50 protein-coding genes (1 of these 50 running past the window's edge) are annotated in these 57671 nt (G+C 67.5%); 28 read left to right on the top strand and 22 right to left on the bottom strand.

The window, feature by feature from the left end; all coding sequences use genetic code 11:
- Nucleotides 1-474: the 5' portion of a TonB-dependent receptor gene (locus tag DI526_RS01885; RefSeq protein ID WP_304273441.1), read on the bottom strand. 3162 nt of this gene lie to the left of the window's left edge; the window shows 474 of its 3636 coding nt (coding positions 1-474); its start codon is at nucleotides 472-474; its stop codon lies beyond the left edge, outside the window.
- Nucleotides 475-750: 276 nt separating this feature from the next.
- On the opposite strand from DI526_RS01885, the gene DI526_RS01880 reads away from it, so the two are divergent.
- Nucleotides 751-2715 carry a rhamnogalacturonan lyase gene (locus DI526_RS01880; protein ID WP_304273438.1) on the top strand — a complete coding sequence of 655 codons (1965 nt, stop codon included), beginning with the start codon at nucleotides 751-753 and terminating at the stop codon, nucleotides 2713-2715.
- Nucleotides 2712-4040, top strand: coding sequence for an oligogalacturonate lyase family protein (locus DI526_RS01875; RefSeq protein ID WP_304273436.1), 1329 nt, complete (start codon nucleotides 2712-2714; stop codon nucleotides 4038-4040). The genes DI526_RS01880 and DI526_RS01875 overlap by 4 nt, the downstream gene beginning before the upstream one ends.
- 22 nt (nucleotides 4041-4062) lie before the next feature.
- Here the strand turns inward: DI526_RS01875 and DI526_RS01870 are convergent, their stop codons facing one another.
- From DI526_RS01870 to DI526_RS01850, 5 genes are read right to left on the bottom strand one after another with little or no spacing between them, the layout of a single operon-like run.
- Complete coding sequence (locus DI526_RS01870) at nucleotides 4063-5301, bottom strand: SGNH/GDSL hydrolase family protein (RefSeq protein ID WP_304273433.1); 1239 nt, start codon at nucleotides 5299-5301, stop codon at nucleotides 4063-4065.
- A gap of 25 nt (nucleotides 5302-5326) precedes the next feature.
- Entirely contained in the window at nucleotides 5327-6109 is a 783-nt protein-coding gene (locus tag DI526_RS01865) for a rhamnogalacturonan acetylesterase (protein ID WP_304273430.1), read from the bottom strand.
- Nucleotides 6106-7248 (bottom strand): FMN-dependent L-lactate dehydrogenase LldD, encoded by a 1143-nt coding sequence (gene lldD, locus DI526_RS01860; RefSeq protein WP_304273428.1) that lies wholly within the window; start codon nucleotides 7246-7248, stop codon nucleotides 6106-6108. The genes DI526_RS01865 and lldD overlap by 4 nt, the downstream gene beginning before the upstream one ends.
- A 4-nt stretch (nucleotides 7249-7252) precedes the next feature.
- A complete protein-coding gene (locus DI526_RS01855) occupies nucleotides 7253-8014 on the bottom strand; it encodes an SDR family NAD(P)-dependent oxidoreductase (protein ID WP_304273425.1) in 762 nt (253 codons plus the stop codon).
- Nucleotides 8015-8036: 22 nt separating this feature from the next.
- A complete protein-coding gene (locus DI526_RS01850; protein ID WP_304273422.1) occupies nucleotides 8037-8828 on the bottom strand; it encodes an IclR family transcriptional regulator in 792 nt (263 codons plus the stop codon).
- Nucleotides 8829-9084: 256 nt separating this feature from the next.
- Here DI526_RS01850 and rhmD point away from each other — a divergent pair, with 256 nt between their 5' ends.
- From rhmD to DI526_RS01810, 8 genes are all read left to right on the top strand, one after another.
- Nucleotides 9085-10263 carry an L-rhamnonate dehydratase gene (rhmD, locus tag DI526_RS01845; RefSeq protein WP_304273419.1) on the top strand — a complete coding sequence of 393 codons (1179 nt, stop codon included), beginning with the start codon at nucleotides 9085-9087 and terminating at the stop codon, nucleotides 10261-10263.
- Between the two features lie 23 nt (nucleotides 10264-10286).
- A complete protein-coding gene (locus DI526_RS01840) occupies nucleotides 10287-11150 on the top strand; it encodes a fumarylacetoacetate hydrolase family protein (RefSeq protein WP_304273417.1) in 864 nt (287 codons plus the stop codon).
- Entirely contained in the window at nucleotides 11147-11914 is a 768-nt protein-coding gene (locus DI526_RS01835) for an SDR family NAD(P)-dependent oxidoreductase (RefSeq protein WP_304273414.1), read from the top strand. Before DI526_RS01840 ends, DI526_RS01835 begins: the two co-directional genes overlap by 4 nt.
- 19 nt (nucleotides 11915-11933) lie before the next feature.
- On the top strand, nucleotides 11934-12842 hold the full coding sequence (locus tag DI526_RS01830; protein ID WP_304273411.1) for an amidohydrolase: 909 nt from the start codon (nucleotides 11934-11936) through the stop codon (nucleotides 12840-12842).
- A 24-nt stretch (nucleotides 12843-12866) separates the two neighbouring features.
- Entirely contained in the window at nucleotides 12867-13202 is a 336-nt protein-coding gene (gene rhaM / locus DI526_RS01825) for an L-rhamnose mutarotase (protein ID WP_304273410.1), read from the top strand.
- 2 nt (nucleotides 13203-13204) lie between these two features.
- Nucleotides 13205-16969 carry a beta-galactosidase gene (locus tag DI526_RS01820; protein WP_304273409.1) on the top strand — a complete coding sequence of 1255 codons (3765 nt, stop codon included), beginning with the start codon at nucleotides 13205-13207 and terminating at the stop codon, nucleotides 16967-16969.
- A gap of 22 nt (nucleotides 16970-16991) precedes the next feature.
- Nucleotides 16992-18101 (top strand): glycoside hydrolase family 105 protein, encoded by a 1110-nt coding sequence (locus tag DI526_RS01815; RefSeq protein ID WP_304273407.1) that lies wholly within the window; start codon nucleotides 16992-16994, stop codon nucleotides 18099-18101.
- An 87-nt stretch (nucleotides 18102-18188) separates the two neighbouring features.
- Nucleotides 18189-19760, top strand: a complete 1572-nt coding sequence (locus DI526_RS01810) for an MFS transporter (RefSeq protein WP_304273406.1) — start codon at nucleotides 18189-18191, stop codon at nucleotides 19758-19760.
- Here DI526_RS01810 and DI526_RS01805 read toward each other — a convergent pair.
- Genes DI526_RS01805 through DI526_RS01790 form a run of 4 tightly spaced genes read right to left on the bottom strand, consistent with a single transcriptional unit; the run spans nucleotide 19757 to nucleotide 23202 of the window.
- Entirely contained in the window at nucleotides 19757-20362 is a 606-nt protein-coding gene (locus DI526_RS01805) for a response regulator transcription factor (RefSeq protein ID WP_304273403.1), read from the bottom strand. The two genes, DI526_RS01810 and DI526_RS01805, sit on opposite strands and share 4 nt — an antisense overlap.
- On the bottom strand, nucleotides 20359-21522 hold the full coding sequence (locus DI526_RS01800) for a sensor histidine kinase (RefSeq protein ID WP_304273400.1): 1164 nt from the start codon (nucleotides 21520-21522) through the stop codon (nucleotides 20359-20361). Before DI526_RS01800 ends, DI526_RS01805 begins: the two co-directional genes overlap by 4 nt.
- Before the next feature lie 2 nt (nucleotides 21523-21524).
- Nucleotides 21525-22262 carry an ABC transporter permease gene (locus tag DI526_RS01795; RefSeq protein WP_304273585.1) on the bottom strand — a complete coding sequence of 246 codons (738 nt, stop codon included), beginning with the start codon at nucleotides 22260-22262 and terminating at the stop codon, nucleotides 21525-21527.
- A 10-nt stretch (nucleotides 22263-22272) separates the two neighbouring features.
- Nucleotides 22273-23202, bottom strand: coding sequence for an ABC transporter ATP-binding protein (locus DI526_RS01790; RefSeq protein WP_304273399.1), 930 nt, complete (start codon nucleotides 23200-23202; stop codon nucleotides 22273-22275).
- Nucleotides 23203-23391: 189 nt separating this feature from the next.
- Between DI526_RS01790 and DI526_RS01785 the strand changes: the two genes are divergently transcribed.
- The 7 genes from DI526_RS01785 to DI526_RS01755 all read left to right on the top strand — a co-directional run bounded on the left by DI526_RS01785 (nucleotide 23392) and on the right by DI526_RS01755 (nucleotide 33086).
- Nucleotides 23392-24339, top strand: coding sequence for a UDP-glucuronic acid decarboxylase family protein (locus DI526_RS01785; protein WP_304273396.1), 948 nt, complete (start codon nucleotides 23392-23394; stop codon nucleotides 24337-24339).
- Nucleotides 24340-24385: 46 nt separating this feature from the next.
- On the top strand, nucleotides 24386-26383 hold the full coding sequence (locus DI526_RS01780; protein WP_304273393.1) for a TonB-dependent receptor: 1998 nt from the start codon (nucleotides 24386-24388) through the stop codon (nucleotides 26381-26383).
- A gap of 86 nt (nucleotides 26384-26469) precedes the next feature.
- Entirely contained in the window at nucleotides 26470-28893 is a 2424-nt protein-coding gene (locus DI526_RS01775) for a M1 family metallopeptidase (RefSeq protein WP_304273584.1), read from the top strand.
- A complete protein-coding gene (locus DI526_RS01770) occupies nucleotides 28893-29414 on the top strand; it encodes a DUF6702 family protein (RefSeq protein WP_304273391.1) in 522 nt (173 codons plus the stop codon). The genes DI526_RS01775 and DI526_RS01770 overlap by 1 nt, the downstream gene beginning before the upstream one ends.
- Nucleotides 29415-29510: 96 nt before the next feature.
- Nucleotides 29511-31736: a TonB-dependent receptor domain-containing protein gene (locus tag DI526_RS01765; protein ID WP_304273388.1), complete on the top strand. Its 2226-nt coding sequence runs from the start codon at nucleotides 29511-29513 to the stop codon at nucleotides 31734-31736.
- Nucleotides 31737-31817: 81 nt separating this feature from the next.
- On the top strand, nucleotides 31818-32333 hold the full coding sequence (locus DI526_RS01760) for a helix-turn-helix domain-containing protein (RefSeq protein ID WP_304273384.1): 516 nt from the start codon (nucleotides 31818-31820) through the stop codon (nucleotides 32331-32333).
- A 93-nt stretch (nucleotides 32334-32426) separates the two neighbouring features.
- Nucleotides 32427-33086 (top strand): hemerythrin domain-containing protein, encoded by a 660-nt coding sequence (locus DI526_RS01755; protein ID WP_304273382.1) that lies wholly within the window; start codon nucleotides 32427-32429, stop codon nucleotides 33084-33086.
- A gap of 57 nt (nucleotides 33087-33143) precedes the next feature.
- Here DI526_RS01755 and DI526_RS01750 read toward each other — a convergent pair whose 3' ends face one another.
- The 3 genes from DI526_RS01750 to DI526_RS01740 form a co-directional block, all read right to left on the bottom strand.
- The gene (locus tag DI526_RS01750) at nucleotides 33144-33968 is read right to left on the bottom strand and encodes an SDR family oxidoreductase (protein WP_304273379.1); all 825 of its coding nucleotides are present in this window, start codon (nucleotides 33966-33968) and stop codon (nucleotides 33144-33146) included.
- A gap of 116 nt (nucleotides 33969-34084) precedes the next feature.
- Nucleotides 34085-34933 carry an SDR family NAD(P)-dependent oxidoreductase gene (locus tag DI526_RS01745; protein ID WP_304273376.1) on the bottom strand — a complete coding sequence of 283 codons (849 nt, stop codon included), beginning with the start codon at nucleotides 34931-34933 and terminating at the stop codon, nucleotides 34085-34087.
- Nucleotides 34921-35241 (bottom strand): hypothetical protein, encoded by a 321-nt coding sequence (locus DI526_RS01740; RefSeq protein WP_304273373.1) that lies wholly within the window; start codon nucleotides 35239-35241, stop codon nucleotides 34921-34923. The genes DI526_RS01745 and DI526_RS01740 overlap by 13 nt, the downstream gene beginning before the upstream one ends.
- A gap of 266 nt (nucleotides 35242-35507) precedes the next feature.
- Here DI526_RS01740 and DI526_RS01735 point away from each other — a divergent pair, with 266 nt between their 5' ends.
- The 5 genes from DI526_RS01735 to DI526_RS01715 are packed head-to-tail and all read left to right on the top strand — an operon-like array spanning nucleotide 35508 to nucleotide 40322.
- Complete coding sequence (locus DI526_RS01735; RefSeq protein ID WP_304273370.1) at nucleotides 35508-36326, top strand: CoA ester lyase; 819 nt, start codon at nucleotides 35508-35510, stop codon at nucleotides 36324-36326.
- An 11-nt stretch (nucleotides 36327-36337) separates the two neighbouring features.
- Nucleotides 36338-36859 (top strand): MaoC family dehydratase, encoded by a 522-nt coding sequence (locus DI526_RS01730; protein ID WP_304273368.1) that lies wholly within the window; start codon nucleotides 36338-36340, stop codon nucleotides 36857-36859.
- 18 nt (nucleotides 36860-36877) lie between these two features.
- A complete protein-coding gene (locus tag DI526_RS01725; RefSeq protein ID WP_304273366.1) occupies nucleotides 36878-38074 on the top strand; it encodes an acyl-CoA dehydrogenase family protein in 1197 nt (398 codons plus the stop codon).
- Entirely contained in the window at nucleotides 38074-39222 is a 1149-nt protein-coding gene (locus tag DI526_RS01720; RefSeq protein WP_304273364.1) for a CaiB/BaiF CoA-transferase family protein, read from the top strand. The genes DI526_RS01725 and DI526_RS01720 overlap by 1 nt, the downstream gene beginning before the upstream one ends.
- Nucleotides 39219-40322: a CaiB/BaiF CoA-transferase family protein gene (locus DI526_RS01715; protein ID WP_304273363.1), complete on the top strand. Its 1104-nt coding sequence runs from the start codon at nucleotides 39219-39221 to the stop codon at nucleotides 40320-40322. Before DI526_RS01720 ends, DI526_RS01715 begins: the two co-directional genes overlap by 4 nt.
- Here DI526_RS01715 and DI526_RS01710 read toward each other — a convergent pair whose 3' ends face one another.
- Entirely contained in the window at nucleotides 40323-41048 is a 726-nt protein-coding gene (locus tag DI526_RS01710; RefSeq protein WP_304273362.1) for a GntR family transcriptional regulator, read from the bottom strand.
- A gap of 172 nt (nucleotides 41049-41220) precedes the next feature.
- On the opposite strand from DI526_RS01710, the gene DI526_RS01705 reads away from it, so the two are divergent.
- Genes DI526_RS01705 through DI526_RS01695 form a run of 3 tightly spaced genes read left to right on the top strand, consistent with a single transcriptional unit; the run spans nucleotide 41221 to nucleotide 45311 of the window.
- Complete coding sequence (locus DI526_RS01705; RefSeq protein WP_304273360.1) at nucleotides 41221-42564, top strand: MmgE/PrpD family protein; 1344 nt, start codon at nucleotides 41221-41223, stop codon at nucleotides 42562-42564.
- A gap of 9 nt (nucleotides 42565-42573) precedes the next feature.
- Nucleotides 42574-43977, top strand: coding sequence for a phenylacetate--CoA ligase family protein (locus DI526_RS01700; protein ID WP_304273358.1), 1404 nt, complete (start codon nucleotides 42574-42576; stop codon nucleotides 43975-43977).
- Nucleotides 43974-45311, top strand: coding sequence for an amidase (locus DI526_RS01695; protein WP_304273356.1), 1338 nt, complete (start codon nucleotides 43974-43976; stop codon nucleotides 45309-45311). Before DI526_RS01700 ends, DI526_RS01695 begins: the two co-directional genes overlap by 4 nt.
- A gap of 33 nt (nucleotides 45312-45344) precedes the next feature.
- Here DI526_RS01695 and DI526_RS01690 read toward each other — a convergent pair whose 3' ends face one another.
- The 5 genes from DI526_RS01690 to DI526_RS01670 form a co-directional block, all read right to left on the bottom strand.
- Nucleotides 45345-46067: a hypothetical protein gene (locus DI526_RS01690; RefSeq protein ID WP_304273354.1), complete on the bottom strand. Its 723-nt coding sequence runs from the start codon at nucleotides 46065-46067 to the stop codon at nucleotides 45345-45347.
- 7 nt (nucleotides 46068-46074) lie between these two features.
- Nucleotides 46075-46917: an aspartate/glutamate racemase family protein gene (locus tag DI526_RS01685; protein WP_304273352.1), complete on the bottom strand. Its 843-nt coding sequence runs from the start codon at nucleotides 46915-46917 to the stop codon at nucleotides 46075-46077.
- Between the two features lie 4 nt (nucleotides 46918-46921).
- On the bottom strand, nucleotides 46922-47578 hold the full coding sequence (locus DI526_RS01680) for a hypothetical protein (protein ID WP_304273351.1): 657 nt from the start codon (nucleotides 47576-47578) through the stop codon (nucleotides 46922-46924).
- Between the two features lie 71 nt (nucleotides 47579-47649).
- Nucleotides 47650-48429, bottom strand: a complete 780-nt coding sequence (locus DI526_RS01675; protein ID WP_304273349.1) for a GntR family transcriptional regulator — start codon at nucleotides 48427-48429, stop codon at nucleotides 47650-47652.
- A gap of 70 nt (nucleotides 48430-48499) precedes the next feature.
- Nucleotides 48500-50119 (bottom strand): alpha/beta fold hydrolase, encoded by a 1620-nt coding sequence (locus tag DI526_RS01670; protein ID WP_304273348.1) that lies wholly within the window; start codon nucleotides 50117-50119, stop codon nucleotides 48500-48502.
- Between the two features lie 131 nt (nucleotides 50120-50250).
- Here DI526_RS01670 and DI526_RS01665 point away from each other — a divergent pair, with 131 nt between their 5' ends.
- From DI526_RS01665 to DI526_RS01655, 3 genes are all read left to right on the top strand, one after another.
- On the top strand, nucleotides 50251-51480 hold the full coding sequence (locus DI526_RS01665; RefSeq protein WP_304273346.1) for a class I SAM-dependent methyltransferase: 1230 nt from the start codon (nucleotides 50251-50253) through the stop codon (nucleotides 51478-51480).
- Nucleotides 51477-51833, top strand: a complete 357-nt coding sequence (locus DI526_RS01660) for a hypothetical protein (RefSeq protein ID WP_304273344.1) — start codon at nucleotides 51477-51479, stop codon at nucleotides 51831-51833. The genes DI526_RS01665 and DI526_RS01660 overlap by 4 nt, the downstream gene beginning before the upstream one ends.
- Before the next feature lie 96 nt (nucleotides 51834-51929).
- Nucleotides 51930-52811, top strand: coding sequence for a hypothetical protein (locus DI526_RS01655; protein ID WP_304273342.1), 882 nt, complete (start codon nucleotides 51930-51932; stop codon nucleotides 52809-52811).
- A gap of 60 nt (nucleotides 52812-52871) precedes the next feature.
- Here the strand turns inward: DI526_RS01655 and DI526_RS01650 are convergent, their stop codons facing one another.
- The 3 genes from DI526_RS01650 to DI526_RS01640 form a co-directional block, all read right to left on the bottom strand.
- Nucleotides 52872-55142, bottom strand: coding sequence for a TonB-dependent receptor (locus DI526_RS01650; RefSeq protein WP_304273340.1), 2271 nt, complete (start codon nucleotides 55140-55142; stop codon nucleotides 52872-52874).
- 231 nt (nucleotides 55143-55373) lie between these two features.
- Entirely contained in the window at nucleotides 55374-56372 is a 999-nt protein-coding gene (locus DI526_RS01645) for an NADP-dependent oxidoreductase (RefSeq protein WP_304273339.1), read from the bottom strand.
- An 18-nt stretch (nucleotides 56373-56390) separates the two neighbouring features.
- A partial coding sequence (locus tag DI526_RS01640) for an alpha/beta fold hydrolase (RefSeq protein WP_304273337.1) occupies nucleotides 56391-57671 on the bottom strand: 1281 nt, incomplete at its 5' end.

Here is a 57671-nt window from a genome sequence, read left to right as displayed (position 1 = left end):
CATTTCCGCTGGCAGTTCGCGCATGTCGGCCGAGCGACCGTCACCACCGCCCGCGGCCAGGCTGAAGCCCGAGGCCGCCACGCCCATGCCGTCCATCTCGACGCGGGTCAGGTCGGCGCCGTTGCCGCGGATGGTGACGCCGTCGCCTTCGCCGAAGCCATTGCGCTCGATGGCGACGCCCGCGATGCGCGACATGGCTTCGTTCACGTTGCTGTCGGGGAACGAGCCCACGTCGTCAGCGACGATCGAGTCCTGGGCGGTCTTGCCGCGCTTCTTGCGCTGGATGGCGTTCTGTTGGGAGGCCCGGGCTCCGACGACGATCACGTCGACGGTGTTCGCCTCAGTGCTGTTGGCGTTCGCGGCCGGGGCCGACGCGGTCTGAGCCTGGGCTTGGTCCGCCAGCATGAAACCGGCGGTCAGCGCGAGGATCGAAGCCGTGGCGACGGCGCGATGACGCGCCATGGTGAACTGCATGGTGTCCCTCCCTCATAATTCTCGCGACCCGCGTCCCCCGCAGGATCCCGATTGGCCCTTGCGCAGGCGGTGAGCTTTCGACTCACCCGCACAGGGCGGCTCATTCTTAAGACAAATTCCTAAGTGCCATATGTTGAGATGTCAACGCAATTTGTGGGAAGACACAGGTTTGCAATCGTGATGTAACCGGGCCAGTCCTGACGCGGGCAGGAATGCCTTTCAGAAGCCGACTCTCAGCCGGCCCGGGACGAATAAGGCTTTGCGGGGAGTTCGCGCATGTCCATTCATTCGAAACTTGGCCTTGGCTTTGGCGTCTGCGCGCTGGCTCTCCTCGCTGTCGCGCCTGTCGCCGACGCCGCGCCGCGGTGGATGGAGAGACTGGATCGCGGCGTCGTGGCGGTTCCGGCGGTGGAGGGAGGCGTGCTGGTCAGCTGGCGGCTTCTGGGTGACGACCCGGCGAACGCGGCGTTCAACGTCTATCGTGATGGTCGGAAGCTCAACCCAGCGCCGCTCACGCGCCAGACGAACTTCATCGACAGGACCCCGGGGGGCGGCGTCTACGCCGTGCGCCTGGTCACGAAGGGCAAGGAAGGCCCCGCGAGCCCACCCGCCAAGGCGTGGGCCGACGGTTATCTCGCGATCCCGATCGAGCCGCCGCCGGGCGGCGTCACACCCGCCGGCGAGACCTATGGCTACAGCGCCAACGACGCCAGCGTCGGCGACCTGGACGGCGACGGCCGCTACGAGATCGTGCTGAAGTGGGACCCGACCAATTCCAAGGACAACGCCTTTGGCGGCTACACCGGCGACGTCTATCTCGACGCCTACACGCTGGAGGGTCAGCGGCTGTGGCGCATCGACCTGGGCCGCAACATCCGCGCCGGGGCGCACTACACGCAGTTCCAAGTCTATGACTATGACGGCGACGGCAAGGCCGAGATCGCCGTGCGCACCAGCGACGGAACGGTCGACGGAACCGGCAAGGTGCTGGGCGATCCCAACGCCGACTGGCGCGAGACCGGCGGCGAGCGTCCCCAGGCCGACAAGACCGGCGCCTTCGTACAGCCCGACGGGACCAAGGTCGCCAAGGTGCAGGGGCGGATCCTCAAGGGTCCCGAATTCCTGACCATCTTCGAAGGCGCGACCGGCAAGGCCCTGGCCAGCGCCCCCTACGCGCCTGCCCGCGATCCACGCACCGACGCCCCGACGGTCGAGCAGATGACGCAGGTGTGGGGCGACGGCTATGGCAACCGCTCGGATCGCTTCCTGGCTGGCACGGCCTATCTCGACGGCGAGCGGCCAAGTATCATCATGGGGCGCGGCTACTACGCCCGCTCCACGATCGCCGCCTGGGACTATCGCGACGGCAAGCTGACCCAACGCTGGCTGTTCGACAGCGCCGCGCCGGGGAACGAGGCCTACGGCGGTCAGGGCAATCACCAGCTCAGCGTCGCCGATGTCGATGGCGACGGCCGCGACGAGATCCTGTACGGCTCGATGGCGATCGACGATAACGGCCAGGGCCTGTGGAGCGCGCGCCTCTTCCATGGCGACGCGATGCACGTCGGCGACCTCGATCCGACCCATCCGGGCCTCGAGAAGTTCGGCGTGCACGAGAGCCCCAAGATCAATGGCGGGATCGGCGCGGCCATGCTCGACGCCAGGACCGGCAAGGTGCTGTGGAGCACGCCCACGGAGAAGGACACTGGCCGCGGCCTCGCCGCCGACATCGACTCGCGCTTCCCGGGCGACGAGGCCTGGGGCTCCAACCAGGACACGCTCTACACCGCGCAGGGCAAGGCCATTGAAGGCGTGAAGCATCCGCGCCAGACCAACTTCGCGATCTGGTGGGACGGCGACGACCTGCGCGAGCTGCTCGACAAGAACCAGATCAGCAAGTGGGACTGGAAGACCGGCCAGGCCGTTCCGTTGCTGACCGCCGAGGGCATGACGTCGAACAACGGCACCAAGGCCACGCCGACCCTGTCGGCCGACATCCTGGGCGACTGGCGCGAGGAGGTGATCTGGCGCGCCGAGGACAACAGGTCGCTGCGGATCTATGAGACGCCCTACCCCACCGAACGCCGGGTGGTGACGCTGATGCACGATCCGCAATACCGGGTCTCGATCGCCTGGCAGAACACCGCCTACAACCAGCCGCCGCACACCAGCTTCCATCTCGGCCAAGGCATGAAGACGCCCAAGCCGGCGGCCATCGTCACCCGGAAAGCCTCGCAATGAAGTCGTTCCTGATCGGCGGCGCGGCCGCTTTTCTGCTGGCGGGCCTCGCCCACGGCCAGGACCTGCAGACCGCCGCAAAACCTGGCGCGCCCGAGCCGCCGGTGGAGTGGGTCGACAAGAGCACGGGTCACCGGATCGTCCGCCTGTCGCGCGAACCCGGCAGCTCCAGCCTCTATTTCAACTACAACGCTTACACGCCCAAGGGCGACCGGCTAGTCTTCGCGACGCCTACGGGCATCACCGCCATGGACCTGAAGACCCGCGCCCTGACCAAGATCGTCGAGGGCAAGGTCAAGCTGCTCTTCGTCGGCCGCAAGACGGGGGCGGTCTACTACGAGAAGGCGCTGACCGCAGATCCGATGGGCCCCAAGGTCGTGATGGCGACCGATCCCTACACCAAGGCCACGCGCGAGGTCGCCAAGGTGGATCGCGGCGGCTTCCAGACGATCAACGCGGACGAGACCCTGCTGGCCGGCGTCGCCATCCGAACGGACGTCCCGACGCCGCCGAACCTGGCCGACGCCCTGCCCAAGAACCCCGACGACGTCAAAAGCGCCGACGGCAAGGCGCTTTCCTACGCCGAGGGGCGCGAGGTACAGTTGAACGCGCGCCTCGACAGCCGCATCCCGATGGAGATCTTCACGATCAACACGGTCACCGGCGAGCGCAAGGTCGTCCATCAGGCCACCGACTGGCTGAACCACCTGCAGTTCTCGCCGACCGATCCGGGCCTGCTGATGTTCTGCCACGAGGGTCCCTGGCACAAGGTCGACCGGCTGTGGCTGGTGCGGACGGACAAGGCCGGCGACGCCCCGGTCAAGATCCACACCCGCACGATGAACATGGAGATCGCGGGCCACGAGTGGTTCTCCGCCGACGGCAAGACCGTCTGGTACGACCTGCAGACCCCGCGTGGCGAAGACTTTTGGGTCGCCGGCTACGAGATCGCCAATGGCAAGCGCACCTGGCTGCACCTGGAGCGCAATGCCTGGTCGGTGCACTTCAATTCGTCGCCGGACGGCAAGCTGTTCGCCGGCGACGGCGGCGACAGCGAGATGGTGGCCCATGCGCCGGACGGCAAATGGATCGTGCTGCTGAAGCCGCGCGCCATCCCAGACGTCGCGGGCATCCATGCGCCGGGCGCGGAGCACCTGATCAGCCCCGGCGTGCTGGACGCCGAGCGCCTGGTCGACATGCGCGGGCATGATTATCGGCTGGAGCCGAACGTCAACTTCACGCCGGACGCCAAGTGGCTGGTGTTCCGCTCGAACATGCACGGCGCCAACCAGGTCTACGCCGTGGAGATCGCCAAGGCCCAACCCTGAGAGCGAGGCCCTGACGCTCGCCTCATCGCGCGCCGAACAGCGCCTTGTCGGCGGTTTCCGCCATGCGCGCATAGCCGGCGTCGCCGGGGTGCAGGAAGTCGCCGCTGTGCAGGCCTTCCAGCATCCGGGAGGGCTTGGCGGGGTCCTTCATGGCCGCCTCGAAGTCGATGACGCCGTCGAATTCGCCGCTGCTCCGGATCCAGGCGTTGACCGCCTGCCGCGTGGTCTCGCCGGCGGCGTGGAAGTACATCGCGCCCTCGAACGGCAACAGCGTGCCCGCGTAGATCTTCACGCCCCGCGCATGCGCCCGGGCGATCAGCTGGCGGTAGCCGGCGATCAGCTCGTCGGCGGTGACGGCCTCATTGGCATAGCCCGGCTGAGCGGCGCGGCCGATGTCGTTGATGCCTTCCAGCACCACCACGCTGGAAACGCCCGGAATCGACAGCACGTCGCGGTCGAAGCGCGTCAGAGCGCTGGGGCCGGAGCCTTCGCGCAGCAGCCGGCCGCCGCTGATACCGACATTGACCACGCCCGTGTCGAGACCCCGCGCCGCGAGCCGAGCGGCCAGTTGCTCCGGCCAGCCCATGTCGGCGTCCGGCGTCGAGCGCGCGCCTTCGGTGATGGAGTCGCCGATGGTCACGATCACCGGCCGCTGGGCGGCGCCGCGCACCTCGACACCGGAAACGAGGCCGGGGCCGCGCAGCGCCTGCTCGCCGGGGATCTCGCTCTTGGCCGTGTGATTGCCCTGAGGCGAGACGAACAGACGGACGCGGTGGCCCGCCGGAACGGTCGGCTCGACATAGAAGGTCGAGACCGAGAGGTGGTCCATCGCCTTGACCGGCAATGCGATCGGATCGCTCAGCAGTGGCGCGCCCGGCGGAAGGGAGGCCTCGGACTTGCCGCCGAAGGTGACGGCGATCGGCGCCCCCTGGATCTTGCCGTCCGCGCTGGCCAGCGCCACCGTCATCGCGCCGACCTTCAGCGAGCGCTCGCTGAGCTCGTTGGTCAGGCGCAGCCGGACGGCGTCGCCGCCGAGATTGAGACGAACGACTTGGCGGACGGTGACGTCCGCGAACGCACGAAGCTCGTTCGGCCGCGCGACGGCCACGGACTGCAAAGGCGCTATACCCCAGGCCGCCGACCAGGTTGAGAGCGGAGCCGCCGCGATCGCCGGCTTCGGTTTGGGCGCCGCGACCACGGGTCCCGCGGCCAGCACAGCGGCGATCGCCGCGAACGGCAGGCCGGCGCGCAAGAGCTTCATGGTCTTCCTCCCTCGATTATTGTCGTCAGGGGCAGGTAGGCCCGCCCAGACGCGGCTGACCAGCGACGGAGGCCGGATGAACGCGACGCGAGATCGGCAGCTTCAAGCCGGCCAATCGCGTGGCGACCAACGCCGCGCCCAGGCGCGCGCCCTGCTCGTTGATGTGGGTGTCGTCGCTGATCCCGTCGGGATAGCGCGCCACATGGTCGTAGGGTTGGTACTGAAGATAGAGCCTCTGCGAGGCCAGTGGTCCCCTCGCCTTCAGCGCCGTCAGCATGTCGCCGTCCAGGTCGACCAAAGGGACCTTCAGGTCCTGAGCCACCCGATGGATGGTCGCCGCATAGGGGCCGTGAGCGTCCTTGGGCTCACCGTTCTCCCACATCCAGCGCGCGATCGGCGTCACCAGGACCGGGGTGGCCTTGGCCTTTCGGACATCGGCTACGAAGCGTCGCAGATTGACGTCGTAGACGCCGTTCGGATCGGTGTGGCGCTCGATCTTCTTGGTGTCGGCGTCGTTGTGGCCGAACTGGATCAGCACCGTATCGCCGGGCTGGAGTTGGGCGACCAATTGGTCCCACAGCCCCTCCTCGATGAAGGTCTTGGTCGAGCGACCGCCGCGCGCCAGGTTCACCACCTGAACGCCTGAATCCAGCGAACACTTGAGCACCATCCCCCACCCCATCTGCGGATAGCGGTCGGCGGTGTAGTTCGCGGCGGTGGAGTCGCTGGCGATGACGATCCGAGGCCCAGGGGACGTCGGTGCGGGCGCGGCCGCCAAGGCGGCGGCCAAGGCGAGCGCGGCGATCACGATTTCAGCTCCGCCAGGATAGACCGATCGATGCTGGCGACATCGCGAACGCCTGTCAGGGCCATGGCCACGCGCATCTCCTTCTCGATCAGGTCGAGGAGCTGGGTGACGCCGGTCTCGCCGCGCGCGGCCAGGGCGTAGACGGCGGCGCGGCCCAAGAGGACGCCCTTGGCGCCCAGGGCCAGCATCCGGACGACGTCCAGGCCGGAGCGCACGCCGCTGTCGGCGAGCACGGTCAGGCGATCACCGACCGCGTCGGCGATCGCCGGCAGGGCTCGCGCGCTGGACAGCACGCCGTCCAGCTGTCGGCCACCATGGTTGGAGACCACGACGCCGTCCGCGCCGATGTCGGCGGCGGCCTTGGCGTCCTCGGGATCCAATACGCCCTTGATGATCAGCGGGCCCTTCCAGAGGTCGCGGATCCATTCGAGGTCCTTCCACTGGATGGAGGGATCGAAGTTCGCCCCCAGCCAGCCCATGAAGTCCTCGAGGCCAGAGTTCTCGCCCAGCACCGGCGCGACATTGCCCAGGGTGTGAGGACGTCCCATCACGCCGACGTCCCAGGCCCAGGACGGCTTGAACATCGCCTGCACCAGGCGACGGGCGGCGGCGTTGGGACCGCTCATGCCCGAATGGGCGTCGCGATAGCGGGCTCCCGGCACCGGCATGTCGACCGTGAACACCAGGGCCGTGGCCCCGGCCTCTCGCGCCCGGGTCAGCAGGTCGCGCATGAAGGCCCGGTCACGCAGCACGTAGAGCTGGAACCAGATCGGCGCGGTCGAGGCCTTGCTGACCTCGTCGACGTCGCAGACCGAGACGGTGGACAGGCAGAACGGCACGCCCTTCTTGGCGGCGGCGCGGGCGGCCTGGCATTCGCCGCGGCGGGCGTACATTCCCGTCAGGCCCACCGGCGCCAGGGCGACCGGCAGGGCCTGCTTGACGCCAAACAGCGTGGTCGAGGGATCGCCGGCCGAGACGTCCTTCAGCACGCGCTGACGCAAGGCGATGTCGGCGAGGTCCGAGACGTTGCGGCCCAGGGTCCGCTCGGCGTAGGCCCCGCCGTCGATATAGTCGAACAGGAAGCGGGGCAGCTTGCGTCGCGCCGCTTCACGGAAATCGGTCGTGGATGAGACGATCATCAGCCTACTGCAGGTTCACGAAAGCGCCGCCGTCGACCAGCAGCGCCGCGCCGGTCACGTACTTGGCGAGGTCCGAGGCCAGGAACACGATCGGCCCGGCTAGGTCGTCCGGCTCGCCCAAACGGCCGAGCGGGATGCGGCCGCTCATGTACTCGCGCTTGGCGACGTCGGCGAGGTCTTCCTTGTTGATCGCCGTCTCGATGGTGCCGGGCAGCACGGAATTGCAGCGGATGCCGTGCTTGCCCAGCGCGATCGCCGTCGACTGCATCAGACTGTGCACGCCGGCCTTGGTCGGGGTGTAGTGCGTCTGCATGCCGCCGCCGACCAGGGCGCTGATCGAGCTGACGGCGATGATCGCGCCGCCGTGACCTTGCTTCACCATCTGGTTGGCCGCCGCCTGGACCATGTAATAGGCGCCGAACAGATTGACCTTCATGGTCCGCTCCATGACCTCGGGCGGCATGTCGAGGAAGGCGTGGAACGGGCAGATGCCGGCGTTGTTGACGAAGACGTCGACCTTGCCGAAGGCGTCGACGGCGGCCTGGACGAAGGCGCTGGCCGTCTCGACCTCGGCGACGTCGCCCTTCACGGCGATCGCGCGGCGACCCAGGGCCTCGATCTCGCGCACGGCGTCGGCCGCGCCGGCTTCGTCGGAGTGGTAGTTGATCGCCACGTCCGCGCCGTGCCGGGCGCAACCGATCGCGGCGGCCTTTCCGATTCCTTGGGAGGCGCCGGTCACCAGCACCACCTTGTCCTTCAGCAGCATCCCTACCTCTTGCTTTTTCTCATCAGCGGACGACCCGCTTTCCGTTCCAGCCGAGATCGCGGCCGATGGCGTTGGCCGTGTCGCGTACGTCGTCGACCAGAGTCTTCATGCGGTCGTCGTCCATATACTGGGCCGCGCCCGAGACGCTGATCGCGCCGACGATCTGGCCCGCCGCGCCGCGAATCGGCGCGGCCACGCAGCGAATGCGGTCTTCGTTCTCTTCCAAGTCGAAGGCGACGCCGCGCTTGGCGTAGTCGCGCATCCAGTCGATCCACTGCGTCTCGTCGGGCGCGCCGGGCGGCGGCGGGCCTTCCGAGCGATAGAGATCACGCCAGCGCTCCTCGACCTCATCCAGCACGAGCGCCTTGCCCAGGCCCGTCGAGCGGATCGGCTGGCGGTCGCCCACGCGCGAGCTGATATTGATCCGCCGCCGGCCCGTCAGCTTGTCGAGATAGAGCGCTCGTCCGTCGTCGAGCACGCCCAAGTGCACCGTGTCCTCGGTGTCTTCCCAGAGCTTTTCGAGATGCGGCCGCGCGATCCGCGGCAGGTCCATCTGCTGACTGGCCAGATAGCCCAGCTCCAGAAGCTTTGAGCCGAGGCTGTAGCCCTCGCGCGGCGCCTGCGACAGCAATCGACGCTCCACCAGGGCCGTCGCCAGCCGATGGGTGGTGCTGCGAGTCAGGCCCAGCTGCTTGGCGAGGGCCGGCAAGGCGATGGTCCCGGACTCGGCGACGACATCCAACAGGTCCAGACCCCTGAACAGCGTCTGGCTGCCGCTGGGAGACTTGGGCGCCGTCTTGTCGTCCTCCGCCATCGTCTCCGCTCCCCTTGACGCTCGTTTCATTTTATAGCACTACCTCTCATATTGTGGAACGCAAGGCAAGCCGCCGGGCAGCGACTCTATGGGGCCGCCGCACCAAGCGGAGCGATAGCGTGTCATAGGTTGTGTTGGGGAGGTAGGCGCGGCCAAACCGCGCCGTGTCTGGCCGAAATGTTCGGCGGACGGGCCTTCCTTGTCTCGGAGGGGGGGCGTTCAGCGCGCCCGCCAATTGGTTGGAGCCTCGTCGTCCATGGCGTTCCCCGTCATCAAGCACGTTCGCGCCTTTGTCGTCCGGGGCGGCGGCGCCGACTATCACGACCAGGGCGACGGCCACTGGATCGACGACCACATCGCCACGCCGATGTCGCGCTATCCCGAGTACCGCCAGAGCCGCCAGAGCTTCGGCATCAACGTGCTGGGCACGCTGGTCGTCGAAATCGAGGCCGCCGACGGCACGATCGGCTTCGCGGTCACCACCGGCGGCGAGCCGGCCGCCTACATCGTCGAAAAGCATCTCTCCCGCTTCTTGGAAGGCCGCGACCCGACCGAAGTCGAGAAGATCTGGGACCAGATGTACTTCTCGACCCAGTACTACGGCCGCAAGGGCCTGGTGGTGAACGCCATCTCCGGCGTCGACCTGGCGCTCTACGACTTGCTGGGCAAGCTACGGCAGGAGCCGGTCTACGCCTTGCTGGGCGGCAAGGTTCGCGACGAGCTGACCTTCTACGCCACCGGCGCGCGCCCGGATCTGGCCAAGCAGATGGGCTTCATCGGCGGCAAGATGCCCCTGCACCACGGGCCCGCCGAGGGCGAGGAAGGCCTGCGCAAGAACATCGAAGAGCTGGCCACGATGCGCGAGCGCGTGGGCGAGGACTTCTGGCTGATGTTCGACTGCTGGATGTCGCTGGACCTCAACTACGCCACCAAGCTGGCCCACAAGGCCCATGAGTATGGCCTCAAGTGGATCGAGGAGGCGCTGAGCCCCGACGACTATTGGGGCTACCGCGACCTGAAGAAGAACGCGCCGACGGGCATGCTGGTCACCACCGGCGAGCACGAAGCCACGCGCTGGGGCTTTCGCATGCTGCTGGAGATGGAGTGCTGCGACATCATCCAGCCGGACGTGGGCTGGTGCGGCGGCGTCACCGAGCTGATCAAGATCGCCAACCTGGCCGACAGCAAGGGCGTGCTGATGATCCCGCACGGCTCGAGCGTCTACAGCTACCACTTCGTCATCACGCGCCATAACAGCCCGTTCGCCGAGTTCCTGATGATGGCGCCCAAGGCCGACGAGGTGGTGCCGATGTTCCACCCGCAGCTGATCGGCGAACCCGTGCCGGTGAACGGCAAGCTCAAGCTCTCCGACGCGCCGGGCTTCGGCGTCGAACTCAATCGCGAGGTCGGTCTGCACCGGCCTTACGCCCGCTAGTCCTCCCTCAAGGCGCAAGACCTATGAAACTGCTCCGTTACGGCCCCAAGGGCTCCGAAAAGCCCGGCCTGCTCGACGCCGACGGCAAGATCCGCGACCTGTCGGCCCACGTGTCCGACATTGACGGCGCGACCATCACGCCCGAAGGCTTGAAAAAGCTGGCCGCTATTGATCCGTCCACCCTGCCCGTCGTCGAAGGCTCGCCCCGCTACGGCGTGCCGGTTGGCCGCGTCGGCAAGTTCCTGGCCATCGGCCTCAACTTCGCCGACCACGCCAAGGAAGCCGGCCTGGAGCCGCCGCCCGAGCCGATCTTCTTCACCAAGGCGATCAGCTGCCTGAACGGCCCCAACGACGACGTCATGCTGCCCAAGGACGCCGTGAAGGGCGATTGGGAGGTCGAGCTGGGCGTCGTGATCGGCAAGCGCGCGCGCTATGTCGAGCAGGCCGACGCCCTGGACCACGTCGCCGGCTACGTGCTGGTCAACGACGTCTCCGAGCGCGCCTTCCAAAAGGAGCTGGGCAGCCAGTGGGACAAGGGCAAGGGCTGCGACACCTTCGGTCCGGTCGGCCCTTGGCTGGTCACCGCTGACGAGGTCGGAGATTGCCAGAACCTGGACATGTGGCTGGACCTCAACGGCAAGCGCATGCAGACCGGCAACAGCAAGACGATGATCTTCGGCGTCGCCGAGCTGATCGCCTATATGAGCCGCTTCATCACCCTGGAGCCGGGCGACATCCTGACCACCGGCACCCCACCCGGCGTCGGCGAAGGCCAAAAGCCCGACAAGATCTTCCTGAAGCCCGGCGACGTCATGGAACTGGGCATCGAAAAGCTTGGCTCGCAACGCCAGACCGTCATCGCCTGGACCAAGGAAGGCGTCGCGTGAGCTCCACCTCCTCTTCCAAAGTCTACGCCGATCGCTTCGCTGGCCGTACGGCCGTGATCACCGGCGGCGCCTCCGGCCTGGGCAAGACCGTCGCCGCCCGCATCGTCGCCGAGGGCGGCAAGGTCTCGCTGTGGGACCTCGACACGGACGGGCTGAAGGCGGCGGCCGCAGAGGTCGGCGCGAGCCACACCGCGGCGCTCGACGTCTCGGACGAGGCCTCTGTCCTGGCGGCCGCAGAGAGCGCCAACGAAGCCCTCGGCCGGATCGACATCCTAGTCGCCTCCGCCGGGATCACCGGCGCCACGGCCACGGTCTACGAATACCCGACCGACAGCTGGAAGCGCGTGTTCGACATCAACGTCAACGGCGTCTTCTACTGCTGCAAGGCCGTGGTCCCGTTCATGCTGGCCGGCGGCTACGGCCGCATCGTCAACGTCGCCTCGGTGGCGGGCAAGGAAGGCAATCCGAACGCCGGCGCCTATTCGGCGTCCAAGGCGGCGGTGATCGGCCTGACCAAGTCGCTGGGCAAGGAACTGGCCACCAAGGGCGTGATCGCCAACAGCCTCACCCCCGCCACTTTCGAGAGCCCGATCCTGGAGCAGCTGCCGCCGAGCCAGGTTGAGTACATGAAGGGCAAGATCCCGATGGGCCGCCTGGGCGAGGTCCACGAGAGCGCCGCCATGGTCTGCTTCATGGCGTCGGAGGAGTGCAGCTTCACCACCGCCGCGACCTTCGACACCTCCGGCGGCCGGACCACGTTCTAGAACGAGAGAGATTGGAGCCATGGCGTACACGGGCCCCATCGTCGATCCCCACATGCACCTGTGGGACCTCGATCGGCACTATTACGCCTGGCTTCAGGACACGCCGCTGCCGAACAATCCGGCCGGCGACATGACGCCGATCGCCTACAGGTCCTATGGGCTCGACGACTATCTGGCCGACGCCGAGGGCTGGAACGTCGTCGAGGTCGTGCATGTCGAATGCGGCCTGCCGCCCAAGGACCAGCTATCGGAAACCGACTGGCTCCAGTCGATCGCCGACCAGCGCGGCGTGATCGGCGGCATTGTCGCTGGCGCCAATCTCGATGATCCGGGCGTCGAGGCGATTCTGGCGGCGCACGCCGCGCGCCCGAACGTTCGGGGCGTCCGCCAGATCGTCAACTGGCATAAGGACCCGGCGAAGACCTACGGGCCAACGGACAAGCTGCTGGACGCCCAGTGGCGCCAGGGTTTCGCCCTGCTGGCCAAGTACGGCCTGTCGTTCGACCTGCAACTCTATCCGTCTCAGATGGCCGTGGCCGCCGAGCTGGCCGACGTGCATCCGGACATTCCGCTGATCGTCAATCACGCGGGCATGCCCACCGATCGCGACGACGCGGGTCTCGCCGCCTGGCGCGACGGCCTGGCGGCCCTGGCCGAGCGCCCGAATGTCAGCTGCAAGATCTCCGGCCTGGCGATGATCGACCGCGCCTGGACCGTCGGGAGCTTCAAGCCCTTCGTGCTCCAGGTGATCGAGACCTTCGGCGTCGAGCGCTGCATGTTCGCCAGCAACTTCCCCGTCGAGAAGGTCCACGGAAGCTTCGGCGCCTTCTACGCGGCCTATGACGCGATCACGGCGGATTTCAGCGACGACGAGCGAGAGTCGCTCTTCGCCGGTAACGCCCCGCGGATCTACCGACTACCGAACTGACAAGAACAAGAACGGGAGGACGACATGAGCACGACCACGGAAAGCCGGCCCCTCGCCTTCCGCATGCAGCTGAAGCCCGGCGTCGCGGCCGAGTACGAACGTCGCCATGACGAACTCTGGCCCGATCTGGCCCAGGCCCTTCGCGATGCTGGCATCTACGATTATTCGATCTTCCTGGATGAGGAGACGATGAGCCTCTTCGCCGTGCTGCGTCTGCGCCCGGACCACAACAAGGACACCTTGCCGCTGCAGCCGGTGATGAAGCGCTGGTGGGACTATATGGCCGACCTGATGGCCGTGCATCCCGACAACAAACCCGTTGAGTGGCCGCTCAAGCCTGTCTTCTACTTCGAGGGCTGAGGATGCGTTCACCCCTCCTCCTGGGTCTGACGGCGGCACTGCTGGCGACAACAGCGCTGGCCGAGCCCGTCCACTACACGATGACGGCGTTCACCAACGCCAGCCAGTCGAACATGAGCGTCTACGACTCGGCGGACGGGACGCGCTTCACCTTGAAGAAGCCGCTGGCCTACACGCCGCCCAAGGGGCTGATCCGCGATCCCAGCGTGATGAAGCACACCGACGGCTGGTACTACGTCGCCTACACCACCGGCTGGTCTGGCGACACGATCGGCTTGGCGCGTAGCAAGGACCTGACGGCCTGGACGTTCCTGCGCGATGTGAAGGTCGAGGTTCCTGGCGCGACCAACAGCTGGGCGCCGGAGTGGTTCGTCGACGATGACGGCGCGCTGAGCCTGATCCTGTCGGTCTCGACCACGGGTATCGCCGGCCAGTTCCAGCCTTACCGGATCACCGCCAGCGACACGTCGCTGACGGCCTGGAGCGCGCCGAAGCCGCTGGCGGGCCTGGGTCCGAACTTCATCGACACCTTCGTGGTGCGCGAGGGCAGCCTCTACCAGGCGTTCGCCAAGAACGAGACCAGCAAGTTCATCGAGCTGTGGACCGCGCCGTCGCTGGACGGCCCCTGGCAACCGAAGGGGACCGGCGACTGGGCCGGCTGGGGCCGCTACCTCGAAGGCCCCGCCCTCGCCCGCGCGCCCGACGGCGGCTGGCGCATCTATTTCGACGAGTACATGGCCAAGCGCTACTGGCACTCCGACAGCAAGGACGGCTTCCGCACCTGGACGCCGAAGACCGAGCTGCCTGAGCTCTCAGGCACGGTCCGTCACTTCACTGTCCTGAAGGAAGGCGGCGACAACGCCGTGGCGGCCAAGCCGGCTCAAGCGCACAAGATCACCTGGGACAAGTACTCGCTGCTGGTCGACGGCCAGCGGCTGTTCTCCTGGGGCGGCGAGTTCCACCCCTTCCGCGTGCCAAGCCCCGACCTGTGGCGCGACATTCTCCAGAAGATGAAGGCCAGCGGCTACAACACGGTCGCGATCTATTTCGACTGGGGCTACCACTCGCCCAAGCAAGGGGTCTACGACTTCCAGGGTGTGCGCGACATGGATCGCGTGCTGACCATGGCCAAGGAGGAAGGCCTCTACGTCATCACCCGCGCTGGTCCCTATGTGAACGCCGAGCTGACCCGGGGCGGCTTCCCCGGGTGGCTGGTCAACCAGCAGGCCCGCGCCCGCACCGACGCGCCGGAGTACGTCACCGCCGCCGACGAGTGGCTGACCCGGATCAACGCCGTCATCGCCCGCCACCAACTGACCACGGGCCAGGGCACGGTGATCGCCCACCAGATCGAGAACGAGCTCGACGTCGTCGGCGCGCCGCAGCAGCGCTACATGAAGTGGCTGGCCGACAAGGCCAAGGCCGACGGCATCACCGTGCCGATCTTCCACAACGACAAGGGCCGCAACGGCTACTGGGTCCCCAAGGGCGCCAACGTCCCGGGCACGGTCGAAGGGCCCAACGACCTCTACGCCTTCGACGGTTATCCGGGCGGCAACTGCAAGGTCGACTCGACGCCCTCCAGCCCCGGCGTCGCGCCGGACTGGGGGATCTATGGGACCGGCGGCGCCAAGGGCGGGGCTTCGGCCAGCCCGAACACGCCGGGCTTCTTGGCCGAGTTCGGCGGCGGCTGGTTCGACTACTGGGGCAGCAACGGCGATTATGACTGCACCGCCCTCCACCGGGGTGTCGGCTATCAACGGGTGTTCTATGGCACGAACATCGCGAACGGCCTGACGCTGCAGAGCTTCTACATGACCTACGGCGGGACCAGCTGGGGCTGGCTGCCGGCGCCGGTCGTGTTCACGTCCTACGACTACGGCTCGGCCATCGACGAGGCCCGGGGCCTGCGCGACAAGGCGCGGGTGATGAAGCAGATGGGCGAGTTCATCGCCGCCGTCCCCGACCTCACCCGCATGGACAGGGGCGAGGCTGTCGTTCCCTCGAACGACAAGGTCCGGGTCTATCACAACGTCAACGCCGAGACCGGCAGCCACCTCTATGTGGTGGTCCACAATCCCAGCAGCGCCACGGGCGACGAGGCCTTCACCTTCAAGGTGAAGACCCGCGACGGCGAGTACGTTGTCCCCAGCCGGATCAAGGGCCAGGACAGCAAGTTGCTGATGGCCAGCTATGACCTGGGCGGTCAGCGGCTGGTTTACTCGACGTCCGAGATCCAGACGCACCTGAAGTGGAACGACGGCGACCTCGCGCTCCTCTACGGCCGCGCCGGCGAGGCGGGCGAGACGGTGCTGCGCTACGCCGGCGCGCCGAAGGTCGAGATCCTGGAGGGCGAAGTCGCCTCCAGCTTCGACGCCGCCAAGGGCGACCTGAAGCTGACCTACGCCCATAAAGGCCTGGCCCGCGTGCGGATCACCGGCGGCGGTCGCCCGTCCCTCACCCTGCTTCTCGCGGACGCCGAGACGGGCCAGACCTTCTGGCGGCGCGACGGCCTGCTGGTCCGAGGCCCGGGTCTCGTTCGCGGCGCGACGACAAAGGGCGCCGTGCTCAGCCTGACCGGCGACACCGAGACCGACAGCCCGCTGGAAGTCTTCGCGCCCAAGGCCGTGACCGCCATTCGCTGGAACGGCGCCAAGGTCGCGGCCAAGGCGACCGCGTCTGGCAGCCTGTTGGCCGACAAGGCCCTCCCCGGCCCGGCCGCGATCACCCTGCCCGATCTGGCCAAGCTCGACTGGAGAACGGCCACCGGCTCGCCGGAAGCCGATCCAAAGTTCGACGACAGCAAGTGGATGAGGACGGAAGGTCGTCGCAGCGGCTCGACCGTGCGCGGTCCGACCGGCCAGCCGGCGCTCGACATGAGCGCCTACGGCTTCCACAACGGCGACGTCTGGTACCGCGGCCGCTATCAGGGCCGCGCCGACATCGACACCCTGACCCTGCACTACGGCGCCGGCGGCGCGGGCATGCTGCAGGTCTGGCTGGACGGCAAGTTCCTGGGCCAGCACGAGCTGGACGGCGGCCTGCCGCGTCCGATCACGACCGGTGTCGCGACCTTCCAGATCCCCGCGGAGCTGCGCGGAACGGGCGAGCACGTCCTGTCGGTCATGGTCCGCAACAACGGCCACAACTGGGACCTCGACGCCGACGACTTCCACAAGGAGGCGCGTGGCCTCGTCTCGGCCTCGCTGTCGGGTCCGGGGACCTACAGCTTCGCCGTGCCGATCGCCTGGAAAATCCAGGGCAACAAGGGCGGCGAGGACATCGCCGATCCGGCGCGCGGCTCGCTGAACAACGGCGGCCAGTTCGGCGAACGCGAGGGCTGGCACCTGCCGGGCTTCCCAGACGCCGCCTGGGCCAAGGCCGACATGGCGGCCACCCAGCCCTACGCCGGCACGACCTGGTATCGCACGAGCTTCGATCTGGCCCTGCCCAAAGATCATGACGTCAGCCTAGGCCTGACGATCGGCGATCCGAGCCTGCCGCGCTCGCCGAACAAGCGCTACCGGGTGCTGATCTTCGTCAACGGCTGGAACATGGGCCAGTTCATCGCCCATGTCGGCCCGCAGCGGACCTTCGTCCTGCCCACCGGGATCATCGACCCGCGCGGCAAGAACACCATCGCCCTGGCGGTGACCAGCGACGGCGCTCCTGGCGACGCGCTGGAGACCGTCAAGCTCGTCAACCTGCGGACCGTGCGCGGCGGCATCCCCGTCGCCCGCGTGCCAGCCCCCGACTTCAAACCCTGATACCGGACTCCTGGAGACACCCGTGCCCAATCTCGCCCATGGCCTGGACGCCAAGGACATCAAGGCCAAGATCGCCGCCCTGATCAGCAACCTGGTCGACATCACCGACGAGACCGGCGAGTTCCTGCTGCGCCTCGACGACGGCCGGGTGATCGACACCAAAGGCTGGAACGACTGGGAGTGGACCCACGGCGTCGGTCTCTACGGCCTGTGGAAGCAGTACGAGATGCACGGCGACGAGCGCGCCTTCGACATCATGGTCAAGTGGTTCGCCGACCGCTTCGAGGCCGGCACGCCGACCAAGAACATCAACACGGTCTCGCCGTTCCTGACCCTGGCCTACCTCTACGAGGCCACCGGCGACCACACCTACATCCCCTATCTCGAGACCTGGGCCGACTACGTCATGTACGAGGGCCCGCGCACCGAGGAAGGCGGCTTCCAGCACATCGTCTTCAACAGCGAAAACCCGCAGCAACTGTGGGATGACACGCTGATGATGAGCGTGCTGCCGCTGGCCAAGATCGGCCTGCTGCTCGACCGCCCCGACTTCGTCGAGGAGGCCAAGCGCCAGTTCATGGTCCACATCAAGTACCTGGCCGACCGCAAGACCGGCCTATGGTTCCACGGCTGGACGTTCCTGGGCCGCCACAACTTCGCCGACGCCCTGTGGGCGCGCGGGAACTGCTGGGTGACGATCGCCATCCCCGAGTTCATCGAGCTGCTGGACCTCAAGCCGGGCGACGGCCTGCGCGCCTTCCTGATCGACGCGCTGGAGGCCCAGATCAAGGCGCTGACGCAGTTCCAGGACCAGGAGACAGGCCTCTGGCATACGATCATCAACGACAAGACCTCGTACCTGGAAGCCTCGGCCACGGCCGGCTTCGCCTACGGCATCCTGAAGGCCGTGCGTAAGCGCTACATCGGCAAGGACTACGAGGCCGTCGCCATCCGCGCCATCAAAGGCGTGCTGGCCAATATCGACGACAAGGGCGAGCTGCAGCAGGTCTCGTTCGGCACGCCGGTGTTCGACACCATCCAGGGCTACAAGGACATTCCGCTGACCTCGATGCCCTACGGCCAGTCCCTGGCCATGCTGGCGCTGGGCGAGTTCCAGCGCGCCTTCATCTAGGCCTCACAAGCCTTTGTATCGATTACGGTCCAGCCCTCGCGGCTGGACCGATGGGGCGGCAAGACCCCTCAACGGGAAGAAATGCAAATGGCCACGCCGGACGTCCGCAAGCCGACCTGGATCAACTACTGGGGCTGGGGCTCGGGCGATATGCTCGGCGCCGGCGCCCAGGCGGTGATCACCGGCTGGCTGGCCTATTTCTTCATCACCTTCTGCGGCCTCTCGCCGGTCGAGACCGGCCTGATCCTGGGCCTTCCGCGCCTTCTGGAAGCGATCACCTGCCCGCTGATCGGCTATGTTTCCGACAACCTTCGCCATACCTGGATCGGGCGAAAGATCGGGCGGCGAAAGATCTTCCTGATCCTCACCATCCCGCTGCTGCCGGCCTTCGCCCTGATCTTCGTGACGGGCCAGACCTTCGCCTACTACCTGACGACCTTCATCTTCTTCGAGTTCGTCTACACGATGTTCCTGATCCCGTGGGAGACCCTCGCCGCGGAGATGACCAAGGACTACAAGGAGAAGGCCAAGTTCGCGGGCGCGCGGATGCTGGTCGCCCAGAGCTCGGCGATCTTGGCCTCATACCTGCCGACCCTGATCATCAACCACTTCGGCGGCAAGGACTCGCCCAACACCTTCCTGATCATGGCCGCGATCTTCGGCGTCCTGTTCAGCCTGGTCGTGACCCTGGTGATCCTGCTGTCCTGGGAGCGCCCCTACACCGAGGACGAGAAGCTGATCCAGCCTGAGCCGATGGATTGGGGCAAGGCGGCGATGATCCCGGTCAACATGTTCCGCGACCTGTTCTCGACCCTGAAGATCAAGGCCTTCCGCCAGCACCTGTCGCTGTATCTGGGCGGCTATATCAGCCAGGACATCTTCAACACCGCCTTCCCGCTGTTCGTGGCGACGGTGATGGTCGGCTCGACCCTGATCATCTCTCAGCTGATGACGACCATGTACGTGGCCCAACTGATCTCGGTGATGATCGCCATCCGCGTCATCATCCGCACCGGCCCTGTCATCGCCTACCGCATGGCCATCACGAGCGTCGGAGCGGCCCTGCTGCTTTTCCTGGCCTTCTACCTGATCCGCCCCAATGGTTTCGCCGAGGGCGTCGCCGGATTAAACGGCAACATCTTCGGCGGTGGGGCGCCGGCCAGCGTTCTTTTCTGGCTATTCGTGCCGATCATCCTGGCGGGCCTGGGCCGAGGCACGCTGAACTTCGTGCCTTGGGGCGTCTACAACTACCTGCCCGACGTCGACGAGGCGGTCACCGGCCAGCGCCGCGAAGGCATCTTCGCCGGCGTCATGACCCTGACCCGCAAGGTCGCCCAATCCGGCGCGATCTTGCTGACCACCAGCCTGATCGGCCTGGGCGGCTTCGTCTCGGCGCCCAAGGGCCAGCCGCTGGCGCAACAGACGCCAGAGGCCCTCAATGCATTGGTGCTCGTCATGGTCGGCGGACCGCTATTGGTGATGATCGCCGGCATGATCATCTCCTGGCGCTTCCGCCTGAACGCCCGCACCCACGCTGTCCTGGTCCACGAGGTCGAACGCCTGCGCGCCGGCGCGACCGAAGCCGAGACGCCCGAGTCCAAGCAGATCGTCGAGGACCTGACCGGCTGGAAGTGGGAGCGCCTCTGGGGCCGCGGCTAGAGCCAGCCGTTAGACCGCGCGATCCGCCCCGCCTCGACGCGGTTGGCCGCCCCCAACTTCTGGGCGGCTTCGGAGAGGTAGTTGCGGACCGTACCCGGCGACAGGTCCAGCACCTCGGCGATGTCCTTGTTCGAGCGTCCCTCCTCGGCCAGGCGCAGGATTTCGCGCTCGCGGTCGCTCAGCGGATCGGGCTCGGCGTCCCAGATGGCTTCCGAGAGTTCCGGCGCGATGGCGCGCCCCCCGGCCGCCACGGTCCGGACGGCGGCGGCCAGGACGCTGCTGGGACCATCCTTCAGGAGATAGCCCTTGACCCCGGCGTCGAGCGCGCGGCGCAGATAGCCTGGGCGACCAAAGGTGGTGACGATCAGGACGCGGGTCGACGCACCTTCGGACTTCAGCCGCGCGGCGACGTCGATCCCCGTCAGACCCGGCATCTCGATGTCCGAGATCAGCACGTCCGGCTTCTCGGCCTGGACCAATGTCATCGCCTGCCCGCCGTCGGCGGCGCGGCCGACCACCTGAATGTCCCCCTCCATCTCCAGCAAGGCGCTCAGGGCGCCCAGCACCATCTTCTGGTCTTCGGCGATCACGACGCGGATCATGGCGCGGTCTCCAAGGGGGCGGTGGCCACAAGCCGGGTGCCTTGCTTGTCGGATTTGATCTTGAGGCCGCCACCGATGGCGGCCAGGCGGGCCCGCATGCCCTTGAGGCCCGAACCTTCCGCCAGCCGCCCGCCCGCCCCGTCGTCGGCGACGGTCAGGACCAGGGAGGACGCCGTCGGCTCCAGTCGGATGTCGCACCGGGTGGCGCCGGCGTGGCGGATTACATTGGTGACCGCCTCGCGCAGCGCCATGGCCAGCACCGCTTCCTGAGCCGGATGGCCGTCCGTGGTCAGGGCGGCGATCTCGGCCTTGACCCCGGCGGCGGCCAGAGCTTGGCGCGCCTTGTCCAGTTCGAAGGCCAGCGAAGCGCCGCGCATGCCGACCACGGCGGTCCGCACCTCGCTCAGGGCCTCGCGGGCGGTCGCCGCGACGGCCTGCATCTCGCGCTCGGCCGCCTCGGGGTCGCGACCGACCAGGCGGGCGGCCAGCTCGGCCTTCACCGCGACCAGAGTCAGGGTGTGGCCCAGGAGATCGTGCAGGTCCCGGGAGATACGCTCGCGCTCGGCGGTGGTCGCAAGGGCGCGGACTTCCTCGTGAGCGACGGCGAGCTCCTGGTTCTTGCGCTCCATGTCGCTCTGCATCAGGCCGGCGAAGCCGACGATCGCGCCGAACAGCAGCCCCGACAGCCAGGCCGACAGGCCGTGGGCCTGCATCAAGGGACCAAGGGCGAGCAGCACGACCTCCAGCGCGATCATCGTCCGGATCGCCGTTCGCCGGGGCGTCATCCGGGCGGCGAAGGACATGCCGTAGATGGTGTAGACGCTCCAGCCGACGTTGAAGGGGGACAAGGCCAGGCCGATGGAGAAGATCGCCACCACCTGCCAGAGCTCAGGGCGTCCCCGTCGCCGCCAGATCATCACGAACAGGGTCAGAAAGGCGGCCGCCCCGGCGAACGAGGCGATCACCTCGACCAAGCCTGGCTTCCGGTAGAGCCAGCTGATGAAGTAGAACGGAACGTAGATCAGCCAGACAAGGTGCCAGCGCCGCTCCCAGCCGCGCAGCGGCGAGGCCGGCGCCTGGGCCGGGCGCCGCGCGGCGCCCGTCGGCGAGGGGGTGGGTTCCTGGCTCATCCGCCCGGTGTCGCGCGCCCAGAAGCTCACGGTCAAGCCGCCTGACGACGCCAGGCCGCCCAAGCCCCGAACACCGCGGCCAGGGTCACGGCGACCAGGAAGGAAACGTGCTGCTCGACTTGGGCCACCGGCTGCGTCCCCGACAGCATCTGGGACAGTTGGCCAAGGTGATACGAGGGCATGGCCTTGGCGATGTCGCCGAACCAGCTGGGCATGGCGCTGAGCGGGATCCAGAGACCGCCGAACAGCGACAGCGCGAGGAACACGAGGTTGGCCAGCGCCGTCGCGCCCTGGGAGCCCATCCGCAACCCGATGTTCAGGCCGATCATGGCGAAGGGTATGGTCGAGACCAATCCCAGCCCCAGGGTCGCCGCCCAGCGCCAGGCGTCCATCCGCACGCCGCCAAACCAGGCCAGACCGCCCAGCAGGGCGACCGAGGCGGCGATCAAGGTCAGCGCCGCGGCGAGACGCGCAGCCAGATATCCTCCGGCGGGCAGAGGCGCGATCTGCTTCAGCTCGATCAACTTGGCTTCGCGTTCGGCCGCGACCCCGGCGCCGAAGCCGAACATGGCCGGCGCGATGGCGGCGAAGATCACATAGTTGGCCAGCATGAAGTGCGCGACGTCCTCGCGCCCCTTGCTGAGCCCCAAGCCCATGACGCCATAGAAAAGCATCGGCAGGACAACGCTGGGCACGACGAATTGGGGTGTCCGCACCGTCGAAACGATCTGGGCGCGGGCTTCACGGCCATAGACGGCCAGGGTGTGCAGGGCGGACATCTCAGGCGACCTCGGTTTGACGTTGCGCCGGCGAACCGGCTTGGACGAGACGGGTGACGGCGTCTTCCAGCGAAGCGCCGGCGACGGCCAGGTCATCGATGGTTTCGTCGCGAGCCAGGAGCTCGCGCAGGGTGGCGGGGGCGGAGGTGGTCAGCAGGGTGACCCGCCCGCCGTCGCGGCTGACGCTGGTCACGCGGGCGAGACTGGCGAGCTCCGCATCGGTCAGGCGCGTGCGGCAGCGGATCGCCACCGCCGACACCTGGCTCTTGATCGCCTCGGGCGTGCCGTCGGCGATGACGCGGCCATGGTCGATGACGACGATCCGGTCGGCCAAGGCCTCGGCCTCGTCCAGGTGATGGGTCGTCAGCAGCACCGAGGCGCCGCGGGCGATCTCGGCGCGAACTGCCGACCACAGGGCCCGGCGGGCGTCGATGTCCATGCCGGTCGTCGGCTCGTCCAGCACCAGAAAGTCCGGACGCCCGGCGATGGCGATGGCGAACTGGACCCGACGCTGCTGACCGCCCGAGAGCGCTCCGCACCGGCGGTTCTCAAGCCCTTCGAGGCCCGCCAGTCGCAGGGCCTCTTCCAGCGGCCGAGGCTGGCGGTAATAGCCACGGAACAGGTCCACCTGCTCGCGCACGGTCAGGGTCGCGGGCAGGCCGGTCTCCTGAAGCATGACGCCCATGCGACCGCGGGTGGCGAGGTCCCTGGGATCGCCCCCGAACAGCCGAACCTGGCCGGTGTCGGGTCGCAGACGACCGGTCAGCAGAGCGACGCTGGTGCTCTTGCCCGCGCCGTTGGGGCCCAGTAGGGCCACGCACTGACCCGGACGGATGATCAGGTCCAGGCCATCCAGGGCCCGGGCCGCGCCGCGTTGCTTGGTGACCTGGCTCAGCAGGCCCACGGGCGTTTCGGATAGGTTTGCTGACATGGTTGGCTCCCCTCGATGTCGAAGCCAACATGCTCCCGCCCGCCCTGGCGCATCAGTGCCGCCCGTCACCGGAGCGACATGACAAACGTCACCTTGTCGCAGCCTCACGCGAAACCCGACCTTGGAGACGCGACTGGCGACGCGTTACAACCGGAGTCGAGGTTGAGTCCCGGGGAGCCAGATCGCGCGATGCATACGCAGAGAATTCTCGTGACGGGCGGCGCGGGCTTCGTGGGATCGCATCTTTGCGACCGGCTGCTCGAAAGCGGCGCCGAGGTGCTCTGCGTCGACAACTACTACACCGGCTCGCGCCTGAACGTGGCGCAGAACCTGTCCAATCCGCGCTTCGAGCTGCTGCGACACGATGTGACCATGCCGCTCTATGTCGAGGTCGACCAGATCTATAATCTGGCCTGTCCGGCCAGCCCGGTGCACTACCAGTTCGACCCCGTGCAGACGACCAAGACCAGCGTCCACGGGGCCATCAACATGCTGGGCCTGGCCAAGCGGGTGAAGGCCAAGATCCTGCAGGCCTCGACCTCGGAAGTTTACGGCGACCCGAGCATCCACCCCCAGGTCGAGAGCTACTGGGGCAACGTCAATCCGATCGGCATCCGCTCCTGCTACGACGAAGGCAAGCGCTGCGCCGAGACCTTGTTCTTCGACTACTGGCGCCAGCACAAGCTGCGCATCAAGGTGGCGCGGATCTTCAACACCTATGGCCCGCGCATGCACCCCAATGACGGCCGCGTGGTGTCGAACTTCATCGTCCAGGCGCTGAAGGGCGAGGACATCACCCTCTATGGCGACGGAACCCAGACGCGCTCGTTCTGCTATGTCGACGATTTGGTCGACGGCCTGATCCGGCTGATGAACACCGGCGACGACGTGACCGGCCCGATCAACCTGGGCAATCCGGTCGAGTTCACGATGAAGCAGCTGGCTGAGCTGGTGCTGGAACTGACGGGCAGCGCTTCCCAGATCGTGCACCGCCCCCTGCCCTCTGACGACCCACGCCAGCGTCAGCCTGACATCACGCTCGCCAAGCAGCATCTCGACTGGACACCGACCGCGCCGCTGAAGGTCGGGCTGATGAAGACCATCGAGTATTTCGACGGCCTGCTGAAGGCGGCGTGACAAGGCCGGCCTTGCTCCAGCCGGCGCCCGCCGCTAACAGCCGGCCATGGCGCGTTCAGTTTCCCTCCCGGCCCTGTTGCTGGCCACCGCTCTTCCAGCGATCGTTCAGGCCCAGGAGGTCGAGGCGATCTCGGTGTGGGGACGCCGCGCCAACGATCTTGGCCGCGCGACCTCGGCCAGCGAGGGCCGCGTTTCCTACGCCGATTTCGCCGTCCGACCGCTATTGCGCCCAGGCGAGTTGATCGAGGCCGTTCCCGGCCTGGCGGCGACCCAGCACTCGGGCGCGGGCAAGGCCAACCAGTATTTCCTGCGCGGCTTCAACCTCGATCACGGCACGGACCTGGCCGCCTCTCTGGACGGCGTGCCGCTGAACCTGCCCTCGCACGGTCATGGCCAGGGCTATCTGGACCTGAACCTGCTAACGCCGGAGTTCGTCCACGACATCGGCTTCAAGAAGGGCCCCTACTCGGCCGAGAACGGCGACTTCGCCACGGCCGGCGCGGTCGCCTTCGAGACCGCCGACCACCTGCACGGCGACGGCCTGCAGGCTTGGGCGGGGCGGAACGACTATTATCGCGCGGTCGGCTCCAAGGCGCTGACCGACAATGTGCTGATCGCCGCCGACCTCTCCAGCGCGCGCGGCGCGTGGACGAATCCGGAGGACCTGCGGAAGATCAACCTGCTGGGCCGCGCGCTCGCCGGCGGTTGGTCGATCACCGCCCTCGCCTATGACGCCAAGTGGAACGCGACCGACCAGATCCCCCGCCGCGTGGTCGAGGCTGGCCTGCTGGATCGCCTGGACGCCGTCGATACGACCGACGGCGGGAACACCTCGCGCTACATGCTGTCCGCCCGCCGCCGCGACCTGCTGCGCGGCCTGGACGCCGTGGTCTATGTCCAGCGTTACACGCTCGATCTCTATTCCAACTTCACCTACTTCCTCGATGATCCGGTCAATGGCGACCAGTTCGAGCAGGTCGACCGCCGCTGGGTCTATGGCGGCGCGCTGACCAAACGCTGGAGCCTGGGCGAGGGCTGGAGCGCCCGCACGGGCGTCTCGGCCCGCGTGGACGACATCGGCAAGGTCGGCCTCTACCGCACCACCGCCCGCCTCCGGCGCGCGACCGTCCGGCACGACGCGCTGACGGAATGGTCGACGGCGGTGTGGGGCGAGGCCTCTCGACGCTTTGGCAAACTGGACGCCACGGTCGGCCTGCGCGCCGACGCCATGGGCGCCGACGTCGACGCCGGCGATCCGCGCAACGCCGGAACCGTCAGCGACCTGCAGGTCAGCCCGAAGCTGGCCCTGGCCTGGCGGCTCTCCAAGACCTTCGAGCTCTATGCGGACGCCGGCCGCGGCTTCCACTCCAACGACGCGCGTGGGGCGGTGATCAAGGTCGATCCGGTGACCGGCGACGCCGCCGAGCGCGCGCCGCTGCTGTCGCCGACCGACGGCGCGGAAGTCGGCATGCGCTGGAAGCACGGCGACCTGACCCTGACGGCGGCCGCCTGGGCGCTACGAGTGGCGTCGGAGCTCGTCTATGTCGGCGACGCTGGCTTCACCGAGGCCAGCGGCGCGACCCGGCGCCGAGGCCTGGAGCTGCTGGCCGATTGGCGGCCGACCTCGCGACTCAGCCTGACGGGGTCCTTCGCCGCCACGCACGCCCGCTTCGCGAACGATCCGCCGGAGGGCGACCGGATCCCGAACGCCGTCAGTTCGGTCGTCAGCGCCGGCGCCAACTGGACGCCGGTCAAGGGCTCGACCGTGTCGCTCACCTATCGCCGCCTGGGCGGCGCGCCGCTGATCGAGGACAACTCGGTACGATCGCGCCCGACCAGCCTGGTCAACGCCCTGTTCGTCCAGGATTTTGGCCGCGCCAGCCTGATGGTCGAGGTGCTGAACCTGGCCGACAGCAAGCGCGACGACATCGCCTACGTCTACGCCTCGAGACTGCCGGGCGAGCCGGCGACGGGGATCGAGGACGTTCACTTCCACCCCGTCGAGCCAAGGACTGTCCGCGCGGGGATCAAGATTAATTTCTAACGCCGCCGGACTGAAAAAAGGGATGATTTCTCCTGGCGTCATGGCCAAGGTGTCGCCGGGGTTCATCAGGGTTCTGAATTGAGGGGCTGAATTTGTCCAAGCGTTCCATTCGCTACGCCGTGGCCGGCGTCATCGCCGCCGCGCTCTCCGCTTCTGTCGCTCACGCCGACGCCATCAAGCAGACCAAGGCGCCGATCGAGGACAAGTTCCGTCAGCTGGAAGGCGAAGACTGGCCGACTCCGACCGACTATCGCAACGCCTCGGGCGCGCCGGGCTATCGCTACTGGCAGCAGAAGGTCGACTACGACGTCGCCGTGCGCCTGAACGAAGACACCAAGACGCTGACCGGCCGGGAGACGATCACCTACAAGAACAACTCGCCGGACAACCTGCCCTATCTGTGGCTGCTGCTGGACCAGGACTACAAGCGCGACTCGATCAGCCGGATGACCGAAACGGTCTCGGGTGACGCGATGAGCCTGGGCCAGGTGCGTCGCATCCAGCGCCTCAAGGAGTGGGAAGGCGGCTTCACGATCACCTCGGTGAAGGACGCCTCCGGCCGCCCGCTGAAGTTCACCGTCGTCGACACCCTGCTGCGCGTCGACCTGCCGGCGGCCGTGCGCGGCAATGGCGGCGAGACCAAGTTCACGATCGAATGGTCTCTGCCCATGGTCGAGAACAAGGTCGTCGGGGGCCGCAGCGGCTATGAGTGCTTCACCGGCAAGGGCGAGGACGGCAACTGCATCTACGAGGGCGCCCAGTGGTTCCCGCGCCTGGCCGTCTATTCCGACTACGAGGGCTGGCACAACAAGGCCTTCCTCGGCTCGGGCGAATTCACGCTGGAGTTCGGCGACTATCGCGTCGCCCTGACGGTGCCTTCGGACCACGTGGTGTCCGCGACCGGCGTGCTGCAGAACCCAGCCGCCGTGCTCTCGCAGGCCCAGCGCGACCGCCTGGCCAAGGCCCGCACCGCCAGCGAACCGGTCTATGTCGTGACGCCCGAGGAGGCGCTGGCCGCCGAAAAGGGCAAGGCCAAGACCGAGAAGACCTGGATCTTCCAGGCCAGCAACGTCCGCGACTTCGGCTGGGCCAGCTCGCGCAAGTTCGTCTGGGACGCCCTGGGCGTGAAGCAGGAGGACGCCAAGGCCGAGCACCCGGTCGTGATGGCCATGTCCTTCTTCCCCAAGGAAGCCCGCCCGCTGTGGGACGCCTATTCGACGAAGTCGATCGCCCACACGCTGAAGGTCTATTCGGACTTCACCTTCGCCTACCCGTATCCGGTGGCGCAGTCGGTCAACGGCCCGGTCGGCGGCATGGAATATCCGATGATCTCCTTCAACGGCCCGCGGCCGGTGAAGGACAAGAAGACCGGCGCCCTCACCTATACCGAGCGCGCCAAGTACGGCTTGATCGGCGTCGTGATCCACGAGGTGGGCCACAACTACTTCCCGATGATCGTCAATTCCGACGAGCGTCAGTGGACCTGGATGGACGAAGGCCTGAACAGCTTCCTCGAGTTCCAGGCCGAGGTGCAGTGGGACAAGAAGTTCCCGGCGCGTCGCGGCGAGCCCAAGGACATCGTCGAGTACATGGTCAGCCAGGACCAGGTGCCGCTGATGACCCAGTCCGACTCGGTGATCCAGTTTGGTCCGAACGGCTACTCCAAGCCCGCGACGGCGCTGGTCATCCTGCGTGAGACGGTGATGGGCCGCGAACTCTTCGATCGCGCCTTCAAGGAGTACGCGAACCGTTGGCGGTTCAAGCACCCCACCCCGTATGACTTCTTCCGCACGATGGAAGAGTCGTCGGGCGTCGACCTCGACTGGTTCTGGCGCGGCTGGTTCTACTCGACCGACCACGTCGACATCGCGCTGGACAAGATTGTTCAGGGTCGCATCGACAGCGGCGATCCCGACGTCGAGGCCGCGAACCGCAAGGCTCAGAACGAGAAAGAGCCGGAGTCGCGCACTGCGGCCAACAACAAGGCGCAAACCGTCGTCGAGCGTGATCCCAAGACGCGTGACTTCTACAACGCCAACGACGAGTTCACGGTGTTCGACAGCGCGCGCAAGAAGGCCAAGTCGGCGCGCGAGGACCTGACGCCGGAAGACCTGGCGGCCCAGGACTTCAAGGACAACATCTATCGCTTCACCTTCCGCAACATCGGCGGCCTGGTGATGCCGGTGATCCTGAAGATGGACTTCGCCGACGGCTCGTCCGAGACCGTCCGCATTCCCGCGGAAATCTGGCGCAAGAACTCCAAGCAGGTCACCTGGCAGTACGTGTCGACCAAGCAGCTGAAAGGCGCCCAGCTCGACCCGCTTTGGGAAACGGCGGACGCCGATCGCGGCAACAACGTCTATGAAGGCGCGATCGTCCCGACCACGTTCAAGATCGTCAAGCCGCCGGAAGGCTCCAACCGGATGAAGGACGCCAACCTGAAGGTCGGGCCCGACAGCCTGGCCACGCTGCCCAACGCGGACAGCAAGAAGGACGACAGCTCCAAGTGATGCGGCGCGCGGTCGTACTGATGGCGGCGGCGGGGCTCGCCCTCGCCCCGCTTCCGGCGGCCGCGCATCGCGGCCACGGCGCTCTCAGCGTCGTGGAGCTCGACGCCAAGACCGGGGCGGTGAGCGTCAGTCACCGCATTCCGGCGCATGACGCCGAGCCGGCCTTGGCGATGATCGCGCCTGGCGCCCAGGCCAGTTTCGACGATCCAGAAGCGGTCGACGCGCTGAAGGGCTACATGGCCGATCGCTTCAGCGTCTCGGTCGCCGGCCAACGCGTCGCGCTCACGCTGAAGGACATGACCTTGGGCGCGGACGAGATCCGGCTCGAATATGTCGGTCAGGCTTCGCCGGCCGACGTCCCAGCCGCGATCACCGTGCGCGCGCCGCTGTTCGCGGACATCTATGGCGACCAGGTCAACCAGGTGAATGTTCGCCGGTTGGGCGTCACCCGCACCTTGGTGTTCAGCGCGGCTGACTCAGCCGATCCGCAGACGGTGGACGCGCTCGCGCCGTCGCGCTGAGCGGGACATGACAAACGTCACCCCGACGGCGTGACCCCAGACACTGCAACGCTTTGAGTCGTCCTGGCAGGTTCCTCGCAACAGAGGAGACCTCCCATGACCTTTACGACCCGCCGCGCCGCCCTGATGGCCGCCACGGGCCTGGTCGCGTTCAGCGCCAACGCCTACGCCCAGACGACGACCGCCTCCCCGCCGCCGGCGAAGAAGGAGCCGTCGAACCAGGTGCAGGGCGTGACGATCACCGCCCCGTCCAGCCAGGACATCAAGACCTCGATCGATCGCCGCAGCTACAGCCTGGGCAAGGACATACAGGCCACGACCGGATCGGTCGCCGACGTGCTACGCAACGTGCCGTCGGTCCAGGTCGACGTGCAGGGCAATGTCAGCCTTCGTGGCGACGCCAACGTCACCATCATGATCGACGGCAAGCCGTCGGGCATGTTCAAGGGCGAGAACCGCGGTCAGGTCCTGCAGCAGATCCCCGCCAGCCAGTTCGAGCGCGTCGAGGTGATGACCAATCCGTCGGCCGCCTTCAGCCCCGAAGGCTCGGCCGGCATCATCAACCTGATCACCAAGCAGCAGCGCGGGGTGGGAACGACCGGCTCGGTGCGCGCCAATGTCGGCACCGAAGGCCGCAAGAACGCCAGCATCAGCCTGGCCCGCAACACCAAGGCCCTGACGCTGTCGGCCGACGGCGGCTGGCGGCGCGACAAGGCCAAGGGGCAGATCGTGGACGATCGCGAGCGCCTGGACGCCGCGACCGGCAAATACTCGCCCAGCCACCAGAAGGTCGGCTTCATCAGCCGCGGGCAGTCGCACAACGCCCGCGCCGGCGTCGACTACGACCTCGACAAGAAGACGCGCCTCAGCGCCGAGGCCCGCTACAACGACATGAGCTACAAGTCGAAGTCCGGCTCGGACTATGACGGCCGCACGCCGAGTGGCGCGCCCAGCGTCCGCTATCAGCGGCGCGGCGACGGCGAGATGAAGCGCTCGGTGGCCGCCCTCTCGGGCGACCTGCGCCGCAAGCTGTCCGGCGACGATCACGAACTCACCGTCCACGCCAGCCTGGAGCGCACCCGCGACCGCCAGACCAGCGTGTCGGACGGTTTCAACCAACTGCCGGTCGTCTCGAACTACGCCGAGCGCGTCCGCATCGGCGACGAGTTGGTCCAGACGCGCCTGAAGGCGGAGTACAAGCGCCCCCTGCCCGACGGCGCCAAGCTGGTCGCCGGCTACGAGCTGCAGGTCGACGACAACGACTACGACAACTTCGGGGCTCGGGGGCCACTGGGCGGATCCCTGACCACCGATCCGTCGCTGACCAATCAGTTCAAGTACAAGCAGGCGGTCAACGCGCTCTACGCTACCTACAGTCGTTCTATGGGCGACTGGACCGTGATGCCGGGCCTGCGCCTGGAAGAGGTCCAGATCGACACCAACCAGGTCACCTCAAGCCTGAAAGACTCCTACGACTATCTGCGCGCCTATCCGTCGCTGCACGTGCAGTACAAGGTCGATGACACGCGCCAGGTCAACGCCAGCTACAGCCGCCGCATCCAACGCCCGACGGCGCAGGACCTGAACCCGTACCGGATCTATCAGGACCCCTATAACTACCGCCAGGGCGACCCGCGCCTGAAGCCGCAGGTGACGGACTCCTTCGAGGTCGCCTACCAGCTGCGCAAGGGCTACAACTACTATCTGGGCACGCTCTATTGGCGCGAGGCCCGGGACGGGGTCACGGATGTGGTGCGCGAGCTGCCCGGCGGCGCCCTGCTGACCACCAAGGCCAACCTCGCCAAGAGCCGCAGCGGCGGCCTGGAACTGGTCGCCAACGCCCGCCTGACGCCCAAGATCTCGTACACGATCAGCGGCAATGCGGCCTGGAACGAGATCGGCGCCACCGACCTCGGCTTCCCCGACAGCCGCTCGACCTGGACCGTCTCCGGCTACGCCGCCCTCAACGTCCAGGCCACGCCCAAGGACTTCCTGCAGATCAGCGGCTTCGCCATCGGCAAGCGCCTGACGCCGCAGGGCTATCGCGAGCCGACCGGCATGCTGAACCTGGGCTACCGCCACAAGTTCAACGACCGCCTGTCGGGGGTGATCACCGTGCAGGACTCGCTGAAGACCTTCGGCGACAAGCTGGTCATCCAGACGGCCGCCCTGAAGGAGCGCCGGGCGATGGACCTGGACCTCCGCGCCGTATTTATCGGCATAACCTATGGCTTCGGTGGTCAGGGCCCCGCCAACCCGCGCCGTGCGCGCGAACCGGCCTTCGACTTCCAGACCAGCCCTGGCGGCGTGTCTCCCATGTAGCCCGTTGAAGGCGGCCCGCTGCGCGGGTCGCCTTCAATGCCAGGTTGCGGATCGCCGCGGCGCACTGCGACATCCTGCCATATGGTCATTGTCGCGCCGACGGCTTTCAGCAAGGACATGACAAGCTTTGCCTTAGACAGCGCTCTATCGTCTTCGTCGACAACGGCCGACCTTCAGCCGCACGCGGGAATCGCCACCCGCGCGGGTGCTGATTTTCTGCTCGACCAGCTTGTCGAGGGGGCTGCGTCGCACGACGGCGACCTGCTGGCGGCCTTGGTGCTGGCGGCCCTGAGCTCGGGAAACTGCGCACATTTGCCGGCCGACCGGTTCGCGACCCTGGACAACCCGCCGCCGGACCGCGATCGCCGCCCGGTCTCGGTCAGGCAGATCGCCCAATCGCTTGGACAGCCCTATGAAACCGTAAGGCGGCGGTTCGTAGCGCTCGAAGCGGCCGGGCTGGTTGTGCGACGCGGGCGGGGCGGCTTCATCGTCCCGGAAGCGGCGGACCGCTCCAAGGAGCGTCTGGACGCGGCGCGGCGGACCCACGGCAAGATCCAGCGCCTGCTGAAAACTCTGCAGGCGCTGGAGCGCCGCTAGACCCCGATGCGAGCGACACGCATCTAGCCTGGCCCTAGGAACCGCCGCGCCGCCCGCCGCTTCTCCTTGCACCGCCGTTTGCAGGAGCGAGACATGTCCATCGTCGACAAGGTTCTGGGGGCGATCACACCGCCCGAGACAGAAGAAGATCGCGCCGAAGCCACGGCCAAGGCCCGAGCGGCCGCTGCCCAAGGGGACTGGCTGTCCATGGCGCTGGATCATCACGACCAGATCCGCGCCGCCTTCGCGACCGCCCGTACGGCGACAGATTCGGCCGATCGCCTGGCCGCGTTCAAGACGCTGGCGACCGTGCTAAACGGCCATTCCCTGGCCGAGGAGGTGGTCCTCTACCCCGCCCTCGCCAAGAGTGGCGAGAAGGGTCACGCCGGAATGGCTTATACCGAGCAGACCACCGCCAAGATGCAGATGGCCGAGCTGGAACGCATCGCCCCGGAAGATCAGGCCTGGTTCGACAAGCTGGAGCACATCCGCGGCGCGGTGCTGCATCACATCTATGAGGAAGAAGGGACCTGGTTCCTGGAACTGAAGGAAAAGGCGCCGGACCAGGCGTTCCTGACGCTCCGCTTCGCCGAGGAATACGAGCGCTACTCGAGAGGCGCGGCCACCCTGTCGCCGGAGCCCCGCTCGTTCGTGGCGGCGGACGAGGCTGACCTGGAGGAGATCGGCCGCAACGACGCGGGTCCGCTGCAGATGGGCGATGACACCCAGGACGAGGCGGACCGCCGCTTCTAAGGGTTTGGCCAGGAAAGACGCGGTGCGGCGAACCACCGCCCACCGCGGCCCACCACCTTAGCCCAGCGGCTTCTGATAGGTCTGCGTGTCCGTCTTGGCCGTGCCGGGCTCGGCCATCTTGCGATGCTGTTCGGCCAGAACGCTCTCCGGCGTCACGGCGGCCATGGCGGCCTGGAGCTTGTTCTTGAAGCCGGCGACGACGTCGCCCTCGCCCTTCTGCATCGCGTGGTAGCCGGTCTTGGCCACGTCGGCCGGGTCGGCCTTCTTCGGATCGGTCCCGACCTTTGTGTCCATCATGTCGGCGCGCTCGAAGAATTCGGTGTCGGTCGGTCCGGGCATCAGGCAGCTTACGGTGACGCCGGTGTCCTTGAGCTCGTTTCGCAAGGCCCAGGCGAAGCTGTCCAGGAAGGCCTTGGTGCCATTGTAGACCGCCTGGAAGGAGCCCGGCATCAGGCCGGCGATCGAACCGGTGATCAGCACCCGCCCGCGGTCCTGCTCGCGCATTTCCCGCACGACCTGCTGGATCAGGTATACCGTTCCGGTGACGTTCGTATCGATCACGAACCGCACGTCAGCCCAATCCTGATCAAGGAAGCCGCGCCCAAGACCCCGGCCCGCGTTGGCCATCAGTGCGTCCACCGGTCGCCCGCCGATCACGCCGACCAGGCGGTCGACGCCCTCGGTGGTCGACAGGTCGACCTCCAGCGCCTCGACCATGACGCCGTGCTGCTCCAGCGCCGCCTTGGCCTCGAAGATCGCGCGCTCGTCGGCGGCGATGATCAGGTCATAGCCGTCTTCCGCGGCCAGCCGCGCCAGTTCGTAGCCGATCCCCGACGAAGCCCCGGTGACGACGGCCAAGGGGCGAATGTCTTCGATCATCATCGACTTCCTTCTCATGCGGACAAGGGCGCGCATGAGACGCGCCGGGTGAGCAACCGCCCGGCGTTGTCGTTGTTCCGAAGGGCGCCAAAAGCAGGCGTCGCCTCGCCGAACCCGGCCTAGTGCGGCTCCTCGCCCCCCGACACATTCAGGCTTTCGGCCGTGATGTAGGCGGCCTCGTCCGAGCAGAGGAACGCCACCGCGTTGGCGGTGTCCTCCGGAAGCCCCGGCCGGCCCATTGGAATGCGGGCCGCCATCTGGGCGAGATACTGCTCCAGCGACAGACCCAGCACTTTCGAGAAGTACTCGTTCTGCCAGGCGCCCAGGCCGGTCGTCACGTGATTGGGGCAGACATTGTTGACGGTGATCCCCTGGGACCCCAGCTCGATCGCCGCGGAGCGGGCCAAGCCGACCAGGCCGTGCTTGGACGAGGTATAGGCCTGGGCGTGCGGGAAGCCCGACTTCGCCGCCTGGCTGGCGATATTGATGATCCGGCCGCCGCGTCCCTGGGCGACCATAGTCTCGGCCGCCGCCTTCAGGCCGAAGAAAGCGCCGGTGAGGTTGACCCCGATCACCGCTTCCCAGTCGTCGGGCGAGACCTCCAGCAGCGGCTTCATGATGTAGCCGATGCCGGCGTTGTTGATCCAGATGTCCAGAGAGCCGTGCTCGGCGACCGCATGGTCGGCCAGCGCCTTGACCTCGTCCCATCTCCGAACGTCGCAGGCCTTGGTGCTGACCTTCACGCCCAGGGCCCGCAGGTCCTGTGCGATCGCCTCCATCTCGTCGGTCGCGCCGATCATCGCGCCCGGCGTGGCCCGGTCGGTCGAGCGGCCGATGTCGGAGATGACGATCGACGCGCCCTCCTCGGCCAGGCGTCGCGCGATCGCTTCGCCGAGGCCCTTGCGGCGGCCTGAGCCGGTGATGACGGCGGTCTTGCCCGTGAAGCGCCCCATGGTCAGGCCGTCCAATCCAGCTTTTCGGTCATGATGAAGACCGCGTCGGCGAAGGCGCCGAACTCGGCGGCGATCGCCTGCATGCCCGGCGTCGAGACATCGGCGCCGAACTTGTCCATGTCGGCGACGTCGATGATCTCGACATACTCATAGGGCGGCTTGCCCTCGCCCATCAGCAGGCCGGCGCTGCGGAAGACCTCGAAGTTCGCGACGGAGCCCAGTCCGTTGACCGTCGGCAGGTCCTTGGCCTTGGCCCAGGCCTCGTAGTCGGCGACGGAGACTCCGGGCTTGAGGTTGAAAAGGGCGATGATCCGGGCCGCCATGATCTTCTCCTAGCAAGGCTAAATGTACGGACATTTAGAGCGTCTCACGTCGCCTTCGTCGAGAGGCTTTACGGCGGCGCGCTCCAACGGGTTCGAGACTGATCGTTCCGGAGGCGTCGCGCCCCGGGCGTTTCACCGCCGCCCGCCCTGCGAACGAAGCGAAACATTTCGCGATCGCGGAAGCGGTCGCCGCACCTCAATCGCGCTCGGCCGTTGACAGCGCGACTAACGCCTCGCCATAAATGTCCGGACATTTGAGAGGCGTCATGTCCATCCGTTCACTCCTGTTCGTCCCCGGCGCGCGCCCCGAGCGCTTCGACAAGGCGATGGCCGCCGGCGCGGACAGGGTCTGCATCGATCTGGAAGACGCGGTTCCACCGGACCAGAAAGCCGCCGCCCGCGCCGCGACGCTGGACTGGCTGGCGGCGCAACCGCCCAGCGCCGCCGTGGGCGTGCGCATCAATGGCCTGGGGACCGTCGAGGGCTTGCGCGACCTCGTGGCCCTGGCCGAAAGCGAGGCTCGCCCCGCCCTGCTGATGCTGCCTAAGACCGGGCACGCCGAAGAGATCCGAATCGTGCGGTCCGTGCTCGGCGACGCGGCGCCGCCGCTGTGGCCCATCGTCGAGAGCGCCGGCGCGCTCAGGGCCGCCTGGGACATCGCCGCCGCGCCGGGCGTCCAGGGGGTGCTGTTCGGCGGCGCTGACTACTCCGCCGACCTCGGCGTGACGCTGGATTGGGAACCGCTGTTCCTGGCGCGCTCGACGCTGGCGGCGGCCTGCGCCAACGCCGGGATCGAGTTGCTCGAGGTGCCCCACATCGACGTGAAGGACGAGGCCGGGCTGGACGCTGGCACGCGCCGGGTCAAGGCGCTGGGCTTCAGCGGACGCGCCTGCATCCACCCCTCGCAGGTCGCGACGGTCAATCAGGTCTTCTCGCCCACCGAGGCCGAGATCGCCCAGGCCCGGCGCGTGCTGGAGGCCTTCGACGCCGCCGGCGGCGCGGCCGCCCTGCTTGATGGAAAACTGATCGAGGCCCCGGTGATCCGGTCGGCCCAACGCGTGCTCGCGCGCGCCCCACTCGCCTGAGGAACAAGACCTTGGTTCAGAACTGGAAAGAAGTCGGCCCCAATCGCTATCGCGAGACCTTCGGCCGCTACTATGAGGACTTCCACGTCGGCGACGTCTACGAGCACCGTCCCGGCAAGACAGTCACCGAGTATGACAATCACCTGTTCACGCTGCTGACGCTGAACACCCATCCGATGCACTTCGACGCCGAGTTCGCCAAGGCCTCGGAGTTCAAGCAGAATCTGGTCGTCAGCCCCTACACCCTGGCCCTGCTGATCGGCATGAGCGTGACGGACGTCTCGCAGAAGGCCATCGCGAACCTGGGCATGGACGAGGTGAAGTTCACCGCTCCGGTGTTCCACGGCGACACGCTCTATGGCGAAAGCGAAGTGCTGGCAAAGCGCGAGAGCGCCTCGCGGCCTGGCCAAGGCATCGTGACGATCCGCACGATCGGCAAGAACCAGCGCGGCGAAGTCGTCTGCACCTTCAAGCGCAACATGCTGATCCCGGCGCGCGGCAACGCGGTCGAGGATCGCGTCGAAACCTACTGATCGGCTGAGGACATCGCCATGAACGCTCAAGTCGCTTCCGCCGAGGCCGAAGCTGAGGAACGCGCGATCCTCGACGCGATCGAGAAGTGGATCGAGAAGAAGGTCGCGCCCGTCGCGATGAAGCTCGAGCACGACGACATCTACCCTACCGAGCTGGTCGAGGACATGAAGGAGCTGGGCCTGTTCGGGGCCCTGATCGATCCGGAATACGGCGGTCTGGGCCTATCGGCGACCACCTATTCCAAGATCGTCACCCGGATCTCCGAAGAGTGGATGAGCCTGACGGGCATCTTCAACTCTCACCTGATGATGGCGCTGGTGGTGCAGAAGTTCGGCACCCAGGCGCAGAAGGAATTCTGGCTTCCCCGCTTTGCTTCCGGCGAGCTGCGCGGCTGCCTGGGCCTGACCGAGCCCGACGCGGGCACCGATCTCCAGGCCATCCGTTCGGTCGCCCGCCGCGAAGGCGACAACTACATCGTCAACGGCGCCAAGACCTGGATCTCGAACGCCATCGAGGGTCACGTCGTGGCCCTCCTGGTCAAGACCGATCCCGACGCCAAGCCCCGCTACAAGGGCATGAGCATGCTGATCACGCCCAAGGCCCACCCCGAGACCGGCGAACCGATCCCGGGCGTCAGGAACGGCCGCAAGCTTGAGAAGCTGGGTTACAAGGGCATCGATTCCGGCGAGCTGATCTACGAGGACTACGCCATCTCCGCCGAGCTCGGCCTGGTGGGCGGCGAAGAGGGCAAGGGCTTCCTGATGGCGACCGGCGGCCTGGAGATTGGCCGCATCAACGTGGCTGCCCGCGCGGTCGGCATCGCCAAACGCGCCCTCAGCGAAAGCGTCCGCTACGCCCAGGTCCGCAAGACCATGGGCAAGCCGATCGCCGAACACCAGGCGATCCAGCTTAAACTTGGCGAAATGGCCTCCAAGACCCGCGCGGCCGAGCTGCTCGTCCAGGACGCCGCGGCGGCCTACGACAAGGGCCAGCGGGTCGACATGGAAGCCGGCATGGCCAAGTACTTCGCCTCGGAGACGGCGGTGTACTGCGCCACCGAGGCCATGCGGATCCACGGCGGCTACGGCTATTCCAAGGAATATCCGATCGAGCGCCTGTATCGCGACGCCCCGCTGATGTGCATCGGCGAAGGCACCAACGAGATGCAACGCATCATCATCGCCAAGCAACTGGTCGCGAGGAACCCCGCCTGATGCGTCCCCTGGAAGGACTCCGCATTCTCGCCATCGAGCAGTACGGCGCCGGTCCCTACGGCACGCAACTGCTCGCCGAACTGGGCGCCGAGGTCATCAAGATCGAGGCGCGGTCGATGGGCGGCGACGTCAGCCGCGCCACCGGCCCCTTCTTCCTGGGCGATCGGGACAGCGAGTTCTTCCAGACTTTCTCGCGCTCGAAGAAGTCGCTTGCCCTGGAGATCAAGACTCCCGAAGGCCGCGCCGACTTCGAAGCCCTGGTCGCCACCGCCGACGCCGTGGTCAACAACCTGCGCGGCGACCAGCCGGCCAAGATGAAGGTGACCTACGCCGACCTCGCGGCGATCAAGCCGTCGATCGTCTGCGCGCACCTGTCGGCCTATGGCCGCGACAACAGCCGGGAAAGCTGGCCCGGCTACGACTACCTGATGCAGGCCGAATGCGGCTTCATGGGCATGAGCGGCGAGCCCGACGGTCCGCCGACGCGCCTGGGCGTGTCGATGGTCGACTTCATGACCGGCTCGACCTTCGCCATGGGCATCCTGGCCGCGATCCTGAAGGCCCGCGCCAGCGGCGAAGGTTGCGACGTCGACGTCTCGCTGTTCGACGTGGCCCTCCACCAGCTGAGCTATCCAGCGGTCTGGCGCCTGAACGAGGGCCACGAGGTCGGTCGGCTGCCGCGCGGCGCCCACCCCTCGATCGCGCCCTCACAGGCGGTCCGCACCGCCGACGGCTGGGGCATGCTGATGTGCCAGACGCCGAAGTTCTGGGAGAGCTTCTGTGACCTGACCGGCCATCCGGAGCTGAAGAGCGATCCGCGCTTCATAGATATCCCCAGCCGTCGCAAGCACCTGGCCGAGCTGACCGAGGCGGTCGATGCGGTGCTCTCGACCCGCACCACCGCCGAGTGGTCCACGATCCTGGGGGGGCACGTACCGTTCGCCCCCGTCACATCGCTGGGCGAAGCGCTGGACAACGCCTTCGTCCACGAGATCGGGATGCGGGACGTCGTCGCGCATCCTAACAAGCCCGACGGCCTGCGGATGCTGGCCTGCCCCGTCAAGATCAACGGCGAGCGCATGCCCGGCGCCCGCGCGCCCAAGCTCGGTGAGCACACCGACGACCTGCTGAACGAGATCCGCCGATGAAGCTGGAAGGCGTCAAGGTCCTGGACCTTTCCCTGTTCCTGCCCGGACCGATGCTGACTCTGATGATGGCCGACCACGGCGCTGACGTGATCAAGGTCGAGCCGTGGGAGGAAGGCGATCCGGCGCGCCACATAGGCTACCGCAAGAACGGCCACACCGTCTGGTTCCGCAACGCCAATCGCGGAAAGCGCTCGCTGCGCCTGAACCTGAAGGCCGAGGCGGACAAGGCTCGCTTCATGACGCTCGCCGCCGAAGCGGACGTGGTGGTCGAGGCGTTCCGCCCCGGCGTCGCCGACCGGCTGGGCGTCGGCTATGACGCGATCGCCGCGATCAATCCTGGCGTCGTCTACGTCTCGATTTCGGCGTTCGGCCAGACCGGTCCGAACCGCGACCGCCCCGCCCACGACCTCGCGGTCGAGGCGCTCGCCGGCGTCGTCGCTCTCAATGAGGGCCAGGACGGCAAGCCGGCCATGCCGCACATGCCCGTGGCCGACGCCCTGGCCTCGCTGACCGCCCTGTCGGGCGTGCTGATGGCCCTGCTGCGCCGACGGGACACCGGCAAGGGCGACTTCCTGGATGTCGCCATGTTCGACAGCCTGATCGCCTGGACGCCCAACGTCACGGGCCGGATCTTCGCCACGGGCGAGCCGCACGTCGTCAAGGACGAGCGCTCGTTCGGCGGCAACGCCATGTACAACCTCTATGAGACCGCCGACGACCAGTGGGTCAGCCTGGGCGGCGCCGAGCCGAAGTTCGCCAGGGCGTTGCTGTCGGGCCTGGGCCGCGAGGATCTGGTGATCTATGCGACCTACCCGCCTGGTCCCCAGCAGGAGCCCCTGCGGGCTTTCCTGCGCGAGGCGTTCAAGCAGAAGACGCGCGCCGAGTGGGAAATCTGGTTCGAGGGTCGCGACGTCTGCTTCGCGCCTGTCAAAAATCTCAAGGAAGCCTTCGAGGACCCGCACCTCGTCGCGCGCGGCATGCTGGCCCACGACGCCGAAGGCTCCGAGATCGTCGGCACGCCGCTGCTTTTCCGCGACGAACCTGGCCGTCCCGACCCCACCGTGCCGCCGGTGAACGACGACACCATCGGCTGGCGCTGATCAGCTGTCGCGGTGATAGGTCATCGCGTAGACGAAGCGCCCGGCCGGATGCAGGCTGTCGGAGGCCAGGACGAGCTCGCCCGCCGCATCGAAATAGCGTCGCAAGGTGCGCAGCGCGGCCTCTCCCCGCCGGGCGCGCAACAGGCGCGCGCCTTCCGGGTCCAGCAGCTCGGCGCTGATCTCCTGTTCTATGCGATCGACGGCGACACCCGTGCGCTCGGCGATCAGCTCCTGAAACGCGCCGTCCCAGGTTCGCGCCTCGGCTTCCAGATCCGCGAAGCGCGGCGGGACAAGCACACGGGTCAGGGACAACGGCTTGTCGCCTCGGTCGCGCACGCCGCTCAGCAACAGCCAGGCGCCGCCCCCCTCCTCGCCGGCAAGCTTGTAGGCCTGTCGCTCCTCGGGGGAGAGACCGCGCCGTTCGACCGCGTTCAGCTCAAGCCGCGCGTCGCGGGCGTACTGCAACAGGGCCGAGACACTGCCGAGGGGCTGCACGAAGGACACGGGCGGTGAGGCGGCCAGGACAGTGGTTCCTAGGCCGCGGCGGCGCTCGACCATGCCGGCTTCCTGCAGCAGCCTGATCGCGTCGCGAATGGTGTGCCGAGACACCCCATAGGTCTCGCAAAGCTCCACCTCGGGCGGCAGCAGCGATCCGATCGGATAGCGGCCCGACTCGATGTCCTTGCGCAGGATGTCGGTCAGCTGGCGATAGCGCGGGGTAGGCATCGAGCGCGAGTTTCCTTGGCGGCGGAGGCATCAAAACCTCGCTCTACGATAAGGCAAGTTCCGTCGCTTGACCCTACGTCGATAGCGGGCGACAGATATATGTCCGGACATTTGCGGAGCATCAAGCGGTATGGCTGAGATCCCCCGATCTCGAATGACGTCGGAGCAGCTCGTGGATCACGCGCTGTCGGTGGAATGGGGCGCCTTGCCGGGCTCCGTCCGCGCCGACGCGCTGCGCCTGCTTTATGACGCCGTGGTGGTCGGAGTCGGCGGCGCGCGCGCCACCCACGGCGACCAACTCCTGCAGGTCGTCCAGGGCTGGGGCGCCGCCGCCGATCATGCTTGCGGCGTGCTGGGACGGCCTGGCGTGCGCTTGCCCGCGCCATCGGCCGCCTTCATCAACGCCTTCCAGACACACGGCCAGGAGTTCGACTCGGTCCACGAAGGCGCGGTATTGCACCCGCTGCCGACCATCGTGCCGGTGCTGATGGCGGAGGCCGAGCGTTCGGGTCCCTATCCCGGCTCGGAAATCCTGGCCACCATGGTCGCCGGCACGGACGTCTCGGTGACGCTGGGCGTCGCGGCGACAAGTCCCATCCAGTTCTTCCGTCCCGCGACGGCGGGCATTTTCGGCTGTGTCGCCGCGCTGTGTCGCCTTCGGAGACTAGACCGCGAAACGACCCTGAACGCCCTGGGCTACGCCTTGGCCTTTTCGTCCGGCACCATGCAGGCCCATACGGAAGGCAAGCCGGCCCTGCCCGTCCAGGTCGCCAACGCGGCCCGGAACGCCATCCAGGCGGTGGACATCGCCGTCGCCGGCCTGCCCGGCCCGATCGACTCGATCACCGGACCATTCGGCTACCTGACGCTGTTCGAGAAGAGCTACGAGCTCACCGACGCCCTCGACAGGCTGGGCCGCGACTACCGGATCAGCGAAGTCTGCGTGAAGCCCTATCCCAGCGGCCGCGCCACCCACGGCGGCGTCGTCGCCGCCCTGAACCTTAGGCAAGCGCACGGCCTCAGCCCGGACCAGGTCGGCTCCGGAACCTATCGGGCGCCGCCCCTGATCCGGCATCTGGTCGGCCGCGCCAGCCAGCCCGGCATGGCCGTTTCGCACGCGCGCCTCTGCCTGCCCTACCTGATCGCCGTGGCCCTGGCCCGAGGGGCGGTCGGCCTTTCCGACTTCACGCCGGAGGCCCTGTCTGAGGCCGCTGTCCTGGACCTGGCCTCGCGCATCGTCGTCACGGTCGACGACAACCCAGACCCGGCGGCCTTCATCCCCGCCGAGCTGACCCTGACCCTCAAGGATGGCCGCGAGGTCCGCGAGCCGGTGACGGCGCAGCTGGGCTCACCGGCCTTCCCGCTGACCCGCGAGCAGCAACTGGCCAAGGGCCACGCCTGCCTCGACTTCGTCGGGCTCGCGGCCCTTCACGAACCCTTGGCGGCCCTGATGGACCGCTTCGACACCCTTGCCGACGGCGCGGAGGCGTTCCGCCTCGCCCAAGGCGCGATCTGACGGAAGACGATGAAAGACATCCATCAGTCCTATTGGCGCTCGATCGACTTCGACCAGATGCTGGCCGAGCATCCGATCGGCGATGACTTCGTCGCCTTCGCCACCTCCGTCAGCCGTGACGCCCTGCGCGCGCACCAGAACAAGCTGTTCCTGCGCTGCGTCGCCCGCGCCTGGCAGATCCCGTTCTATCAGCGCCTGTGGGGCGCGGCCGGCATCGAGCCGGGCGACATCCGCTCGATCGACGACCTGCCGCGTCTGCCGATGTTCAGCAAGTCGGACATCATGGAGTCGCTGAAGCTGGCCCCGCCGTTCGGCGACTTCGCCGGCTTCGAGAGCTATCCGGCCGACCAGAAGCCGCCGGCGATCATGCACACCACCTCGGGCACCACGGGCGACCCGCAGGTGCTGCTGTTCGGCCCCAAGAGCCGCGAGGTGCAGAACCTGCTGCTGGCGCGTAGCTTCCGCTTCCAGGGCCTGCGCCCGGACGACGTGATCCACTCGGTCTACGGCCACGGCATGATCAACGGCGGCCACTATGTCCGCGAAGCACTGACCCACTGGACCAGCGCCACCTTCATGTCGGCCGGTACGGGCGTCGAGACGCGCTCGCTGCAGCAGGTCGAGCTGATGAAGCGCTTCAAGGCCACGGTGATCGCCGGCTTCGCCGACTACGTGAAGAAGCTCGCCGACGTCGCACGCGATAACGGCATCGAGCCGGGTCGCGACATCCCGCTTCGCATGATCTCTGGCCAGCTCGGCCGCGAGGACAAGGCGGTGATGAAGGAAGTCTGGGGCGTCGATCAGTGCTTCGACTGGTACGGCGTCGGCGACACCGGCCTGATCGCCGGCGAAGGCCCGGACCAAGACGGCCTATACGTCCATGAAGACGCCCACTACGTCGAGCTCTGCGACATCGATACCGGCGCGCCGGTGGCCGACGGCGAACTGGGCGACATGGTCGTCACCTGCCTGTTCAAGGACGATCTCTATCCGATCATCCGCTTCAACACCCACGACGTCTCACGCCGCCTGACGGGCAAGTCGTCGATCGGCATCCAGTACGACCGTATCGCCGGCTTCCTTGGCCGCTCGGACAACATGGTCAAGATCCGCGGCATCAACATCTTCCCGCACGGCGTGGGCGCCATGCTGGAGGAGTTTGACGCCTTCGCCGGCGAGTTCATCTGCCTGGCGCGCCGCGACCAGACGGGCCGCGACAGCTTCGTCGTGGTCGCCGAAACCACCGCGCCGGAGGCCGCCTATGCGGACGTCGCCCGCGCGTTCGGCGAGGCCCTGAAGCGCAAGATCGGCATCGAGGTCGAGGTGGAGTTGACCTGCAAGGGCGCCACGGCCGCCCGCACCCAGATCGATGTCCGCCAGAAGCCCATCCGCCTGATCGACGAACGCAAATGAGCTTCCACAATCCCATCGTCGAAGCCGGCGTCGCGGGGCTGACCGCCCTCTTCCGCGACCGCGCCGTCACGCCGTCCGAGGCGACGGAAACCTATCTGGCGCGCATCGAGCGACTGAACCCGATGCTTGGGGCCGTGACGGCGACCGACGCCGAAGGCGCTCGCGCCGCCGCCGAGGCCAGCGGCGGCCGCTGGCGGAACGGCGAGCCGCTCTCGAACATCGACGGCGTGCCGATCGCGGTGAAGGCCAATATCGCCATCGCCGGCCTGCCCTGGACCTCGGGCGTCGGCGCCTATCGCGGCCGCATTCCCGCGCGGGACGCCGAGACGGTCGAGCGCCTGCGCGCGGCCGGCGCGGTGATCCTAGGCGCGCTGAACATGCACGAAGGCGCCCTGGGCGCGACGACCGACAATCTGGCTTATGGCCGTTGCTACAACCCCTATCGCCATGGCTGGACGCCGGGCGGTTCGTCGGGCGGGTCGGGCGCCGCCACCGCCGCCGGCCTCTGCGCCGCCGCTTTGGGCACCGACACGATGGGCAGCGTCCGCATCCCTTCAGCCTATTGCGGCGTGTTCGGCTTCAAGCCCGCGAAGGGATTCATCTCGACCGCTGGGGTCGAGCCCCTTTCCTGGACCTACGACCACGTCGGCGTCCATGCGCGCTCCGCCGAGGATGCGCGCCTCCTGGCCGTGGCGGCCAGCGGCCAAGAGATCGGCAGCCAAGCAGTGCAAGGTCCGATCGCGGTGCTCGACTTCGAAGGTCAGGTTGAGGTCGACGCCGCCGTGGCCGACGCTTTCGCCGCCGCCATCGAGGCCGCGCGAAAGGCGGGCCTGCAGACGACGTCGTTGCGCCTCTCCGACTACGACTTTAGCCGCCTGCGTCGGGCGGGCCTGCTGGTCGGCGAGGCCGAAGGCGCTGTCGTCCACGCCGCGGCCTTGGCCGAAGACCCCGAAGGTTTCTCGCCGGAATTCCGTGCGCTTCTGGACTGGGGCGCCGGACAGCCGGCCATCAAGCTGGCGCGCGCCTATCGCGACCTTGCCAAGGCTGTCGCCGAGGTGGAGGCCCTGCTCGCGCCGTTCGCCGGCCTGCTGACGCCGACCGCCCCCCAAACGGCTTTCCCGTTCGAGCAAGGCGCGCCGGCCAACCAGGCCGACTTCACCGCCCTGGGGGCTTTCATGGGCGCCCCGGCCGTCGCCTTCCCCACGGGCCTGTCGCCGGATGGCCTGCCGCTGTCTGGACAGATCATCGCTCGCGACGCCGCGACGGCCTTGGCTTTGGCGGAAGCCCTCTCGTCTCCCTTCGCGCGGTCCACGCCGTCGGGGTTCAGCGCCTAAAGGCACGCCGGCGGTTCCCCGCCGGCGCCCTTCTCAGCGTTCCAGTTCGACCAGCTCGTACCAGGTCTGCATGTAGCCGCCGACGCCGCCCTTGATGAACAGGTGGTCGTCGTCGGCCGTGACCCACAGGTCGTAGACCGGGTGGGCGCCGTCCTTGCTGACCATGCCGCCCGCCTCGTCCGAGAAGCGGAAATGGCGGCAGGCGAAGGTCCCGGCCGGCGTGGTCGCCTCGTCCTCGCCGACATACTCCATGTAGAGATTGCTCTCGGCGATCAGCGGCGGCGTCGCGCCCCGGTGGTCGACCGAGGGCAGAAAGGCGCGCAGCGGCCGCTTGTGAGGCCCTCGCGACAGGTCCATCACGCGGGTCATGTAGGCGTCGCCGATGATCGGATGGGTGCCGAAACCGTCATAGGGCCCCGACACCGGCATCGTCTGGGAGACGCGCCCGATCGAGGGACCGTAGCTCTCGCACTCGATGAAGCCGTCGCCAAACCGGAACCAGCCCGAGCCCATGAACCGGTCGCCGACCGTCAGGCGCACATGGCAGTCCATGGGACGTCCCGCCTCGTCCATCGAGTAGATCACGTCGCGCAGGACAGTCGGATCCGGCTCGTCGATCTCGCACTGGGCGCTGATCGTGACCTTACCGTCGGTGTGCTTGCGCATGACGAAGGTCTCGCGCCCCCGCTCCTGGCCCTCGCGGCCCGGCTTGTTGGAGGTGTAGAGGATCCGCCCCCGGATCGTGCGGTGCTTCATCATGGTCTCATGCGCCTTCTGACAATTGGGGTTCGGGATCGACAGGGTCGCCGATGCAGGTCGGGCAGGCTTCGGGCGGCGTCAGCGACACGGCGTCGAGCATGTCTTCGAGCACCCTCAGGCTCTCGGGACGGAACGCGGGGCGACCACGCGTTTCGTCCAGCGCCACGATGTCGATGGCCCGCCGGACGCCGGCGAGACGCGGGTTCACGACGGGCAAGCCGGAGCGTGCCGCGATCACGGCGGCGACAGGCGACAGGCAGGTGCAACCCAGGACGATCACCTCGGCGCCGCCCTGCTCCAGGGTCGCGCGGCAAGCCGCATCAAGGCGCGCCATGAGGCTCGCTTCCCCCGCGGCGATCCTCGCGAGATAGCCGCCCGGTTCGGACACATCGGCCAGATCGTCCTCGCCCCCGATCGTGCGTATGGCGCGGCAAGCCGCCTCCAGGCCCGAGTCACGCAGCACGCGCTTGATGATGAAGTCCATGGAGCGAGGCCAGGTCGTCACCAGTCCGAAGGTTCGCCCGAGGCGAGCCGCGGCCTCCAGCGCCGCGTCGCCGCAGCCGACGACGGGGATACCGAGACTGTCGCGCAGGATATCCAGGCCGTAGTCACCAAAAGTGTCCAGCACCACCGCGTCGCAGCCGTCGGCGCGCGCGCGCTCAGCGGCTTCGACATGGCCCAGCACCTGCATCGCGCGATCCAGCGGCGTGTAGGGAAAGACGGGCGCGCGGGATGGATAGGCGATCAACCGCACGCCGTCCGGGAAGGCGGCGGACAGTTCGGGCGCGACGGCGCCGGTCAACGGATTGGCCACGGCGCCGGCGAGCGCGATGCGGATCTCGGCCATGACGTCAGACCGGCTTGGCCGCGCCGAACAGGGCGGCGGCGATCAGCAGAAGCCATAGACAGATCACCAGGGGCCGCGCGCGCTGGAGCACCGCGCCGATCGCCTGATCGCTTTCCGGCGTCGGCCCCGTCGGCCCCGCCAGGACGCGGATGGCCGCCCCCAGCGGCGCCATCACCGCCCGAATGGCGAGGCCCAACGTCACGCACCCCGCCAGGAGCAGCATCTTGGCGGCCAGGAAAAGAGGAATGTCTCGCGTCGCCAAGCCTTGGAGGCCGGCGCCGACGAGGACAATGAGAACGATCCAGCGGACAAGCAGGTCCACGCGACGGTCCAGGCTGGATGGTCCGCTGTGGCGCAGGTGGATGCGCCAGGCGAGGGCCAGCCAAGCGAGGCCTAGCCCCCATGCCCCCGCCACCACGAGGGGCGGAAGCGGCAGCCAGCCCTTGGCCCAGGCCAGGGTCAGTCCGGTAGGCGCGGTCAGGATCAGGGCGGTCCGCGGCGCCATGTCTAGGTCGCCCAACACCTTGAGCGCCATCAACCGCTCGCCGCGAGTCCGCCGCGCGTCCGTGAGGTAGGCCGAGGTGTAGAAAGCGCCCAGGTCGCCGCCCAGCCAGTAGGCGAACACCAGGAGGTGCAGCAGAAGGAAGACGGCAGCGAGCATGACGACGCCTATTGATATATGTTTAGACCATATATCTCGCGCGTCGGCTCTGTCACGCGCCGATCTGGCGCTTAGCGCTTTTCCGGTCGCTGAGCCCGAATGTGGTACTCGAACAGGTCAGGACGATAGAAGCCGATGACCAGTTGCACCGGCCGCCCCTTCTTGTCGCGGACGACCCGCTCGATCTTCAGCAGCGGTCCGCCGACGGACACCTGCAGCGCCGAGGCGATGTGCGGCTCGGCCGCCGTCGCGGTGATCCACTGCTCCACCTCGAAGGCGCCCGCGCCCACCTTCTCAAGCAGCTCGAGCATGGACCGGTTCTCCAGGTCATCCCTCGAATAGCCGGCCGCGATCGCGGCCGGCACGTAGTTGATGATGTAGGAGAACGGCTCGCCCTCCAGCTTGCGCATGCGGACGACGCGCTGGACCTCGTCGCCTTCCTCCATCTGTAGCAGCTCGGCGATGGTCGCCGAGGCGGCTAGGTCGTTCACTTCCAGAAGCTGGACCTGGGTCTCCAGGCCCATCTGCTTCAGCGACTCCAGCAGCGTGTCGAACGAGCCGCGCACGACACGGCGCGGGGGACGTCCGGTCACCACGGTGCCCCGGCCGCGATGGCGGGTGACCAAGCGATCCTCGGCCAGCTCGTTCAGGGCCCGCTTGACCGTGATCCGCGACACGTCGAGCAGCTTGGCGAGCTCTTGCTCGCCCGGCAGCAGGCTGCCGCTCGAGAAGTCCCCCTTGAGGATCCGCTCACGCAGGATCAGGTAGATCTGGTGATACAGCGGGGTCGGCAGGGACTCGTCGAGCAGGCCAGCGTCGAGCTGTGCAGAGCCGGTGATGGTCATAGTCATGTCCGCATTGATGCGGCGCCACAACCGCGCCGTCATCCAGAAATTTTAAGGCGAGTCCGGCGCTCGGACCTCAGCTTGCGAAGGCTTCGAGGGCCGACGCCCAACCGGAAACCGCCGTTGGCAGAGGAAGGGCTGGAACGCCGAGCGCAGCGACTTGCGCCGGGCTCGACAGGGGATCGCCAGCCTGTGCGAAGACGGTCAGGCGCTCACCCAGCCGCCGCGCGACGCCGCCAAGATCGTGCTCGAGCCGCCAGGTGTTGAGCGGCGAAAGGGCGTCGGCGGCGCGCAGCAGTCGAACGGCTCGGCGATGGACGTCGGCGGCTTCCAGACTGCCCGGTTCGGCGAGCGCGGCGGCGGCGGTCGCGTCGAACCACGGATGGAACAGCCGCTCCCGGCGCGCGACGCGAAAGGCTCGGACCAGATGCGCGCCGTCCCATTCGGGGGCCAGAGCGGGCGCCCCGTGACGGGCGATAGCCGCCCGCCGGGCGGGGCCGTGGACCTCCACGCCGATGGTGGCGGCCGGGCCCGCCACGCCCTGGTCCGCCAAGGCCGCGGCGATCTGGCCGCCGGTCCCTTCCCCCACGATGGCCGGCGCGGCGAGCCCCAGGTCTCCGATGGCCTCGGCCAAGGTCGTCACGACGTCGCCGGTCATTGGCGTCGAGGCGCCATGGCCCGACAGGTCGAAGGCGACCACGGGGCGACGCCCCTCCAGCCGGGCCCACAGCGCATCGAAGCGGGTGTGGTCGTCACCCCAGCCATGCAGGAGGACCAAGGGCCTGCCAGGGCCCGCCAAAGTCCCGCGCCAGGTCAACCCGTTAGAGAACCCGCGCCCCGCGTCGCCCTGGATCGGCTCGGCGCGGGAGACATCGCCGGGACGCTTGGCCAGGTAGTCGGCGGCGGCGGCGTGCAGCTCGGCGACCGAGTCGCGCACCAGGGTCTCGTTCCGGCCGGCCGTCAGACGTCCCAGATGCGCGGCGAGCACGTCGTCCCTTGTCGCCATCAGCAGGCGCGGCGCGCCGGCGGGCGACAGCCAGTCCTCGGCGCGGAAGGTGAAGGCGGCGCGATAGACGGCGCGATACCCATCGCCGGACTGCAGCAGGTCCATGGCGTTGGCGTGCAACCGATCCAGCGGCGACAGGTCGTAGGCCAGGCGCGAGCGCGGCGTCGGATCGCTCCAGGGGAAGAACAGGACCTGCTCCTCCATCCGCGCCCAGAGCCAGGCCATGTGGGCGCCGTCCCAACTGGGCGCGAAGGGCGGCAGATAGTTCGCCAGGAAGTCGGCGCGCTCCTGCTCGGTCCAGACCGGAAGACCCTCCAGGGCGGCGGCGGCGACCCGTTCCGGCGCGAGCGTGGCGAGCGCGCAGGCGGTGCAGGCGCCGGTATGGAAGCCGTAGACGCCAAACCGTCCGAGGCCCAGGGCGTCGGCGAAGGCCAGCAGGGCCCGCGCGAAATCACCGGTCTCCGGCGCCCCCATGGACAATGGCGTCGATAGCCCCGCGCCGGGCGTGTCGGGCGCGATCACGCAGAGGCCACGACCAGCCAGGACCTCGGCCACGCCTGCGACGGCGCGGGACGACTGCGGTGAGCCATGCACCGCCAGCACGACAGGCCCCTCGCCCCATCGTCTGCAATGGACGATGCGATCGCCCACCGCCACGAAATGCCGGCTGCTGGTCAGCGACTGTTTCATTTGCGCCCGTTCGGATCTCACGCTTCCCTTAAGGATGCGACCATCTTGTCGATCCGACGCTAGCATGGATAAATGATATACATATAGATCATATGGCGAGACGAACCGTCGGCCTTTAGCGGGAGAGCGAAATGGACGGATCTGGAGAGGCGCGGAACGCCGGCCCTGCGCAGGACTACGAGGGACCGCCCGACTATCGCGTGGTGGGTCGGCACCCTCTGCTGCCCGACATGTCGCACGACGAGATCGAGCGGCTGAACTATCTGGCCCAGATGAACCGGCACCTCTCGACGCGCGTCATGCCGTTCGTAAAGGTCGCCTACGACGCGCGGATCGAGCCGCAGCTCAAGGCGCAGGGTGGCCCGAAGACCCGCCACGATGTCCGCAAGGCGCTGCTCAAGGATCCGGCCTTCCAGACCTGGTCCAGCCTCCGCCGCGCCACCATGGAGCAACGCCAGCAGGCCGGCCGCTGGACAGCCCTGCGCCAGGCCGAGGCGCTGGCCGCCAAGGCCGAGGGCATACTCGCCCATTCGAACACCCTGGCGCTCGATCCGAGCGTCAAGCAACCGCGCTACGTCTCGGCGGTCGACCATCACTGCATGCCCGGCTCGTATCACACCGAGCGCTTCCCCGGCGACGTGTCGGGCGCCGCGAACTATGACGCGGGCCTGTTCGCCACGACCGGCGGCATGCTGGGCCGTTTCAACGACGGCGGCGGCGTGGCCGTGGCACGTTGGGTCAAGAAGAACCTCCCCGACTTCAAGCCCAAGCGCATCCTCGATATCGGCGCCACGCTGGGCCACAACACCGTGCCGCTAGCGCTGGCCTTCCCCGACGCGGAGATCGTGGCTGTGGACCTGGGCGCGCCGATGCTGCGGTACGGCGCGGCGCGGGCCAAGGCGCTGGGCGCGAACAACATCACCTTCGTGCAGGCCGACGGCTCGGACCTGTCGCGCTTCGCCGATGGCAGCTTCGACTGGGTGCAGACGACGATGTTCCTGCACGAGCTGTCGTTCGGTTCGATGCGCGCCATCCTCGGCGAGACTCATCGCCTGCTGGCGCCCGGCGGCATCGTACTGCACGTCGAGCAGCCGCAGTACGACAAGGCCATGCCGCTGTTCGAGCAGGCGATGCGCGACTGGGACGCCTTCTACAACAACGAGCCGTTCTGGAGCGCCCTGCACGAGATCGACCTCGACGCGTACATGGTCGCCGCCGGCTTCAAGACCGAGGAGCTGATCCACGGGGCGGTCACGGCCGTAGTCGACAAGGACGTCTTCCCCGACGCGGCCGATGACGACTCGGAAGACTACGGCCGCAAGGCCGCCTGGCACGTGATCGGAGCTCGGAAAGCCCAATGAGCATCAACGACGCCCTCCTCGCCTCCGCCGCCAAGCCGGCCGGCAAGCGCCCCTATTTCCTGAACCCCGAGGTCGAACGGGTCATGGCGATCACCCTCGCCGTGGCCCAGGAGCTAGCGGTCGCCCGCCAACGGATCGACACGCTCGAACGCCTGCTGGACGCCAAGGGCGTGCTGGATCGCGAGGCGATCGACACCTTCCGGCCCGATGCGAACGCCGCCGCCGAGCGCGGGCTCTGGACCCAGGAATACCTCACCCGCGTGTTGCGCATCGTGCAGCAGGAGGGCGAGGCGGCCGCCGCCAAGGGCGACATCACGTCCGAAGCCGTGGCCGAGGAACTGAACCTCGAATAGCCGGCCTCTCGGCCACGCATCGCGAGAGGGCAAGCGTCTCCGGCGCTTGCCCTCGACGCGTCTGGTCCCTCTTCCGACAAACCCGCTGGATCCTCGATGAACCTCCTTCGCGCCGCCACCCTGACGACCGCCGATCTCGACGCGACGGTCGCCCGCTATGCCGACTGGCTAGACTATGCGCTGGTCGAGGACGGCGTGATCGCGGCCGACCTGGCCGCCAGTTGGGGCGCGCCTGCCTCGGCCGGCAAGCGCTTCGCGGTGATGCGCCCGGCCTCCGGCGTCGACGCCTATCTCCGCTTCATAGAGGACGCGTCGATCGCCAGTTACGAGCCGCTGCGCACCTTCGGCTGGGCGGCGGTCGAGATCTGCAACCAGGACGTCCTGGCCGTCAACGCGCGGATGCTGCGCTCGCCGTTCGAGATCATCGGGCCGCCCAAGACGATCGACGGCATCCCGACCATCCATCCGATGCAGGTGAAGGGGCCGGACAAGGAAATCGTCTACCTCACGGAGATCAAGCCCGAAGCCCAGGGCATGGGCCTGCCGCGCCCGCAGAGCTTCATCGACCGCCTGTTCATCCTGGTCATGGCCTGCTCGGACATGGACGCCTCGGCCGAATGGTTCACCAGCCGCCTGAAGCTGACGCTCGGCCCGTCCACCGCGATCGTCTACACGATGATCAACGGCGCCTTCGGCCTGCCGGCCGACACCAAGCACGCCTTCCGGATGGGCGGACATGACGGGGACGTCTTCATCGAGTTCGATCAGTACCCGGACGAGACGATCGCGCGCCCGCGTCACGAGGGCGCCCTGCCCCCCGGCGTCTCGCTTTGCACGCTGAAGCACCCGAACTTCGATGCGATCGACGCGCCCTGGATCACGCCTCCGACCCGCCGCGAAGGCCCGATCTACGGCGGCGGCCGCGTCGGGACCATAGCCGGGCCCGACGGCACGCTGATCGAGGTCGTCGAAATCTGACCTGACGCAAAAAAGCCCGGCGATCGCTCGCCGGGCCTTTCCTATTCCGACTTATCGCGATCAGAAGTGGCGCGTCACCGAGAAGGTCACGCGGCGCGGATCGCCGTAATAGTAGCCGTTGAAGACGGTGTGGACATAGACCTTGTCCGTGCAGTTCTTGCAGGCCAGGGCGGCCGTCCAGTCGCCATTATCGCTGTTATAGGCCAGCGACATGTTCAGTAGGGTGTAGCCCTTCGACAGCGTGTTCAGCGCCGTGGGCGTCCGGGTCGACGGCCCCGCATTCGACGCCGTCGTCCAGAACTCGCTGACGTTATTGGCCTCGATATTGCCCGTGAAGCCGCCGGCCAGGGCGGGAGCCGCCAGGGTGTAGGTGGCGCCGACCGCCAGGGTGCGCTTGGGCAGGCGCGAGAGCTTGTCGCTGGGATCGATCGCGTTGACATAGACGCCCGTCACCGGGTTGGTGAAGGATTGGGCTCTTGGGTTCACATAGGTGTACTTGCCCGACTGCAGGCCGGCGGTGGCGTAGAGATCGAGGCCCTTGGTCGGCCGCGCGAAGAACTCGAACTCGAGACCCTTGACCTGGATGTCGCCCGCATTGTCCTGCGTGGAAAGCGTTGTCCCCGCCACCAGGCCCGGCGTGGTGTACGAAAGCTGGAGGTCCTTGGTCTTGGCCAAGAAAGCCGTGGCGTTGAAGCGCAGGCGATGTTCCAGCCACTCGCTCTTCAGGCCGCCCTCGTAGGACCAGGTGAACTCGGGCTTGAAGTCCTGGAAGGCCTGCGGCGTGTAGGCGGTGCGCGTGTTCCAACCGCCGCTCTTGTAGCCACGGGTGGCGCTGACATAGAGCATCTTGTCGTCGTCGATCTGGTAGTTCAGGCCGAACTTTGGCGTGACGACATTGGCGGTCAGCTTGACGTCGACACCGGCCGCGGCGAGATCCGACGTCGTCATGCCGCCATAGGCCGTCGGGCGCAGCTCGATCTTCTTGGTCTCGTTGGTGAAGCGCGCGCCGGCGATGGCCGTCAGCTTGTCCGACAGCTTGTATTCGCCCTGCGCATAGGCCGCGTAGCTGCTGGTCGTGTTGACAATGTCACGCACGCTCGAGAAGCCGCGAGCCGCTCCGCAGGTCATATTGCCCGCGCCGTTCAGGCCCGCGCTACACGAGACGGCGCCGCCCAGAACCTGACCAGCCATCGTGTCGTTGTCTTCGGTGAACAGGTAGAGGCCCGCGACATACTTGAAGCTGTCGCCCACGACCCCGTTCAGCTTGAACTCCTGGCTGAACGATTTGTAGGTGCCATCATTGGTCAGATAGAACGGCGTCGGCGCCGCCGCCCCCTTCACCGGCAGCGAGAAGTCCGCGATGAAATTTTGGACTGACCAGCGATAGCCCGTCAGGCTGGTGACCGAGATGTTGTCGCCACGCCATTCGAGCGTCGCGGTCGCGGCGTTCGATTCCGACTTCGAATGCAGGCCCCGGTTGGCCTGGGCGTCGGCGATGATGTTGCCGGTCCCCCCCGTGGTGACGCCGCGCATGCTGGTGTGGCGGCTATCGCCGACATAGGCCCGCAGGGGGCCGCCTTCCGCCTCCATATGCTCGAGCGCGAAGTCGATGGTGACCTCGTCGCTCGGCAGCAGCCGCAGCGCGGCCCGCGCGCCGACGTTCTTGCTGCCGTTCAGGGTCTCGCCGGTGGTGTCGTTGTGGAGATAGCCGTCGTCCTTCAGGTAGTAGGCGTTGACACGAGTCAGGACCTTCGGACTGATCGGCGCATTCAGGGCGGCGCGAAACTGCTTGCCGTCAAAGGACCCGACGCCCGCCTGCACGAAGCCGCCGAAGTCGGCCGTGGGCTTCTTGGTGATGATGCCGATGGCGCCGCCCGTCGAGTTCCGGCCGAAGGTGGTCCCTTGGGGGCCGCGCAGGACTTCGATCCGGTCGATCTCGAACAGGCCGTAGTTGTTGACGTTCTGGCGCGGGACGATGATGTCGTCGACATAGGTCGACAGCGGCGGATCGATCGTGGCGATCTGCTCGGTCGAACCCAGACCGCGCATGTAATAGGTGTTGGCCGAGCCAACGGCGGTGTTGTTGCTGCCGAAGAGGTTGGGAACCATCCGAACCAGGTCCAGCGCCTGACTGACCTGTCGCGCCTCGAGCTGCTTGGCGCTGAAGGCGGAGACCGAGACCGGTACGTCCTGCAGGTTCTGCTCGCGCCGCTGGGCGGTGACCACGATCTGGTCGAGCTGAGTTTCGCCGCTGCTCTGGGCGTTGGCGAGCCCCGGAGCCAACAACGCGGCGACGGCGGACGCGCCGATCAGGACCTGCTTCCGAACCATGACATTCTCCTCCTCATATCCGTCGACCGGATAATTGATATATTTTTATGTCATTAAATGTCCGGACAACTTAATCCCGTCAAGCCGCTTGATTTCGGTTAGGCCGCCTGAGCTTTAGGCGCACCAACGCCTTTATCGCCGCATGGATGGTCAGTCGCTCCCCTTCCACGGCAGCAAAGAAAAAGGCGCTCCCCCATAGGGCGAGCGCCTCTCCCAGCAAACTCGTGAGGCTCACTCGCGGCCGGCGACCTTCACCAACGCCTTGCCCTGGTTCTGTCCGCGCATCAGCTTTTCAAAATGGGCCGGGGCGTTATCGAGGCCGTCCACCGCGTCTTCGACCACCTTAAGTTCGCCGCTCAGCACCCAAGGCGTAGCCAGCTCGACCCATTCGGACCAGCGCGGATAGAAGTCGTAAACGACCAGACCCAAGACCTGGGCGCGCTTACCGATCACCGTGCCGACCGGAAGCGTCGCCGGCGTGCTATTCTGGTAGTGCTCGGCGAGGCCGCACAGCACGATCCGCCCGCCGACGCGCAGACGCTGCAGCATCGGTGTCAGGACCGACGCGCCGACATTCTCGAAATGGACCGTCTGCCCCTCCGGCAAGGCTTCCGTGATCCGGTCGGTCCAGCCTTCCACGCGATAGTCGAAGCAATCGTCGAAGCCGTAGACGTCGCGCACCAGGGCGCACTTCTCGGCGCCGCCGGCGATCCCGTAGGCCTTCGCTCCCAGCAGTCGCGCCAGTTGGCCCGCGACCCCGCCGACCGGGCCCGCCGCCGCGTCGACCGTGAAGATGTCCCCCGGACCGACCTTGGCCAGTTGGGTGACCCCGGCCCAGGCGGTCAGGCCCGGCATGCCGAGCACGCCGAGGTGCGCCGAGGGGTGGGCGCGCGGGTCGAGCTTGCGCGCTTTGGCGGCGTCGAGGACGCCATAGGCGCTCCACCCGACCTCGCCGGCGACGATATCGCCAGGCGCGAAGCCGTCCGCTTTCGACTCGATCACCTGCGCCACGCACTCGCCCGGCAAGCTGCCGCCCACGGTCGGGGCGACCCCGCCCAGGTGCCGACCCCGCAGCCGCGATCCGATGTAAGGGTCGAGGGAGAGGTCCAGAACGCGAACCAGTAGCTGGCCCGCGCCCGCCACGGCGACGTCGCGCTCGACGAGTTGGAAATCGGCGGCGACGGGCATGTCGGCGATCGGCCGCGCCAGGACGACTTCGAGGTTCTTCATCAGAGCGGCATCCTTTTCCTAAAGGTCCTCGGCGGCGAGGAAATCGAGATACTGGGTCGCGCGCGTCGCCATTGAGGCGGCTCGCGGCATGACTGTGGCATTGCCGATCAGAGCGGCCAGCGCCTCGCCGCCGACCTGGCGCGGGTCGCCTGGGTCCGACGGGAACAGCACACGCGACCGCACCTGCGGCGCGAGCGCGGCGAGATCGGGCTCCAGCGATGCGCGCAGGGCCGACGACCATGCGTCCGACTGCCTGAGCACGTCGAGCGTCATCTGGCGAAGCCTTTCCGGAGCGATATCCGGCTCGCGGTGACGGATCGCCTCCGCCGAGCCGTCCCACCAGGGGTGCTGAGCCTCGCGGTCGCGAAGCATATGCCAGGCGCGCAGCCAATGAGCGCCACAACGCTCTGGCGAGAGGGAAAGCTCGGCCTCTCGCCGCCAGCGCGCCCTAACGGTCTCGGGCGGCGGCGTCGGCGCCCCGTCCAGCACAAGCGCCCCCACCGAGTCGGGGCTGCGAGCCGCCAAACCCAGGGCGAACGCGCCAGAGGTTCCGTCCGCTACGATGTCAGGCCGCGCCAGGTTCAGATCCTCGATCAGCTGGCCGAGCCACGCGATGTGCCCCTCGAAGGACGCGTCGGCGATGGGATCGCTGCAGCCGCAGCCTGGCAAATCGACGGCCAGTACAGGCCGACACGCGGCTAGCGCCGCCAGCCATTCGGCGTCGCCACCTGCGCCTCCCGGCGCGTCATGCAGGTAGAGCAAAGGGACTTGGTCTCGACGCCCAAACCGGCGCACGTGCGCCTGGGGAGAACCAACGTAGAAACGCGCGCTGGGGAGCGAACCCTTCGGAGATCGCGACGCGCCAGTCTCCCGGTCGAATAAAGCGCTCAGCATCTCCCGCCACAGCTTGGCGTCGGCGGGCGCGGACAGGACCTCGACTCCCGCCGCGCGATCCGTCGGAATACGATCCAGGTGAGCGTGCAGCACATCGTCCGCGCGCGCGGTCACGACGACCGGCGCGGTCACCCGGCGCAGAGCCTCGCGAGGGTCATGGCGCATGGCGGCCGCGTAGGCCGAGGGATAGGCAGGGCCCGCCAGAAAATAGTCCAGGGCGTAGGCGTGGAGTTGGTCGATCGACGGCTGGTCGATCGGCATGCGCGCCGCCCTTTGCGGCCGAAACCAAGGGAACCAACGCCAGGTGTCGCACACGCGCGTCCACTCGCGCGCCAGCCAGGCGCCGTCCGCGTCGATCTCGAACGGCCGCATGTAAGGGACGATGAACGACTCGTCGGGAGCGCC

The sequence above is a fragment of the Caulobacter segnis genome (assembly GCF_003243465.1).
GTDB classification, from domain to species: Bacteria; Pseudomonadota; Alphaproteobacteria; order Caulobacterales; family Caulobacteraceae; genus Caulobacter; species Caulobacter segnis_A.
Note: the sequence above shows the minus strand (reverse complement) of the source record. Positions and strands in the feature narration are given on the sequence as shown.

Coding starts and splice junctions, on each gene's coding strand:
- DI526_RS01695 (WP_304273356.1), top strand. CDS start 43,974: ATGAGCTTCCACAATCCCATCGTCGAAGCCGGCGTCGCGGGGCTGACC.
- DI526_RS01725 (WP_304273366.1), top strand. CDS start 36,878: ATGAACGCTCAAGTCGCTTCCGCCGAGGCCGAAGCTGAGGAACGCGCG.
- rhmD (WP_304273419.1), top strand. CDS start 9,085: ATGGCGTTCCCCGTCATCAAGCACGTTCGCGCCTTTGTCGTCCGGGGC.
- DI526_RS01720 (WP_304273364.1), top strand. CDS start 38,074: ATGCGTCCCCTGGAAGGACTCCGCATTCTCGCCATCGAGCAGTACGGC.
- DI526_RS01735 (WP_304273370.1), top strand. CDS start 35,508: ATGTCCATCCGTTCACTCCTGTTCGTCCCCGGCGCGCGCCCCGAGCGC.
- DI526_RS01710 (WP_304273362.1), bottom strand. CDS start 41,048: ATGCCTACCCCGCGCTATCGCCAGCTGACCGACATCCTGCGCAAGGAC.
- DI526_RS01830 (WP_304273411.1), top strand. CDS start 11,934: ATGGCGTACACGGGCCCCATCGTCGATCCCCACATGCACCTGTGGGAC.
- DI526_RS01850 (WP_304273422.1), bottom strand. CDS start 8,828: ATGGCGGAGGACGACAAGACGGCGCCCAAGTCTCCCAGCGGCAGCCAG.
- DI526_RS01690 (WP_304273354.1), bottom strand. CDS start 46,067: ATGAAGCACCGCACGATCCGGGGGCGGATCCTCTACACCTCCAACAAG.
- DI526_RS01645 (WP_304273339.1), bottom strand. CDS start 56,372: ATGAAGAACCTCGAAGTCGTCCTGGCGCGGCCGATCGCCGACATGCCC.
- DI526_RS01675 (WP_304273349.1), bottom strand. CDS start 48,429: ATGACTATGACCATCACCGGCTCTGCACAGCTCGACGCTGGCCTGCTC.
- lldD (WP_304273428.1), bottom strand. CDS start 7,248: ATGATCGTCTCATCCACGACCGATTTCCGTGAAGCGGCGCGACGCAAG.
- DI526_RS01785 (WP_304273396.1), top strand. CDS start 23,392: ATGCATACGCAGAGAATTCTCGTGACGGGCGGCGCGGGCTTCGTGGGA.
- DI526_RS01880 (WP_304273438.1), top strand. CDS start 751: ATGTCCATTCATTCGAAACTTGGCCTTGGCTTTGGCGTCTGCGCGCTG.
- DI526_RS01790 (WP_304273399.1), bottom strand. CDS start 23,202: ATGTCAGCAAACCTATCCGAAACGCCCGTGGGCCTGCTGAGCCAGGTC.
- DI526_RS01715 (WP_304273363.1), top strand. CDS start 39,219: ATGAAGCTGGAAGGCGTCAAGGTCCTGGACCTTTCCCTGTTCCTGCCC.
- DI526_RS01740 (WP_304273373.1), bottom strand. CDS start 35,241: ATGGCGGCCCGGATCATCGCCCTTTTCAACCTCAAGCCCGGAGTCTCC.
- DI526_RS01820 (WP_304273409.1), top strand. CDS start 13,205: ATGCGTTCACCCCTCCTCCTGGGTCTGACGGCGGCACTGCTGGCGACA.
- DI526_RS01685 (WP_304273352.1), bottom strand. CDS start 46,917: ATGGCCGAGATCCGCATCGCGCTCGCCGGCGCCGTGGCCAATCCGTTG.
- DI526_RS01840 (WP_304273417.1), top strand. CDS start 10,287: ATGAAACTGCTCCGTTACGGCCCCAAGGGCTCCGAAAAGCCCGGCCTG.
- DI526_RS01870 (WP_304273433.1), bottom strand. CDS start 5,301: ATGAAGCTCTTGCGCGCCGGCCTGCCGTTCGCGGCGATCGCCGCTGTG.
- DI526_RS01855 (WP_304273425.1), bottom strand. CDS start 8,014: ATGCTGCTGAAGGACAAGGTGGTGCTGGTGACCGGCGCCTCCCAAGGA.
- DI526_RS01700 (WP_304273358.1), top strand. CDS start 42,574: ATGAAAGACATCCATCAGTCCTATTGGCGCTCGATCGACTTCGACCAG.
- DI526_RS01760 (WP_304273384.1), top strand. CDS start 31,818: ATGGTCATTGTCGCGCCGACGGCTTTCAGCAAGGACATGACAAGCTTT.
- DI526_RS01665 (WP_304273346.1), top strand. CDS start 50,251: ATGGACGGATCTGGAGAGGCGCGGAACGCCGGCCCTGCGCAGGACTAC.
- rhaM (WP_304273410.1), top strand. CDS start 12,867: ATGAGCACGACCACGGAAAGCCGGCCCCTCGCCTTCCGCATGCAGCTG.
- DI526_RS01655 (WP_304273342.1), top strand. CDS start 51,930: ATGAACCTCCTTCGCGCCGCCACCCTGACGACCGCCGATCTCGACGCG.
- DI526_RS01660 (WP_304273344.1), top strand. CDS start 51,477: ATGAGCATCAACGACGCCCTCCTCGCCTCCGCCGCCAAGCCGGCCGGC.
- DI526_RS01755 (WP_304273382.1), top strand. CDS start 32,427: ATGTCCATCGTCGACAAGGTTCTGGGGGCGATCACACCGCCCGAGACA.
- DI526_RS01670 (WP_304273348.1), bottom strand. CDS start 50,119: ATGAAACAGTCGCTGACCAGCAGCCGGCATTTCGTGGCGGTGGGCGAT.
- DI526_RS01680 (WP_304273351.1), bottom strand. CDS start 47,578: ATGCTCGCTGCCGTCTTCCTTCTGCTGCACCTCCTGGTGTTCGCCTAC.
- DI526_RS01810 (WP_304273406.1), top strand. CDS start 18,189: ATGGCCACGCCGGACGTCCGCAAGCCGACCTGGATCAACTACTGGGGC.
- DI526_RS01875 (WP_304273436.1), top strand. CDS start 2,712: ATGAAGTCGTTCCTGATCGGCGGCGCGGCCGCTTTTCTGCTGGCGGGC.
- DI526_RS01765 (WP_304273388.1), top strand. CDS start 29,511: ATGACCTTTACGACCCGCCGCGCCGCCCTGATGGCCGCCACGGGCCTG.
- DI526_RS01650 (WP_304273340.1), bottom strand. CDS start 55,142: ATGGTTCGGAAGCAGGTCCTGATCGGCGCGTCCGCCGTCGCCGCGTTG.
- DI526_RS01750 (WP_304273379.1), bottom strand. CDS start 33,968: ATGATGATCGAAGACATTCGCCCCTTGGCCGTCGTCACCGGGGCTTCG.
- DI526_RS01805 (WP_304273403.1), bottom strand. CDS start 20,362: ATGATCCGCGTCGTGATCGCCGAAGACCAGAAGATGGTGCTGGGCGCC.
- DI526_RS01770 (WP_304273391.1), top strand. CDS start 28,893: ATGCGGCGCGCGGTCGTACTGATGGCGGCGGCGGGGCTCGCCCTCGCC.
- DI526_RS01780 (WP_304273393.1), top strand. CDS start 24,386: ATGGCGCGTTCAGTTTCCCTCCCGGCCCTGTTGCTGGCCACCGCTCTT.